51 protein-coding genes and 1 pseudogene (1 of these 52 running past the window's edge) are annotated in these 57,671 nt (G+C 42.2%); 29 read left to right on the plus strand and 23 right to left on the minus strand.

The window, feature by feature from the left end:
* Nucleotides 1-129: 129 nt before the first annotated feature.
* Entirely contained in the window at nucleotides 130-1,095 is a 966-nt protein-coding gene (locus tag CHJ_RS18890) for an AEC family transporter (RefSeq protein ID WP_317918624.1), read from the minus strand.
* Between the two features lie 448 nt (nucleotides 1,096-1,543).
* On the opposite strand from CHJ_RS18890, the gene CHJ_RS18895 reads away from it, so the two are divergent.
* Nucleotides 1,544-1,690: a hypothetical protein gene (locus tag CHJ_RS18895; protein WP_317918625.1), complete on the plus strand. Its 147-nt coding sequence runs from the start codon at nucleotides 1,544-1,546 to the stop codon at nucleotides 1,688-1,690.
* 513 nt (nucleotides 1,691-2,203) lie between these two features.
* Here CHJ_RS18895 and CHJ_RS18900 read toward each other — a convergent pair.
* A complete protein-coding gene (locus tag CHJ_RS18900) occupies nucleotides 2,204-2,701 on the minus strand; it encodes an SseB family protein (RefSeq protein WP_317918626.1) in 498 nt (165 codons plus the stop codon).
* Between the two features lie 395 nt (nucleotides 2,702-3,096).
* Here CHJ_RS18900 and CHJ_RS18905 point away from each other — a divergent pair, with 395 nt between their 5' ends.
* Genes CHJ_RS18905 through CHJ_RS18915 form a run of 3 tightly spaced genes read left to right on the plus strand, consistent with a single transcriptional unit; the run spans nucleotide 3,097 to nucleotide 5,707 of the window.
* Nucleotides 3,097-3,951, plus strand: coding sequence for an alpha/beta hydrolase (locus CHJ_RS18905; protein WP_317918627.1), 855 nt, complete (start codon nucleotides 3,097-3,099; stop codon nucleotides 3,949-3,951).
* A 27-nt stretch (nucleotides 3,952-3,978) separates the two neighbouring features.
* Nucleotides 3,979-5,169, plus strand: a complete 1,191-nt coding sequence (locus CHJ_RS18910; protein WP_317918628.1) for an MFS transporter — start codon at nucleotides 3,979-3,981, stop codon at nucleotides 5,167-5,169.
* Nucleotides 5,159-5,707, plus strand: a complete 549-nt coding sequence (locus tag CHJ_RS18915; protein ID WP_317918629.1) for a DUF1415 domain-containing protein — start codon at nucleotides 5,159-5,161, stop codon at nucleotides 5,705-5,707. Before CHJ_RS18910 ends, CHJ_RS18915 begins: the two co-directional genes overlap by 11 nt.
* A gap of 110 nt (nucleotides 5,708-5,817) precedes the next feature.
* Here the strand turns inward: CHJ_RS18915 and malK are convergent, their stop codons facing one another.
* Nucleotides 5,818-6,936: a maltose/maltodextrin ABC transporter ATP-binding protein MalK gene (malK, locus tag CHJ_RS18920; protein WP_317918630.1), complete on the minus strand. Its 1,119-nt coding sequence runs from the start codon at nucleotides 6,934-6,936 to the stop codon at nucleotides 5,818-5,820.
* A 734-nt stretch (nucleotides 6,937-7,670) separates the two neighbouring features.
* On the opposite strand from malK, the gene malE reads away from it, so the two are divergent.
* The 4 genes from malE to CHJ_RS18940 all read left to right on the plus strand — a co-directional run bounded on the left by malE (nucleotide 7,671) and on the right by CHJ_RS18940 (nucleotide 12,883).
* Nucleotides 7,671-8,852 (plus strand): maltose/maltodextrin ABC transporter substrate-binding protein MalE, encoded by a 1,182-nt coding sequence (gene malE, locus CHJ_RS18925; RefSeq protein ID WP_317918631.1) that lies wholly within the window; start codon nucleotides 7,671-7,673, stop codon nucleotides 8,850-8,852.
* Nucleotides 8,853-9,000: 148 nt separating this feature from the next.
* A complete protein-coding gene (gene malF, locus CHJ_RS18930; protein WP_317918632.1) occupies nucleotides 9,001-10,569 on the plus strand; it encodes a maltose ABC transporter permease MalF in 1,569 nt (522 codons plus the stop codon).
* A gap of 11 nt (nucleotides 10,570-10,580) precedes the next feature.
* On the plus strand, nucleotides 10,581-11,471 hold the full coding sequence (gene malG, locus CHJ_RS18935) for a maltose ABC transporter permease MalG (protein ID WP_171751120.1): 891 nt from the start codon (nucleotides 10,581-10,583) through the stop codon (nucleotides 11,469-11,471).
* A gap of 158 nt (nucleotides 11,472-11,629) precedes the next feature.
* A complete protein-coding gene (locus tag CHJ_RS18940; protein WP_317918633.1) occupies nucleotides 11,630-12,883 on the plus strand; it encodes an EAL and HDOD domain-containing protein in 1,254 nt (417 codons plus the stop codon).
* A gap of 58 nt (nucleotides 12,884-12,941) precedes the next feature.
* On the opposite strand, the gene CHJ_RS18945 is transcribed toward CHJ_RS18940, so the two are convergent.
* Both CHJ_RS18945 and CHJ_RS18950 read right to left on the minus strand, forming a co-directional pair.
* Entirely contained in the window at nucleotides 12,942-13,193 is a 252-nt protein-coding gene (locus CHJ_RS18945) for a hypothetical protein (RefSeq protein ID WP_253821995.1), read from the minus strand.
* A gap of 93 nt (nucleotides 13,194-13,286) precedes the next feature.
* Nucleotides 13,287-13,772 carry an acyl-CoA thioesterase gene (locus CHJ_RS18950; RefSeq protein ID WP_171751118.1) on the minus strand — a complete coding sequence of 162 codons (486 nt, stop codon included), beginning with the start codon at nucleotides 13,770-13,772 and terminating at the stop codon, nucleotides 13,287-13,289.
* A gap of 167 nt (nucleotides 13,773-13,939) precedes the next feature.
* Here CHJ_RS18950 and sbcD point away from each other — a divergent pair, with 167 nt between their 5' ends.
* From sbcD to CHJ_RS18970, 4 genes are all read left to right on the plus strand, one after another.
* Nucleotides 13,940-15,172: an exonuclease subunit SbcD gene (gene sbcD / locus CHJ_RS18955; protein ID WP_317918634.1), complete on the plus strand. Its 1,233-nt coding sequence runs from the start codon at nucleotides 13,940-13,942 to the stop codon at nucleotides 15,170-15,172.
* Complete coding sequence (locus CHJ_RS18960) at nucleotides 15,169-18,885, plus strand: AAA family ATPase (protein ID WP_317918635.1); 3,717 nt, start codon at nucleotides 15,169-15,171, stop codon at nucleotides 18,883-18,885. Before sbcD ends, CHJ_RS18960 begins: the two co-directional genes overlap by 4 nt.
* A gap of 38 nt (nucleotides 18,886-18,923) precedes the next feature.
* The gene (locus CHJ_RS18965; protein WP_171751115.1) at nucleotides 18,924-19,367 is read left to right on the plus strand and encodes a YtoQ family protein; all 444 of its coding nucleotides are present in this window, start codon (nucleotides 18,924-18,926) and stop codon (nucleotides 19,365-19,367) included.
* An 88-nt stretch (nucleotides 19,368-19,455) separates the two neighbouring features.
* On the plus strand, nucleotides 19,456-19,707 hold the full coding sequence (locus CHJ_RS18970) for a DUF2999 family protein (RefSeq protein ID WP_171751114.1): 252 nt from the start codon (nucleotides 19,456-19,458) through the stop codon (nucleotides 19,705-19,707).
* 112 nt (nucleotides 19,708-19,819) lie between these two features.
* On the opposite strand, the gene CHJ_RS18975 is transcribed toward CHJ_RS18970, so the two are convergent.
* The gene (locus CHJ_RS18975; protein WP_317918636.1) at nucleotides 19,820-20,380 is read right to left on the minus strand and encodes a manganese efflux pump MntP family protein; all 561 of its coding nucleotides are present in this window, start codon (nucleotides 20,378-20,380) and stop codon (nucleotides 19,820-19,822) included.
* 420 nt (nucleotides 20,381-20,800) lie between these two features.
* Here CHJ_RS18975 and CHJ_RS18980 point away from each other — a divergent pair, with 420 nt between their 5' ends.
* Nucleotides 20,801-21,286 (plus strand): VOC family protein, encoded by a 486-nt coding sequence (locus CHJ_RS18980; RefSeq protein ID WP_171751112.1) that lies wholly within the window; start codon nucleotides 20,801-20,803, stop codon nucleotides 21,284-21,286.
* Between the two features lie 143 nt (nucleotides 21,287-21,429).
* Here the strand turns inward: CHJ_RS18980 and yidZ are convergent, their stop codons facing one another.
* Nucleotides 21,430-22,389 (minus strand): HTH-type transcriptional regulator YidZ, encoded by a 960-nt coding sequence (gene yidZ / locus CHJ_RS18985; RefSeq protein WP_171751111.1) that lies wholly within the window; start codon nucleotides 22,387-22,389, stop codon nucleotides 21,430-21,432.
* On the minus strand, nucleotides 22,364-23,557 hold the full coding sequence (locus CHJ_RS18990) for an MFS transporter (protein ID WP_171751110.1): 1,194 nt from the start codon (nucleotides 23,555-23,557) through the stop codon (nucleotides 22,364-22,366). Before CHJ_RS18990 ends, yidZ begins: the two co-directional genes overlap by 26 nt.
* A 662-nt stretch (nucleotides 23,558-24,219) precedes the next feature.
* On the opposite strand from CHJ_RS18990, the gene CHJ_RS18995 reads away from it, so the two are divergent.
* The 3 genes from CHJ_RS18995 to CHJ_RS19005 all read left to right on the plus strand — a co-directional run bounded on the left by CHJ_RS18995 (nucleotide 24,220) and on the right by CHJ_RS19005 (nucleotide 26,742).
* The gene (locus tag CHJ_RS18995) at nucleotides 24,220-24,525 is read left to right on the plus strand and encodes a FeoA family protein (RefSeq protein WP_317918637.1); all 306 of its coding nucleotides are present in this window, start codon (nucleotides 24,220-24,222) and stop codon (nucleotides 24,523-24,525) included.
* A gap of 63 nt (nucleotides 24,526-24,588) precedes the next feature.
* Entirely contained in the window at nucleotides 24,589-26,592 is a 2,004-nt protein-coding gene (gene feoB, locus CHJ_RS19000) for a ferrous iron transporter B (RefSeq protein ID WP_317918638.1), read from the plus strand.
* Nucleotides 26,593-26,604: 12 nt separating this feature from the next.
* On the plus strand, nucleotides 26,605-26,742 hold the full coding sequence (locus tag CHJ_RS19005; protein WP_317918639.1) for a FeoB-associated Cys-rich membrane protein: 138 nt from the start codon (nucleotides 26,605-26,607) through the stop codon (nucleotides 26,740-26,742).
* Between the two features lie 98 nt (nucleotides 26,743-26,840).
* On the opposite strand, the gene CHJ_RS19010 is transcribed toward CHJ_RS19005, so the two are convergent.
* From CHJ_RS19010 to ulaR, 4 genes are all read right to left on the minus strand, one after another.
* Nucleotides 26,841-28,217, minus strand: coding sequence for a ferric reductase-like transmembrane domain-containing protein (locus tag CHJ_RS19010; protein WP_317918640.1), 1,377 nt, complete (start codon nucleotides 28,215-28,217; stop codon nucleotides 26,841-26,843).
* Between the two features lie 224 nt (nucleotides 28,218-28,441).
* The gene (locus tag CHJ_RS19015) at nucleotides 28,442-29,410 is read right to left on the minus strand and encodes an alpha/beta fold hydrolase (protein ID WP_317918641.1); all 969 of its coding nucleotides are present in this window, start codon (nucleotides 29,408-29,410) and stop codon (nucleotides 28,442-28,444) included.
* A gap of 182 nt (nucleotides 29,411-29,592) precedes the next feature.
* Nucleotides 29,593-30,660: an L-ascorbate 6-phosphate lactonase gene (gene ulaG / locus CHJ_RS19020; RefSeq protein ID WP_171751106.1), complete on the minus strand. Its 1,068-nt coding sequence runs from the start codon at nucleotides 30,658-30,660 to the stop codon at nucleotides 29,593-29,595.
* A gap of 21 nt (nucleotides 30,661-30,681) precedes the next feature.
* Nucleotides 30,682-31,437, minus strand: coding sequence for an HTH-type transcriptional regulator UlaR (gene ulaR / locus CHJ_RS19025; RefSeq protein WP_171751105.1), 756 nt, complete (start codon nucleotides 31,435-31,437; stop codon nucleotides 30,682-30,684).
* Nucleotides 31,438-31,820: 383 nt separating this feature from the next.
* On the opposite strand from ulaR, the gene CHJ_RS19030 reads away from it, so the two are divergent.
* The 7 genes from CHJ_RS19030 (at nucleotide 31,821) to CHJ_RS19060 (ending at nucleotide 38,187) form a co-directional block, all read left to right on the plus strand.
* Entirely contained in the window at nucleotides 31,821-33,584 is a 1,764-nt protein-coding gene (locus CHJ_RS19030; RefSeq protein ID WP_317918642.1) for a PTS ascorbate-specific subunit IIBC, read from the plus strand.
* A 66-nt stretch (nucleotides 33,585-33,650) separates the two neighbouring features.
* Entirely contained in the window at nucleotides 33,651-34,115 is a 465-nt protein-coding gene (locus CHJ_RS19035) for a PTS sugar transporter subunit IIA (RefSeq protein ID WP_171751103.1), read from the plus strand.
* Between the two features lie 157 nt (nucleotides 34,116-34,272).
* The gene (locus tag CHJ_RS19040; RefSeq protein WP_171751102.1) at nucleotides 34,273-34,965 is read left to right on the plus strand and encodes an L-ribulose-5-phosphate 4-epimerase; all 693 of its coding nucleotides are present in this window, start codon (nucleotides 34,273-34,275) and stop codon (nucleotides 34,963-34,965) included.
* A gap of 9 nt (nucleotides 34,966-34,974) precedes the next feature.
* Nucleotides 34,975-35,808, plus strand: coding sequence for a Cof-type HAD-IIB family hydrolase (locus tag CHJ_RS19045; protein WP_317918643.1), 834 nt, complete (start codon nucleotides 34,975-34,977; stop codon nucleotides 35,806-35,808).
* Nucleotides 35,801-36,445 (plus strand): 3-keto-L-gulonate-6-phosphate decarboxylase UlaD, encoded by a 645-nt coding sequence (locus CHJ_RS19050; protein WP_317918644.1) that lies wholly within the window; start codon nucleotides 35,801-35,803, stop codon nucleotides 36,443-36,445. The genes CHJ_RS19045 and CHJ_RS19050 overlap by 8 nt, the downstream gene beginning before the upstream one ends.
* A 10-nt stretch (nucleotides 36,446-36,455) precedes the next feature.
* Nucleotides 36,456-37,331 (plus strand): L-ribulose-5-phosphate 3-epimerase, encoded by an 876-nt coding sequence (locus CHJ_RS19055; protein ID WP_171751099.1) that lies wholly within the window; start codon nucleotides 36,456-36,458, stop codon nucleotides 37,329-37,331.
* A 199-nt stretch (nucleotides 37,332-37,530) separates the two neighbouring features.
* Nucleotides 37,531-38,187, plus strand: coding sequence for an SH3 domain-containing protein (locus tag CHJ_RS19060; protein ID WP_171751098.1), 657 nt, complete (start codon nucleotides 37,531-37,533; stop codon nucleotides 38,185-38,187).
* Nucleotides 38,188-38,195: 8 nt separating this feature from the next.
* Here CHJ_RS19060 and CHJ_RS19065 read toward each other — a convergent pair whose 3' ends face one another.
* The gene (locus tag CHJ_RS19065; RefSeq protein WP_317918645.1) at nucleotides 38,196-38,882 is read right to left on the minus strand and encodes an HAD family hydrolase; all 687 of its coding nucleotides are present in this window, start codon (nucleotides 38,880-38,882) and stop codon (nucleotides 38,196-38,198) included.
* Nucleotides 38,883-39,127: 245 nt separating this feature from the next.
* Between CHJ_RS19065 and CHJ_RS19070 the strand changes: the two are divergent.
* Nucleotides 39,128-39,825: pseudogene (locus tag CHJ_RS19070) on the plus strand (aspartate/glutamate racemase family protein).
* Nucleotides 39,826-39,840: 15 nt separating this feature from the next.
* Here the strand turns inward: CHJ_RS19070 and CHJ_RS19075 are convergent.
* From CHJ_RS19075 to tal, 3 genes are all read right to left on the minus strand, one after another.
* A complete protein-coding gene (locus CHJ_RS19075; RefSeq protein ID WP_317918646.1) occupies nucleotides 39,841-40,959 on the minus strand; it encodes a GGDEF domain-containing protein in 1,119 nt (372 codons plus the stop codon).
* Nucleotides 40,960-41,154: 195 nt separating this feature from the next.
* Nucleotides 41,155-43,149: a transketolase gene (tkt, locus tag CHJ_RS19080; RefSeq protein ID WP_317918647.1), complete on the minus strand. Its 1,995-nt coding sequence runs from the start codon at nucleotides 43,147-43,149 to the stop codon at nucleotides 41,155-41,157.
* A gap of 127 nt (nucleotides 43,150-43,276) precedes the next feature.
* On the minus strand, nucleotides 43,277-44,227 hold the full coding sequence (gene tal, locus CHJ_RS19085) for a transaldolase (protein WP_171751633.1): 951 nt from the start codon (nucleotides 44,225-44,227) through the stop codon (nucleotides 43,277-43,279).
* 443 nt (nucleotides 44,228-44,670) lie between these two features.
* Here tal and CHJ_RS19090 point away from each other — a divergent pair, with 443 nt between their 5' ends.
* Nucleotides 44,671-45,651, plus strand: a complete 981-nt coding sequence (locus CHJ_RS19090) for a sugar-binding transcriptional regulator (protein WP_171751634.1) — start codon at nucleotides 44,671-44,673, stop codon at nucleotides 45,649-45,651.
* 39 nt (nucleotides 45,652-45,690) lie between these two features.
* Here CHJ_RS19090 and CHJ_RS19095 read toward each other — a convergent pair whose 3' ends face one another.
* From CHJ_RS19095 to moeA, 3 genes are all read right to left on the minus strand, one after another.
* Nucleotides 45,691-45,864, minus strand: a complete 174-nt coding sequence (locus CHJ_RS19095; RefSeq protein WP_171751635.1) for a hypothetical protein — start codon at nucleotides 45,862-45,864, stop codon at nucleotides 45,691-45,693.
* 160 nt (nucleotides 45,865-46,024) lie between these two features.
* Nucleotides 46,025-46,771 carry a molybdopterin-synthase adenylyltransferase MoeB gene (gene moeB, locus CHJ_RS19100; RefSeq protein WP_317918648.1) on the minus strand — a complete coding sequence of 249 codons (747 nt, stop codon included), beginning with the start codon at nucleotides 46,769-46,771 and terminating at the stop codon, nucleotides 46,025-46,027.
* 83 nt (nucleotides 46,772-46,854) lie between these two features.
* Nucleotides 46,855-48,090 carry a molybdopterin molybdotransferase MoeA gene (gene moeA / locus CHJ_RS19105; protein WP_171751637.1) on the minus strand — a complete coding sequence of 412 codons (1,236 nt, stop codon included), beginning with the start codon at nucleotides 48,088-48,090 and terminating at the stop codon, nucleotides 46,855-46,857.
* Nucleotides 48,091-48,265: 175 nt separating this feature from the next.
* On the opposite strand from moeA, the gene folE reads away from it, so the two are divergent.
* Nucleotides 48,266-48,919, plus strand: coding sequence for a GTP cyclohydrolase I FolE (gene folE / locus CHJ_RS19110; RefSeq protein WP_171751638.1), 654 nt, complete (start codon nucleotides 48,266-48,268; stop codon nucleotides 48,917-48,919).
* 55 nt (nucleotides 48,920-48,974) lie between these two features.
* Here folE and CHJ_RS19115 read toward each other — a convergent pair whose 3' ends face one another.
* From CHJ_RS19115 to CHJ_RS19125, 3 genes are all read right to left on the minus strand, one after another.
* A complete protein-coding gene (locus tag CHJ_RS19115) occupies nucleotides 48,975-49,148 on the minus strand; it encodes a hypothetical protein (protein WP_171751639.1) in 174 nt (57 codons plus the stop codon).
* A 114-nt stretch (nucleotides 49,149-49,262) separates the two neighbouring features.
* Nucleotides 49,263-51,617, minus strand: coding sequence for a fatty acid cis/trans isomerase (locus CHJ_RS19120; RefSeq protein ID WP_317918649.1), 2,355 nt, complete (start codon nucleotides 51,615-51,617; stop codon nucleotides 49,263-49,265).
* 131 nt (nucleotides 51,618-51,748) lie between these two features.
* A complete protein-coding gene (locus CHJ_RS19125; RefSeq protein WP_171751641.1) occupies nucleotides 51,749-53,191 on the minus strand; it encodes a methyl-accepting chemotaxis protein in 1,443 nt (480 codons plus the stop codon).
* Between the two features lie 658 nt (nucleotides 53,192-53,849).
* Here CHJ_RS19125 and CHJ_RS19130 point away from each other — a divergent pair.
* Entirely contained in the window at nucleotides 53,850-55,157 is a 1,308-nt protein-coding gene (locus CHJ_RS19130; protein WP_317918650.1) for a DEAD/DEAH box helicase, read from the plus strand.
* Between the two features lie 141 nt (nucleotides 55,158-55,298).
* Here CHJ_RS19130 and CHJ_RS19135 read toward each other — a convergent pair whose 3' ends face one another.
* Complete coding sequence (locus CHJ_RS19135; protein ID WP_317918651.1) at nucleotides 55,299-56,036, minus strand: TetR/AcrR family transcriptional regulator; 738 nt, start codon at nucleotides 56,034-56,036, stop codon at nucleotides 55,299-55,301.
* A 156-nt stretch (nucleotides 56,037-56,192) separates the two neighbouring features.
* On the opposite strand from CHJ_RS19135, the gene CHJ_RS19140 reads away from it, so the two are divergent.
* Entirely contained in the window at nucleotides 56,193-57,275 is a 1,083-nt protein-coding gene (locus CHJ_RS19140; RefSeq protein WP_317919213.1) for an efflux RND transporter periplasmic adaptor subunit, read from the plus strand.
* Nucleotides 57,275-57,671: the 5' end (the start) of an efflux RND transporter periplasmic adaptor subunit gene (locus CHJ_RS19145; protein WP_317918652.1), read on the plus strand. Its footprint extends 689 nt past the window's final position; the window shows 397 of its 1,086 coding nt (coding positions 1-397); it begins with the start codon at nucleotides 57,275-57,277; its stop codon lies off the right edge, out of view. The genes CHJ_RS19140 and CHJ_RS19145 overlap by 1 nt, the downstream gene beginning before the upstream one ends.

Below are 57,671 nucleotides of genomic sequence, written 5' to 3' on the forward strand. Positions count from 1 at the left end.
ATAGCGATATCTGACCCTTTCTATTTGGTGAGTATAACCAAATAGAAAGGGTATATACTCAAGTGACCTCAAGATGCAGAATTCAGAGCAGCATCAACAAGTTCAGTTCAAGAAAGATAATTGAAGATATTACATTAACGATAGTGTTGATAAAGCGAAAATCCCCAAGGTACAGGTAACCAATGAGGTGACCGTTGTTAGGGCGATAATATTTGCCGCCAGAGCAGCGTTTCCACCCATGGCTCGAGCCATGACATAACTTGCAGCCGCAGTAGGCGCGGCACTCATAAAGAACACAATCCCGATATCAAGCCCTCTAAAGCCAAACAGCAGAGCTGCACCAGTGATGATGATAGGAGCAAAAACGAGTTTGTTTACCGTAGCAAACCACGTAGCGCGTTGGTCGCCTTTTAGAGATTTAATATTTAAAGAACCGCCAGTGCATAACAGAGCAAGGGGTAAAGTCATACTGGCAAAATACTGACCTGCATTTAGTACCATTTTAGGGATAGGAATAGAGAGAAAATAGACAATCAACCCAAGCATTATGGCAATGATTAGAGGATTTTTAGTTATCCCTTTAGCAATAACAGCAAATGCTTTTAGCCCGGATGATTTCTCTTTATCGTTCTTCGGACTTAATGCAATGACCGCTAATATATTATAAAGAATCGTCATTGGTGCGACGTAAATCGCCGCTAAAGCGATACCGGTTTCACCATAAGCGTTAGCAACATAAGCAAGCCCTATAATGGCGGTATTTGCCCGATAACTGCCTTGAATGACCACCCCTTTATCATTGGAGCCAGAAAAGAGTGTTTTGGTGGCAATAACCACAAAAACAAAGAAAATTAAGTTAGCGCTGAGACCAAAAAGGATTAATGGTGTACTGCTTGAAAAGTCATGTTCAGAACCGACAATACTAAGAAACAGCAAAGCAGGTAAGGTCACTTGAAAAACCAACCTAGACGCGACATCAATAAACGCATCGTCAATAACTGCTATCCGTTTAAGAAATACCCCGAGCAACAGCATTAAGCAAATGGGTCCTGTAATCGATGCTGAAAACTGCAACTGCGCTAAAAACTCCGCCATTGTTACCTCTAAACTCGTCCGTGGATGCATATTGTGACATATCTAACGTTAATACGGCATAGAAAAAGAACGGAAAATAATCGGTACTGAGTTTTGTTTAGCGCAAGCGGGTTTATACACTGTGCTAATCAGTATCGTTTGCTTTCATATTAGCTGTTAGAAGTAAGTCATTGACAGTTCAGCCAAAGAAAACATATGCTTACCTCGCACTGGCAAAATCCAGTGTCAGGCGTAGGAACCTGTTATATCCACACGGCGCATGTACTCCAGTATCTTAACTGGCATTAATATGTGCGGCTTTGGCACATCTAAATTATGGTGAGCTGGGCGGGGCAACTTCGGTTGGCCGTCTCCGTGTGAACGGTATTCCTACCCCTGTTCAGTTCACCACCCAAAGCGTAGGAACTTCGGATGGTGATTTTCTTTTAAATTCCACACGGAGGTCTCCATGACCAATAAAACTCAACCCGATTTTTATCTACAAGTTGAAGACTTTATTCTCAATGCTAACAGCGACAACACCCCATTAGATAACGAAATACGTGTGTTTCTGCTGACGTTACTGAACCAGTTTAAGCATCAAGCTGAAGAGTAATGGATAAAAAACAGGCACCATTTATTGGTGCCTGTTGTTGCAATATTTGAACTTAAAATACCAAGAGTTGTGAATCATTCTGATAAGCTTGTAGTGCCCTCAGTCCTTGGTTAATTAGTGATTTTATTGCTTTTATAACTGAACCAAAAGTAATAGAGTCCTATACAGCTCCCTATCGGAACAAGAAAAACCAACCAAGCAAACGAAGTAATAAAGCATATTCGGTACGCCCACTTCCGTTTTCTTAGCAAGAAGAAGCCTCCAAATGATGATAGGCAGAAAAGTAAGCCGATGAAGATTTGTCCTAGTATTGGAAACATTGTCTCAAAGGATAGTCCGTCTAAGTTTCTAAGTATGGTCCCAATAAGTAGAAAACCAATCAAGGCACCAAGTACAAAGTAAACGGAACCTATTATACGTCTGTGAATGTCCATATTTCCTCTTAGAGTAGGCGTTCAATTTAGATGTGAACTGCGTTTAAATAGCTTAAGGTATTTAAAATCGACTGTTAGCTTATCTTTGCTTTGCCACTTTTCTTAGTGTGGCAACGTTTAAATTAATGGCATGTGATGCATTATCCACGACCATATAATTATAATCGCCATCTAAAAATAGGTTGGCAGCGTTACCTACTGGCAGAACAACAGCAGATATTGGATAGTCAAAGAATGTTTTCAGTTCCTTCCAACTAGTGAATATAGGAAGTAAGGAAACACCTGCGTTATTTAAAGAAATTAGCTTAATATTCCTTTCTTGATTTATGGTGACAATTCCATTTTCATTTGGCTCACTAACATCTTCAGTAGCACTCACAGGTATAAGTACTTCAGTATTTTTGATCTGTTCAATCTTTGATTTACTAATTTCAGTTCGACCATCCAGTTCTAGTAGCATTGGAATTAGGTCTTTATTAGATATATTTACACTGTACTCTTTAGTGTCAGCATTAGCCGAAGCAAAATGTGATAGAAGCACTAATAATAATGTTAATTTTGCTATAGATTTTTTCATACTTCCTCATTAAAGCTATTGCTTTCTATACGGCTTTATTCCGTCTTTCACTCTTAAACATTTCCATATGTCACTGCATGGATAATGGGTGAATTAAGAAGATAACTATATGAATGGTCTTGATATAATATCATTTGCACTGACTTATCAAATAGAGAAAAGCGGAAACTGTCCGTATATCACACAAAACTTCAAGCAGAGAGCCATAAAGACTTGCATGCTTAAGCTCACTTTCTACGTAAAGAAAATTTATGTTTCTTAAGACGACTGTCCTGATTGAAGGGAGAGAAGTATTAAATTAGGTGACTATGGTGTCTTTGCCGTACAGAATGTCAAAATTTTGTTATAGTCCCGTTTCTAAACTATTCAAAAAAAAGAACAACAAGGACACCACGGTGAGTGAGAAAATCTACTTCAATACGTCAGGGAAGTTCAGTGTAAAACGAAAGTTGGTGAACATAACCACTCGTTTGCACCATACCATTGCCCCCAATCATGCTAAAAAAACCGCTAAGCAATTGTTGCTAACACCTGCAAGAATGAAACCGATTAATGATGAGCCGGAAGGTTTAATTAAGGGCGAAGTAGACACCAACGAAGGGGTGATAAAAACGTATAGTCTTGGCGAAGGGCCGGTTTGGGTACTTACGCATGGTTGGTCAGGAACTGCGAGCCAGTTTTACCCATTAATGGAACACATCGCCTCTCGTGGCTTTACCGCCTTTGCTTATGATCAGCCGGGGCACGGTAAGAGTGGTGGTGCTTATGGCCATATTCCCGGATTTGTTGCTTGCTTAGAGTCCGTGCTAGATAGCGTACAAGACGTGGCGGGTGTGGTTGGTCATAGTATGGGAACCGCTTCTGCGCTTGAGTGCAAACACGCAAAAATTGCGCACTGTCCGATGCTATTGATTGCACCAGTACTGGATTACTTAGACAACTTGTTTGGTAGTGTTAGCCGGTCTGGTTACTCGGTGAAGTTATTCCAAGCGATTGTGGAAGATATCCAAGATCAATATCACTACCCGATCCATATTATCGATCCCTATGCTCATCTCATGAATCGCACTAACCGCACCATTATTATTCATGATGAGAAAGATAAGTTCACTAAGTTCTCTGTGTCGCAAAAAGCGGCGAGCGAAGGCGATAATGTCACTTTAGTCGCAACGCAAGGGCAGGGGCATGGAAGGGTGATGAAGTGTCAACAAGTGATGGACAGTTTTGACCGCTTAATTGACGTTCAATAATCGCAGATTACGGTAAGAAAATAACCCATGATTGAATTTGGAACATCGGAGTATAAAAGGGTCAGCTTTATAATGGCGTTGGGCTCGTTTCTTATATTTTGTAATCTGTATCTGTTCCAACCTATCTTGCCTCAACTGGCAGATGAGCTCTTTATATCGGCTACTAAAGTAAATTGGATCTTTGCTTCTACCACATTAATGCTGTCGGTTTTTCTAGTGCCTTGGGCACTAGTTTCTGAGTCCTTTGGTCGTAAGAAAGTCATGTTGGTTGGCCTTTTTGTTCCGCCAATCATTAATGTGTTGATGATGCTTGATTCTAGTTTTTATAGCATGGTTGCAGGTCGTGCACTTATGGGCATCTCTTTAGCTGCATTTGCGTCCGTTGCCGTTGCCTATATGGCTGAAGAGATGTCGGCCTCTGCACTGACTCAAGCCGTGGGTGGTTATATTGCGGCTAATAGTCTCGGGGGTATTACTGGGCGTATTGCTGGTGGTGTGCTGACTGACTTGTTTAGTTGGCAGGTAGCGGCATCAGTCATTGCGGTGGCAACATTAATAGGAGCGGTTGCGGTTTTAAAAATATTGCCTCAGCAGCGTTATTTTAAACCTCAGCGAGGTCTGTTTTTTCATCATAATCGTCAGTTAATTCAGCATATTAAAGATAGGCGAGTATGGTTTGCCATGCTTATTGGCGGTTTTAATTTCGCGCTGTTTGTTAATCTATTTTCGGTGATCAGTTTTCGCCTTGCTGAAGCACCTTATAATCTCCCCCCGAGTCTGACGTCATTAACTTTTTTATGCTATCTGTCCGGGACAGTCAGTTCACGATACAGTGGAAAATGGGCCACTAGATTTCACCCTGTACTTGGCATGGTATTGGGAACCATTGTGACGTTGTCCGGTATGTTTTTGGCTTACTTTCCTGAAATTCCTATGATGCTGCTGGGTCTGTTATTGATTAGCAGTGGCGCATTTTTTACTCATGCTCTTGCTTATGGTTGGGTAAGCCAAAAAGCGGTGAGTGCTAAAGCGACCGCCACTGCTCTCTATCTGGTTCATTACTATATTGGCGGCAGCTTAGGGGGCTTTTTCCTTATCTACTGCTGGCAACAAGGGGCTTGGCCTATGGTGATGATGGGGGGAACGGTGCTTTGTTTCGCTATTTTTCTGTTGTGTTATTACTTAAAAGATATGAAAGGAAGCAAATTTGAACAATGAGCTTATTGAAAAACAAGTACGTACTTGGTTAGAAGAGGTGGTTATCGGTCTTAACCTCTGCCCGTTTGCGGCCAAACCAAACCGAAATAAGCAGATCAAAATTCAGGTCTCTCGCGCTGATACAGAAGAGGCTCTCCTAGAAGAGTTATTAACCGAGTTAATGATCTTAGCGATGTCGGATGCAGAGACATTAGAAACGACCTTGGTTGTTGTCCCCGACATGCTGGATGATTTCTATCTCTACAACCAGTTTTTAGACTGGGTAGATGCATTGATTAAGCAGCAAGAGTGGCAGGGGATTTTTCAGGTCGCTACCTTTCATCCCGATTACTGTTTTGCCGGAGTTGAACCGGATGATGATGAAAACTTAACCAACCGTTCCCCATTTCCGATACTGCATTTAATTCGTGAAGAGAGTATGGAACGCGTATTAAAGCATTACCCCAATCCAGAACAGATTCCCGATAATAATATTGATTGCGTAACCTCATTAACGGATCAGCAAAAAAAGCAGTTATTCCCTTATCTGTTTGTGTAATTGCCTACTTCTAGAGTAATTCAATAAATGACCAAGAGTAAAACAAAATCGCCTTGCAGTAGATGCAAGGCGATAGGCTATATGAGCGTCAATTGTGCTTACAAATCTTATTAATCAAAATCGATACCGTGCTCTTTATGTAGACGTCGACACGCGCTGCCATCACTATGGAATAGATGACAACGATGAGCCGCCAATCCAATAGCAAAGTTATCCCCCGCTTCTACAGGTAAGGTGTCTGGTGCACGGTAGATTACATCCGCATCTGCGCTATCTAGGTGTAGATAAATTTGAGTTTCGTTGCCGAGCTTTTCAACGATCTGGATCTCACCTTCGATAGTGGCATCCGCTTGCTCCGCATTGAGCAGATGTTCTGGTCGAATACCGAGAGACATACGTTCACCTTTGTTAACGGTGGTGCCATCTACCGGAATCCACAGTGTTGCGCCATTAGAGAGTTTCACCAATACTTGTTCTTTTTCGCAATCTTCAATTTGAACGCTAATAAAGTTCATTTTTGGTGAGCCAATAAAGCCAGCCACAAAACGATTTTCTGGGTAGTGATAAAGCTCAAGAGGTTTACCCACTTGAGAAACAAAACCTTCGTCCAATACTACGATTTTATCCGCCATTGTCATTGCTTCTACCTGATCATGAGTCACATAGATCATGGTGCAGCCCAACTGGCGTTGCAGTTTAGTTATTTCACTGCGCATGTTTACCCGCAGTGCAGCGTCTAGATTTGATAACGGTTCATCAAGTAAAAAGACATTTGGTTGAGAGACTAACGTTCGGCCAATAGCGACACGTTGGCGTTGACCACCGGATAGCGCTTTAGGCTGGCGATCAAGTAGGTGACCCAGTTGCAATATCTCAGCGGCGTGAGTCACACGTTTGTCCACTTCGCTTTTGCTTGCTTTGGCTAGCTTAAGGCCGAAAGACATGTTGTCGTATAAATTAAGGTGAGGATAAAGAGCATAAGACTGAAACACCATGCCAACCCCACGCTTAGATGGTTCAATGTCATTCATGCGCTGTTCACCAATATAGAGGTCACCGGAGGTGATGTCTTCTAAACCAGCGATGCAACGTAGAAGTGTTGATTTACCACAGCCAGATGGCCCAACAAATACAACAAATTCACCTTCTTGGATCTCAAGATCAACATTCTTTGAGATAAGTACGTCGCCATACGCTTTACACACATTTTTTAAAGTGACGCTTGCCATCTAGCTTGTCCTCGATTTATTTTTAATCTATCGCCTTGTCATAGGGTTTGGCGGGCAATAAAAGTATCAAACTGTTTTATAGAATCAAATGGTTAAAAATAGAGGTGATGTAGTACATCAGTAACTAGCATCACCTTGTTGTACCAATAACAGGTTAACTTCCCTCTTCACGTTATTGAACACTCCCCCGTAAATAATTACATCTGCGTTCAAATCAGTGTCAGTTAACCTATCCGGCATCGTAAATCTGCTCCTTACCTTCATTAACTATTGCAGAAACGTAACGAAGATATAGCGCGGATAAAAGCTTCTAACCATCCTCTCTTGGATAGTGACAGTGTTATTGAATCGCGCACTAGATACATCCTCCTGAGTGGCATTTATTCAGGGGGAGTAGTGGGGGAGGAGGCGTAGAAGGGGGTGAAAATCGAATTAGGATCTAGTTCAAACTTTTATACCAAGTTAGTGTGATGTGAATCGCTTTGAAAGCTTCTTATGTGATCGTGATCGCTAATCTTGTCTGATGAAGATCACGAAAACATTGGATGTTGATAGGGGCGTAGAATCTAGGATGATGATTCTAAGGCCTTTCTTATAGATGATAGCGGCACGCTGGTTACATTTTTAGATGAAAGCATTTTGACGTTATTTAGCGGATCCAGATTTACTGTTTAGTTTCAAATTTGGCATGTTGTCTGAATAGCCCTACATCACAATATAAAAAGGATACAATCATGAAGAAAACCCTGACTACTGTTGCGGTTTGCACATTGGCTGCACTAGGTTCACTTAGTGCGAATGCGGCTATTGAAGAAGGTCAACTTACTATCTGGATCAATGGTGACAAAGGTTACAACGGATTGGCTGAAGTAGGTAAAAAATTCGAAGAAGAGACTGGCATCCAAGTGACAGTTGCACACCCAGATGCATTGCAAGACAAGTTCCCACAAACAGCAGCAACAGGTGACGGTCCAGATATCGTATTTTGGGCGCATGATCGTTTCGGCAGTTACGCTGAAGCAGGTCTTCTTGTTGAAGTAAAACCATCTAAAGAGATTAAAGATGGCGTAGTAGACTTTGCATGGGATGCAGTAACATACGATGGTAAATTTATCGGCTACCCAGTAGCGGTAGAAGCACTCTCTCTTATTTACAACAAAGATCTTGTTGCTAACCCTCCTAAAAACTGGGAAGAAGTGGCGGCATTAGATGCCAAACTGAAGAAAGATGGTAAATCAGCCATCATGTGGAATTTAAAAGAACCGTACTTCACATGGCCATTGATGGCTGCTGATGGCGGCTATGCCTTCAAGTACAACTCTACGGGCTATGATGTTAAAGATGCGGGTATCGCTAACAGCGGTGTTCAATCATCGATGAACTTTGTGAAAAGCTTAGTTGACCAAGGCGTTATCTCTGCTGACATGGACTATTCAGTCTCTGAGTCAGAATTTAACAAAGGCAATGTTGCCATGACGATTAACGGTCCTTGGGCATGGGGTAACGTTGAGAAGTCTGGAATTAACTATGGCGTTACTACTTTACCTAAGTTTAATGGCCAATCATCGAAACCATTTGTTGGTATCTTAACTGCGGGTATTAGCACGGCATCACCAAACCAAGATCTTGCCGTTGAATTTATTGAAAACTACCTACTGACAAACGAAGGTCTTGAGAAAGTAAACAACGACAAACCACTAGGCGCCGTTGCGCTTAACTCCTTCCAAAAAGAGCTGGATAGTGATGCACGTATTGCGGCAACGATGGACAACGCAATGCACGGTGAAATCATGCCAAATATCCCACAAATGGGTGCCTTCTGGGGCGCAGCGAAAAACGCTATTGTGAACATTGTTGACGGTCGCCAGTCTGTTGATTCAGCTCTTGCTGATGCAGAAAAGCAGATGACGAAGTAAGCAGCGATAAAGTAACAACCCATAGTTAATGAAAACCACCCAAGCCCTATACGAGTTAGATGCAAAATTGTGTTGCTTGGGTGTATAACCTTTTTGAGGAGAGGGTAACCTCTCCTTATTTTAATATTTACCGCTAGCAGGTTCTCTTATGCAGTCAGTTCAAGATACTGGTGCCGCAGCATCAACTACTATGCCTTCAAGTCAGAAAGTGTTTATAAAATGGGCGCTACTGGCAACGGTTGGTATTGTAAACGGCTATGCCACCATATTAATGTATTCCCGAGGTGAGGTTGCTTTCGCACTACTTACCGTGGTGTTAACCGCCCTAGCACTTTATATTTTTGGTAGTAAGAAAACGTACGCGCATCGCTATATCTATCCTGGAATTGCAGGGATGATATTGTTTATTCTGTTTCCTTTGGCTTATACGGTAGGGTTGGCATTCACCAACTACAGTGCCAAAAACCAGCTCTCCCTAGAGCGGGCGCAATCAGTACTCCTTGATAGAACCTATCAAAGTGGCGACAGTTACCCTTTTTCTCTTTATAAAACCGACAATGGTCATCGAATTGTTATTACCCAAAATGAACAACTGTTGGCGACCCCTGAGTTTACCCTGCAGGGATTCTCTGAAAATGATTTGGATCTCGCTCCAATAGCTGAAGTTCAAGGCGAAAAAGAGAAAATTAAGACCATCATTAAGAACCGCTCATCGTTAAGCAATGTAGATTTACATATGCCTGATGGTGGTGATATTCGAATGAATGGTTTACGAAAGTTTGCCTCTGTTGTTCCTTTATACCGTCTAGAAGATGATGGTTTAACTCTTATAAACAACAGTAATGGCGAGATAGTTAAGCCCAATATGGATGTGGGTTATTACCAACCCGTCGATCAAGATGGTGCTTTTATCGGCAACACTATATCTCCTGGCTTCATTGTAAATGTCAGTACTGCAAACTTTGAGCGAGTTTGGAAAGACGACGGAATTAAAGAGCCTTTTATTGCCATATTCATCTGGACCGTGGTGTTTTCTGCACTAACGGTTGGTTTAACTCTGGTAATCGGTTTAGTTTTAGCGAGCATCGTGCAGTGGGAAGAGCTGAAAGGTCGTGCACTATATCGAGTGCTATTAATACTGCCTTATGCGGTACCTGCTTTTATCTCAATACTTATCTTTAAAGGCTTATTTAACCAAAGTTTTGGTGAGATAAATATGGTGTTAGAAGCGATGTTTGGTATTAGCCCTAACTGGTTCTCAGACCCAGTGTTGGCAAGAACCATGGTCGTTATAGTGAATACATGGTTAGGTTTCCCCTACATGATGATTCTCTGTATGGGACTGCTTAAAGCCATTCCAGAAGATCTCTATGAAGCATCAGCTATTGACGGCGCCGGTCCATTTAGGAATTTTACGCGGATAACCTTGCCGCTGATGATGAAACCATTAACACCGTTACTAATTGCCAGTTTTGCCTTTAACTTTAATAACTTTGTCATGATTTACCTATTAACAAAGGGCGGGCCAAACATGATTGGAACGACTGAACCTGCTGGTTACACCGACCTTTTGGTGAGTTACACCTACCGTATCGCGTTTGAAGGTAATGGCGGTCAGGACTTTGGCTTAGCCAGTGCGATAGCAACACTAATTTTCTTACTGGTGGGTGGCTTAGCGCTACTGAACCTTAGATTCACTAAGCTTTCTCAAGATTAAGGAGCAATAATATGGCAATGGTACAAGGCAAAAACCTTAAATATCGTGTCTGGGCAACGCATATTGCTCTTTGGATATTCTTATCGTTAATTATCTTTCCTTTACTGATGGTGATCGCTATTTCATTCCGTGAAGGTAACTTTGCTACTGGGAGTTTGATTCCAGAGAACCCGTCACTGGAACACTGGAAGTTGGCTCTAGGCTTCTCCGTTACTAATGCGGATGGAACGGTAACACCACCGCCATTTCCTGTTCTAACATGGTTATGGAATTCAGTGAAGATCGCAGGTATCTCATCAATATTTATTGTTTGCTTGTCGACAACGTCTGCTTATGCGTTTGCTCGTATGCGATTTTCCGGCAAGAACACAATACTAAAAGCGATGATGATTTTTCAGATGTTTCCTGCAGTACTTGCTTTGGTTGCGATGTATGCCTTGTTTGATAAGCTTGGGCAATACATACCATTCTTAGGTTTAAACACCCATGGCGGTCTGATTTTCTCATATTTAGGGGGCATTGCCCTGCATGTGTGGACCATTAAAGGGTATTTTGAAACGATTGATAACTCATTAGAAGAAGCCGCAGCGCTAGATGGTGCGACGCCATGGCAGGCGTTCCGCTTAGTTCTATTGCCATTATCTGTACCGATTCTTGCTGTGGTATTTATTTTGGCCTTCATTGCGACGGTAGGCGAAGTTCCAGTGGCATCACTGTTGCTGTCGGATGTAGATAAATACACCTTGGCAGTGGGTATGCAGCAATACTTATATCCGCAAAACTACTTGTGGGGTGACTTTGCTGCTGCGGCTGTATTATCAGCGGTTCCGATTACGGTTGTATTCTTATTGGCGCAACGTTGGTTGGTGGGTGGTTTAACCGCTGGTGGTGTAAAAGGATAGTCTTACGATATCAATGCGTGTCCATATTGGGCACGCATTTAACGAATAATTACCATTTTATTCTTTATGGTTATTGAATAATTATCTCAGCAGCTATACATTGCATCACGTTGGTAGAGAAAAATGTCGTCGTGATGGTTACTGGATGAATATCGAACATGATGTATAGCTATGTAGCAAGACAGCCCATATTAAATGCTGCCCTTAAAACGGTAGGCTATGAGCTGTTGTTTCGAAATAGCGAGGAGAATGTTTTTCCTGACCAAACCAGTGCCAATAGAGCGACCTATCGACTCATCACTGAAAACTTTCTGTCCCTCGGAACTAACCCCAACTATCTCCTCTCTCGCTGTTTTATTAACTTTCCTCAACTTAGTTTGACTCGATTACTTCCTCTCTCTCTGCCTAAAGAGAAAATAGTGGTGGAGATTTTAGAAACGTGTCAGCCAAATGATGAACTATTTAGCGCCATTAAACACTTACATCGCAACGGTTATATCATTGCCTTGGATGATTTTAATGGAGGCGAAGAGTGGGAACGGTTTATCCCATACGCCCATATTATTAAACTGGACTTAACCGCTATTGGAATAGATAGAGCGTGTGATATTGTCGCAGACAGAAAGAGGCAAGGAGATAAAACCGCATTTTTGGCAGAAAGAGTAGAGAGTAAAGACGATTTTGATAAAGCGAATCAAGCCGGTTTTCGTTTTTTCCAAGGCTATTTCTTTAGTAAGCCGATTATTGAAAAGAACAAATACGTTAGCCCGAAACACGCAATTGCATTACAACTTTTTCAGGAAGTGTGTAGTGCAGAAGTAAATTTTACAAAAGTGGAGATGCTTGTTTCTCAAGATGTCTCGATCTCCTACAAATTGCTCCGTTTTGTCAATGCTGCCAGCCCAAGACTGCGAAACCCTATTACCTCTTTTAAACAGGCATTGATCTATTTAGGTGAGGATCAATTAAGAGTATTCGTTGCACTTACGACGGCTTCTTATGTATCGAGTAACAAACCACGCGAGCTGATTAATTTATCCATGCAGCGAGCGCATTTTTGTCAGCAGATGTCAAAACGACCCGCCTGCAAGGAAGACTCTCAACAAGCGTTTATTGTTGGGTTGTTTTCTCTTCTTGATGCGCTGCTGGATAATGACATTGAAACCTTGATAGAGGCTCTGCCGCTTGATGAGAATATTCGTTATGCCATTACCCAACGTCGGGGCGTTCTTGGAGAACTTCTAAAGCTTGGGGAGTATTTTGAAATGGCAGATTGGCCAAATGTTGAAAGCCTTTGTGACAAACTGAAAATAGAGCTGCAAGAGACAGTGGATGAGCTGCTAAAAGCCCAGAAGTGGAGTCAAGAGATGGAGCAGCATTTTAGAACAACCATTACTGCTTCTGATGGCTAAAGCAACCACTGAAATAATAGTTGCGAAAAGTGAACAGAGCATAAAGCCCAAATGGAATTCAGAACTCTCTACTGGATGGAGCACAGCCTACATACTGCATTAGTACATAAATACTCTCTTCATTGAGGGCCACTTTTCTAAATAGGTCGGCAAAAACAAAATCTCCCCCGAAACAGGTATGAATGTAGTGGTTGATATCGCGATGATCATATCCTTCAATATGCAAACTACGAACCCATTGATACTCCACTGCGTGTGGGTTGCTAATGGTTTTATCGCTTAAGGTAATATGCAGTGATGTATTGCTCAAAATAGATCCTAGCCATAATCGGGTGACTAGGATTTAAGCAAAACAGTATTAAAAAATCATGACAATTATATGAAACTCTTTTGATTGCGGACGTTATTTTAGCATCTTAACGTGCATTTCCATCTCTTCACCGATCTCTTTTCTCATGTTCATCAGTTTAACCGCCGAGTCTCTTAGCTTAATATCTTCATCGGTTTCTGGATCCCATTGCGGTACTTTTGTTGGTTTACCGTTGGCATCCACTGCAACCATTATGACAATACAGTGTGTTGTTAAGACGTTGTTCAGCTCTTTAGGATCGCTGGCCTGAACATCTAACGCGATGTGCATAGAGGAGGTTCCGGTATAGATCACCTTGGCACTGACTTCCACCAAATTGCCTACATGAATTGGTGCAACAAATCGAATTCCCCCTGCATAAGCCGTAATACAGTATTTACCACTCCAACCGGCAGCGCATGCATAGGCCGCTAAATCAATCCATTTCATTACGGCGCCGCCGTGCACCTTGCCGCCAAAATTTACATCAGCAGGCTCTGCTAAAAAACGTAGGGTGACATCTCTCTGTTTTCCACTCATTTCTTTATCCTTATGTGGGAGAACGGTTGTTATCGCTTTGGGTATAAGAGTATAGGAGTACTTTGCACATAGATCAGCAAATAATCAAACAGTTAAAGCTAGTTTGATTGTGTAACGCATCGTTAATTGGCACAATTCAGAAATGGTTCCTTCAAATCAAGCAAGATATGCGAATTCTACACACTTCAGACTGGCATTTAGGGCAAAACTTTTTCAATAAGAGTCGAAAATCTGAGCATCAAGCTTTCATTGATTGGTTGTTGGCTCAAGTAGAGGAAAAGGCGATAGATGCGGTAATTGTTGCTGGAGACATCTTCGACTCCGGTACACCGCCAAGTTATGCCCGTGAACTCTATAACCAGTTTGTGGTAGATATCAATCAGCTTGGTTGTCAGTTGATTCTCTTGGGTGGCAACCATGACTCTGTTGCCACACTGAATGAATCTAAACCGTTACTGAACTGTTTAAATGCTCATGTCATCGCCAATACCAGCGAGCAGTTGGATGAACAAATTATCCAAATAAAAGATAAAAATAAACAAGTCGGTGCGTTATTGTGTGCAGTTCCTTTTGTACGTGCTAGGGATGTGATGCGCAGCCAAGCAGGGGATTCCGGAGTAGAGAAGCAACAACAGCTTGGTGTTGCTATTAAAGAACATTATCACGCCTTGTACCAAAGAGCTCAGCAGCTAAAGCAACAGCATAACTGGCAGGTTCCAATTATTGCTACAGGGCATTTAACTGCGGTAGGGGTAACAACCACTGACTCGGAAAGAGACATTTATATAGGAACGCTAGACGGTTTCTCTGCCGATGGATTCCCTGATGCCGACTACATTGCTCTTGGGCATATTCATCGTCCACAAATCGTCGCCAAGAAACAGCATATTCGTTATTGCGGCTCTCCCATAGCACTGAGTTTTGACGAACTGTCATCCCCTAAACAGGTGGTTGTGGTTGAGTTTTCAGATGATAACCAAGCCATTATTGAACCTGTAGAGGTGCCTATGTTTCAGAAAATGGCCGTGTTAAAAGGGGATCTGCCGTCCATAGAACAGCAGCTGAATGATGGACAATTTAGTGGTGATGAGACGGTTTGGTTGGCGATTGAAGTTGAAATACAGGACTTTTTGTCTGATCTGCAACAGAGAATTCATACATTGACTGAAGAGCTGAATGTTGATGTGTTGCAGTTACGCCGAGCGCGAGGAAATAACAACAAAAGCTTAGTACGAGAAGAGACAGAGACCTTAGCGGAACTAACCCCATTGGATGTATTTAATAAGCGGCTAGAGATGGAAAGCTTTGAGGGAGAAGGGGAACAACAGCGAATGGATCGTATTAAAACGCAATTTAAGCAGGTTCTTGGTGGGCTTCAAGATAGGGAGCCAAAGGAATGAAAATTCTAAGCTTACGTTTTAAAAACATCAATTCACTTAAAGGTGAGTGGAAAATCGATTTTACTCAACCGCCTTTTTCAGAATATGGCTTGTTTGCTATTACTGGCCCTACTGGTGCGGGAAAAACCACGATTTTAGACGCAATTTGTGTCGCTCTGTATCAAGAGACACCACGGCTGGATGTTATTTCCGCCACCAGTAATGAACTTATGACCCGTGGAACTACGGAGTGTTTATCTGAGGTTGAGTTTGAAGTAAAAGGTCAAGCATATCGTGCGTTCTGGAGCATGAAGCGTGCTCGTGGCAAAGTGGATGGAAAACTGCAACCTGCAACAGTGGAGCTTGCAGAAGTAGCATCAGGTAAAGTACTTGCCACGCAAGTGAAAAAGAAGAACGAGTTAACAAAACAGATAACAGGGTTGGATTTTAGTCGATTTACCAAATCGATGTTGCTGTCTCAGGGGCAGTTCGCCGCGTTTTTAAATGCGAAAGAAGCCGAGAGAGCTGAACTACTTGAAGAGTTAACGGGCACCGAGATCTACAGCGAAATATCTAAAAGCGTTCATGAGAAATATAGCGAAGCAAAACTTGAATTAACGGCACTGGAATCAGAAGCCAATGGCGTTCAGCTGTTAACAGAACAACAGCTCCAAGCAATCGCAGCGGAAGCTGAGAGCCTAACGGGTAGCCAGCAAAAAAATAAGCAACAGCTTGAATCGATCAAAGCCAACCTAACTTGGCTGGTGACGATGGATAAACTGAGCAAAAGCAAACATGATGCGGAATCTGACTGCAAGCTGGCGCAAGCTAATATTGACAATGCCCAGCCAGCATTAAGTAAGTTAGCCAATAGTGAACCTGCCGAGAAACTTCGTGCGGCGTACTTGCTGCGACAAGAAGCGGTCGCCAGCCATCAGCTACTAGATAATCAGCTTATCGATAAAAAACAACATATTGAGCACTTGACGGAAAAGACCAAGCAGCATGAGAAACAGATGCAGCTTGCTAACGAAAAACTGCACGCCACAAAGCAAGAGAGTAGCCAGTTTGAGACGCTGATTAATCAGCACGTCATCCCATTAGACAATCAAATAAAGTTAGAAGTCAGTAAGTTAGAAACATTAGAGAAAAGTACCACTGGCATTGAACAAGAGCTGGAAGGCATTAATGACTTACATCAGCGAACGATAACTGATAAACAAAATGTTGAGCAGAGTATAACGGCCATTCAACAGTATCAAACTCAGCATCAGCAAGATAAACAGCTGGCGAGCAACATTGAAAAGTGGACAGAGCAACTAGCGCAGTTGCAGCGACAACAGCAGCAAGTGGATGAGCTAAAGCAGAGTCATCAACTGGCGAATAAGGCGATTGTTGAACAAAACAACCAGATTAAACAGACGGTAGCGAAGCAACAACAGAGTGCTGCTGAACTGGCTGAGAAACAGCAACAGCTTACTAATATTGACCAGCAACTTCAGCAGCTTAATGAGCAACATAAGAGTCAGCAGTCATTACCACAACTTGAACATCAATTAGGTGAACAGAACCAAAATATTGCATCACTGCAGCATCTTCATCATCTGCAAAATCAGTGGGTGAGCTACCAACAAGAGAAACAGCAAAAGCAGCAGTTCCTATCTGAAGCTCAGCAGAAGCAGCAGTCGTTAGAGTCAGAACGACTGCATCTGGCTGAAAGTTATCGCACACAGAAAAAGCTGCTGAGCAATATCGATGAGTTGATTGAAAAAGAGCAGAAGTTACTGAAACAAGAACAGGTGCTGGCAAGCTATCGTGCTCAACTGGAACAGAATCATCCGTGTCCTCTGTGTGGTTCAATCGAGCACCCATTCGCGGTTGAACAAGGGCGAGTTGAGCCTTCGGCAACCGAAGAAGAGAAAAAACAGGCTGAGTTGCAACTGTCGTCAATTGAAACCAAAGGCAAAGAGATTAGACATGAACTGGAGTCTCTGTTGCGCCGAATTGATGATGAGCAAAAACGAGTGGTGTGGCTAGAGCAGCAGCAACAGTCATTAGTTGAGCAGTGGCAGTCGACAACTCAAGTAATTCATTACCCTCATGGAATAGATAATGAGAGTTTGTTGAAGGTGTTTGCTTATGAGCAAGAGAATCTCCGCAACCAACTATCAGAGTTAACGGTAAAAGTCAGGCATCTCGTGGACCAGCAGCAAAATATGAAGGATCAAGTTAACCTTGCGGTTCAGTCTCATCATCAAGCTGATTCGGCAGTGAAACTGTTAAATCAACAGCTTGAGCACGATGAAAAACGTTGTACGGAGTTATCTAACCAGATAAACAAAGCCGTTAACGAAAAAGAGCAAGGCAGCGAACAGCTATTTGGTGATATTGCACAGTGTGGTTTTGTTATCGAGCCGCATAGCGATTTGACCGTCTGGTTGCAACAAAAACGAGAAGATCTGGTGCTTTGGCAGCACAAGGAAAATGAGTTGAAAGGGTGTGAGCAAGAAAATGCCGCTTTACTCTCCAACATTACTATTCAAGCTCAACGTATTTCAGAACTTAATAAAGAGCTGGAACAGATCAACAAGCAGTTACTTGCTCAGCAAGTGACACTCAATGAACTGGTCTCTAAGCGGCACGATCTGTTTGGTGAACGAGTGGTTAGTACCGAACGGGAACGAATTGAGAAATTGCTACGGACTGGCGAAGAACAACATAAACAGACTGAGCTTAGCCTGCAGCAAGTTCAACAGCAACAAAACGCCTTGGAAGGAGAAATTAAGGCGCTGACATCAAATCTGCACGCTGCGACAGAAAAGCGACACCAGCAGCAAGAGAGTTGGCAGCAGCAGTTAACCCAAAGTCCATTTGAATCAGAAGCGGCCTTCCAAGCTGCTTTGATTGATCAAGAAGAACGCGAGCAATTAAGGGAGCTGAAACAGACTCTTGAGCAACATGCCTCCAATGCGAAAGCACTACTTCAAGCAGCCAACGAGCAGTACCAAGAGTTGTTGGAGGAGAGCAATGCCGAACAGTATCAGCAAGCGGATAGAGAGAGTTTACAAGATGAGAATGAAAAATTGTCATTACTCATTGAACAGACGACGCGTAGAGAAGGTGAACTAGCGAACGAAGTGCAAGCGGATGAGAAGCGTAGAGTAGAGAAGCGCAATCTGTTTGATAAAATTGAGCATCAGCGAACGGCTTACGATGATATACAGTATCTGCACTCGTTAATAGGGTCGAGTAATGGCGATAAGTTTCGCAAATTTGCTCAGGGCTTAACCTTGGACAATCTGGTCTATTTAGCCAATCAACAACTTAATCGACTACACGGTCGCTACCAGCTAAAACGCAGTGAGTCAGAAGGGTTAGAGTTGTCGGTACTGGATACATGGCAGGCTGATGCCATTAGGGATACCAAAACACTCTCCGGAGGAGAGAGTTTTCTAGTGAGTTTAGCGCTAGCTCTAGGCTTGTCTGATTTGGTTAGCCATAAAACCAGTATAGATTCACTGTTTTTAGATGAAGGTTTTGGCACGCTAGATAGCGAAACGTTAGATCTTGCTTTAGATGCATTAGATAGCTTAAATGCATCAGGAAAAATGATTGGTGTTATTAGCCATATAGAGGCAATGAAAGAACGCATCCCAGTTCAACTGAAAGTAAAGAAAAAATCAGGCTTAGGGGTGAGTGAGCTAGATGCTCAATTTAGAGTGGCTGCAGTATAACGGGCTATATATTTTAATATTCAATAACAGGGATAAATATGAAATTTAATGTGTACTTGTCGGGTGAGATTCATACCGATTGGCGTGAGCAGATTATTACTGGCTGTAAAGAGAAAGGGCTAGATATTGACTTCACCTCAGCAAATACGGTTCATGAGTCAAGTGATGCGGCAGGTGATGGTTTAGGTGAAGAGTCTCAACAGTATTGGCGAGATCATAAATCGGCGAAGGTGAACGCGATTCGTATTCAAAAGGCGATTAAGTCTTGTGATCTGGCAGTGATTCGTTTTGGGAATCAGTACAAGCAATGGAACGCTGCATTTGATGCCGGTTACTGCGCTGCATTAGGTAAGCCCTATATTACATTGCATGATGAAAGCATCATTCACCCTCTTAAAGAAGTAGACGCATCCGCTCAAGGTTGGGCGACAACGCCTCAGCAGATCGTCGATATCTTGGCTTATACGGTGTCTGACCAGTAATAGATAACCTTGTAGAAGAAGGCTGTGCCCTTTTGTTGAAGATGTTAGAATATCGTTTTATTTTGATTGATGTTTAATAGGTAGTGTAATGAATCCGATTCTTGAGATACTGAAAGAGAATAATATTAGTGACAAGCAGATCAGCGAGCTTTTTGAAGTGTTGACACAAAACCCTTTAGCGGCGATGGCAACAATTGGTCAACTCGGCTTACCTCAAGATAAACTCCAGCTTTTAATGGGGCAAGTAATGCAAAACCCTGCATTAATTAAAGAAGCGGTTAACGAACTTGGGCTAGACTTTTCAAAAGTTGAAGCGGCAAAAGAGCAACTGCAAAAGTAGATTGATGATAGAAGATCATAACTGATATAGCTCGCCCTTAGGGAGTGTGTCTAGAGGTTACTTTAGTGATGTCGTTATGATCTTTTTTCAACCACACATTACAGGCACGATGTTAGGATACATGGCTATAGAAGATCCATAACCCAACGCCAATAAGCACTATTCCACCAAACGTTTCTGCTCGCCTACCAATAAGTGAGCCAAGGGCACTTCCCAACATAATTCCGATAGTGACCATGGTAAACGTCGCCGCTCCAATTAAGCCTGCTGCCAAAACAATATTCACCTCTATAAATGCCAAACTAACACCAACTGCCATTGCATCAGTGCTGGTTCCAAGAGCGGTTAATACAACTAACGCTAATGACATTTTCTTCGTGGGGGCAGCGTCATCTTCGCTTGGCTTTAGGCTCTGGTAGATCATGTGAACGCCTAAACCTGTTAATAAGATAAGAGCTATCCAGTGATCCCATGCTTCAATAAGATGAGATGCGGATCTGCCTATTAGCCAGCCGATAACGGGGGTTGTCGCTTCTACAATACCGAAAATAACTCCTAGTTTTAACGCGTCAATAAAACGGGGACTTTTGATTTTGACCCCTTTACCTATTGCGGCTGCAAAAGCGTCTGTAGACATTGCAAAGGCAAGGACGATTAAAGCGAAGATGTTCATTTAGTTCCTACTGAGAAGTTTGAGTTGATGAGCGAATTATGAGTATTGAGCCTTTAAGCCGTGACATGAATGGACTGCTAATTTATAGAGTCGGCGAGTCTAGCAAAGTTGTGTTTTTATAACAAACTCGATGATCAAACTATTGTTTGATATTAGCAGAGAGACAGTTTTAAACTATTTTTTGATAGCATAAAATTATTATAATCATAATTAATGATAATTTTTCATAATGTACAGATGCTCATATACTGATGCCAACAAAACAGCAGTTAACCTCAGTCAGGGATAGTAAAGCCAAGATCGTCATTCAATAAAGATTTTATTGCTTTGATTTTAAACAGTTTGATGCCAAAGGCACCAACTGACAGGCTGAAATTTTCTGAGATGAGATTATTTAGTCACCTAATTTGGGAATATAGTATGAAAATGAATCACGTAGGTATAATGGTTGGCAACATGGATAAAGCGGTAGAGTTTTATACCAATGCGCTGGGCCTAAAAGTTGTGATGGGAAATACCAAGGTTGAAGAAGAACGCGAAACAGCAATTGGTAGAATGTGCGTCGCTGTCTTTGGAGAAGGCTTCAAGGGGTTTAATATTGCACACCTAGTGACCACTGACGGAATTGGTGTTGAACTATTTGAAATGAAACAGCGTGATGAGAGACATGTGGTTGATTTCTCAAGACTCGGTATCTTCCATTTTTGTCTTCAAACCGATGACTTTGCCGGTGCGATAGAAAGAACTGAGAAATTTGGCGGTAAAGTGAGAATGGATATTATGCGCTATCATCCAGAAGATGATAACAAACCAGCCAAAATGGTCTATCTAGAAGACCCGTTTGGTAACTTGTTTGAACTTTATTCGCATACTTATGAAGAGACCTATTCGTCTGAATACGAGTAATGTTACAGACAGTTAAGTATTGAGAAAAGATTGGCTTTAACGTCAATCTTTTTCTTTTTATATCAAGCTGTTGATATAGAGTGGCTTTTCTTCTTGCATCAGTTTTATTACGGTTGTTGGTGCATGCCGGCACAATGGCAGAGTTAATGAGGTTGAGAATAGAGTGATTTTATCGCTTCCTTAAGCCACATGATTTTAGGATTGTGGGCATTTCGTTTATGCCAAATCATGGTGAAGGGAATCAACAGTTTATCTCGTGAGGCTTTATCTACCGGTATCGGTAAGCAGATCAAGTCAGGATGGATCTGTTTGGTATAACGCTGACAATATTGTGGCGCGGTTGTGATCATATTCAGACCAGGTTGGTTAGCCATAAATAGCGATTGCTCAAAGCTTGACATTGTTAAGGTGTTATTGCGTGTGACTCCCATTTCACTGAGCACTTCGTCCAACGCCCATAGCTCACTTTTTTCCCACACAATACTGATATGAGGGTATTTTAGAAACGTCTCTAGATTCCACTCCTCTTGTAATGCTGGGTGGTCATTTCGTAGATAAACCATGGGTAAATCAGTAAATATCACTTCGTAATCAATAAAATAGGGTAAAAGATCTAAAGACTCTTTTGAACGAGGGTGACTTTCTCGTCCTGTAAAGCCTATATCCGCTTCTCCTCGGATAATCGCCTCCAAGGAGTCGTAATCCCAATTACGTGTTTTTACTTTGGCTCCCTGATAACGCTGTTGTATTTGCAATATAAGTTCACTAAGCATGGTAATTAATAGTGGCGACTCCACCGCGAGATCAAACTGAATGTCACTTGGATAATCGTCACTGTGGGTATCCAAAATCTGGTTACTTATTTGGAGCCAGTCAGACAGCTGTTGATCCATGCTTAATGTCAGCGGTGTGGGCATTAACCCTTTCGGTGTTTTGACAAATAAGGGGTCATCAAACCAATCTCGTAATTTACTGAGAGACTTGCTGACACTGGAAGGGGTGACATTGAGTTTGCGCGCTGTTTTTGACACGCTAAGCTCTTGTGACAGCAGTTTAAGAATATACAACAGATTTAAGTCAAGACGGGCTAATGATTTTTTCATGCTGCTCACTGTGAGAAGGTTGGGGCAGTAATAGTAGTAAAGCGAAACTAATTACGCTACCGGATATTAGGATAAAAATTAGCATGTTAAATGCGCTTACCGCAAGTATCCCCATTATCCAGATATAGAATGCTGAACAAGCGATCTGTGCGATAGCTAATAAGGAACTTGCCACACCAGCACGACGAGAAAACGGCCCGAGTGCTTGGCTCATAGAGACGCCAAAACTAATGGAAAACCCAGCACATATTGAAGCAAAGCCTAAAAAATATAATGGGTTAGCAAGATGTAGCTGCTGGGTGAGAAATAGAATGACGGCAGCAAAAGCAAATAGACATTGTGCGGTTACCATTAAGGTATTCTGTTTTAACCTAGAAAGAACAAAAGGTGCAGAAAAAGAAGTTATCATGCTGACTAGCGCAGTCAGTGCCATAATGATGGAATAACCTTGTCTGTCGAAACCCATTTCTCCCATGATGATTAAGGGAGAGGTGTTGACGTAGGTTAAGATAGTGGTGACACCAAGTGAAGTGATGATTAAGCGACTGACAAAAAATCTTTCAGCAAAGGTTTCGGCTGATAGATGGCTGCTTTGCTGCGTTGTTAAACTTGGAAAGTGAGGTTTGCTCTCCTTCAATAGCAGTACCATTAAAAGTAGTACCATGAAGCCCATAATAGCCATTGTGGTAAACAAGCTTTGCCAAGGGTACCGCAACATAATTAAGTAACCGAGAACTGGCGCGAGTACGGGAACTATACAAGTAATTCCATTAATCATAGTGAGCACTTTTGCACGCTGAGTCTCGCTTAATGTATCTCGTAATATGGCAAATGCCACGACATAACATGAACCTGCACCAACACCTTGAATGAACCGCGCAAAGAGGAACCATGAACTGTGTTGCGCGTTACCAGCGAGTAATGAAGCAGCAATGAAAATCATCGCTCCTAAAATCGCTACTGGTTTTCTTCCAATTGAATCGGCAATGTTTCCGGCTATCAACATGGTTGTCGCCATTCCGGCTAGATAGATAGAAAACGCGATATGCAGTTGTGATTCTGTCGCGTTAAGATCGGCTGAAATTTGCGGTAAACCAACTAAATAAAGGTCGATGGCGGTTGGATAGAGAAGAACGAGCGCAAAGCTACAAAGAATAAATCGTGACATAAATACCTCGCAAATGATGACGAGATAGTAATGGCAGCCGATCAAACTAGCGAGTGAGTGTTACGACAACGAGTATTTCCATTGGCGACAATGATCTGTCCAGACATTGCTAGCTAAAGGGCGTTCTGCTGTTAGCGCTATCTTAACCATGGATATTGGCACTGTCTTTTGGTGCTTTAGCGCGATCATCCATGCCAAAATCTTTTATTACCCCTACGACTCTTATCCTCATTGGTCAGGCTTTGAACTTCGAAAATTACCGCAATCATGTTGCTCTCAATCTATATAACTTAATGAGTACAGCTATTACAGCGATTTGAAATAGGGGTGTTTCGATGAAAGGCAAAATATGGTCGTTGTGTTGTCTTTTGTCGTGGGCGCAGAGCTTTCTATTTGCATGCGTAAGTAAGGTGCCTGTCCTGATATAGCTGTTTAAGCAGTAAGAACTCTTAGCGAAAAATTGATTTAAATCAATCAACTTGCATAGTTATTTAACTAAATAGCCATAATGCTAGTGAGGGCTATTGTGTAATAAACTGCTTTCACTTATTTTACGCATGCAAATGAAAACCATTGTTATTTAGATTTCTATTATTGACCCAGCAGAGTCAGCATTGAAGCAATAAAATTATAACTATATCGATATATTTGGAGAAAGGGTTGTGAACAATATCATTGCTAACCTATTACCGCAGAGATTCGTTACTTTTTTTCAAGAAAAAGAAACAGATAAAACTGAATATCGCAACGTCAAAACTCTATCTCATGCTGAGGTTAATAAAGAATACGAAATAAAAAACGTAATTCAAGATAACGAAGAAATAGTGAAGTTTCTTTTTACTTTAGGCTGTTTTAAAGGGGAGTCGATTACACTTATATCTGTCTTATCAGACACTTATGTAATTAGCATTAAAGACGCCCGATACAGTATCGATGTAGATTTAGCGAAAATGGTCATACTGGTTTAATTAATGAGAAATAGATGAGTTAGCGATAGCTAGCTGAATTAAAATTTTTGTGAGGATAAGGCTTTGAGAATTGCATTGGCAGGTAATCCCAATAGTGGGAAAACATCGCTCTTTAATGCTATCACGGGAAAAATAGAACGTGTTGGCAACTGGGCTGGCGTAACTATTAGTAAGAAAGAGGGGCTAATTAAACAAACAATTAGTCATACAGATAGTGACATTATTGCGGTTGATCTCCCCGGTGCTTATTCAATGTCACCGTTTACTTCTGAAGAGACAATTACACGAGATTTCATTAGAAATGAAAATCCTGATGTTATTTTAAACATCGTTGATGCCAGCAATTTAAACCGTAGCCTGTTCTTTACCACTCAATTACTAGAGCTCGGTATTCCCGTTATTGTCGCTTTAAATAAAAGTGATTTAACTGAGAAAAGAAAAACGGAACTAGACACTTGTCAATTAAGTGAACAGTTAGGGTGTCCTGTCGTCGAGACCGTTTCGATTAAAAGCAGTGACAACGGACTAGAGACACTGATCGAACAAGCTATTGGGCTAAAAGGACAAACACAAAGTGCCCCGTTTGATGCTGACAATACCAAACTGAAAGATGCGGCATCATTACAAGAGCTCGATAAGCAACGCTTTGATTTTGTAAAAAGTTTGGTTCAAAAAATTGAAAAGCGACAGGTAGTAAGTGCATCACAAACAACTCAAGACAAAGTCGACAAAGTATTGGCTGACAAATGGCTAGGATTACCAATATTTGCTCTCGTCATGTGGTGTGTATTTTCTTTATCTCAAACGCATATCGGCCCAATTTTAGCGGATACACTTGTTGGCTGGATAGATGAGATTTATGCAGCAGTTGAAGGCGTGCTAGGTGATGACGTTTCTCCCCTACTTAGTGCCTTATTGTTAGACGGTATTATTGGTGGTGTCGGTGCTGTAATCGGATTCCTTCCATTAATTATGGTGCTTTTCTTCTTGCTTGCACTGCTTGAAGATAGTGGTTATATGGCTCGAGTAGCCGTCATTATGGATCGCTTCTTTAAGAAAGTTGGTTTGTCTGGAAAGTCCATTATTCCAATGGTTATTGGTACAGGTTGTGCAATTCCAGGCATCATGGCCACAAGAACGATTCAAAATGAAAGACAGCGTAGAACCACCGCGATGTTAACGCCGTTTATGCCTTGTGGTGCTAAATTGCCGGTTATTGCCCTGTTTGCAGGTGTCTTTTTTCAAGATGCAGCATGGGTTGGAACCACCATGTATTTCGCCGGTATCGGTCTAATTATTCTTGGTGCACTGTTAATTGTAAGAATCACCGGAGAAAAAAGTACCAGAGCATTCTTTATTCTAGAGCTACCTGAATATCGTTTCCCTAGTGTTCGTCGTGCAGTCTTTACCACTTTATCAAGAGCAAAAGCCTTTATCATCAAAGCGGGTACGATCATCTTGTTGTGTAACGCGGTAGTCCAAATCATGCAGACTTTTAATTGGCAGTTTGAAGTGGTTGCAGAAGGAGCTGAACACACAAGTATTTTGGCAGGACTTGCCTCTCCATTCGCATTTGCATTAATACCACTAGGTTTTGGTGCATGGCAATTGGCGGCAGCGGCTATCACTGGCTTCATTGCCAAAGAAAATGTGGTTGGTACGTTAGCGGTTGTTTATGGCATTACCAACTTCATTGATACTGAAGAGTTAGCACTGGTCTCTGGCAGTACCGATGTCGCGAGTATTATGGGGCTATCTTCAGTTGCTGCCTTTGCCTATCTCGTCTTTAATCTTTTCACTCCTCCATGCTTTGCAGCAATAGGCGCTATGAATGCGGAACTGGAGAATAAGAAATGGTTACTTGGTGGAGTCGCATTCCAGTTTGGAGTAGGTTACGTCGCGGCTTTCATGACCTATCAAGTAGGGACATACCTGACGACAGGGGCTGTAGGTCAAGGCTTTGTTTATGGCCTAGGTGTGACTTTAATACTGTTTGGAATTCTAATGCATTTAGTTAGGAAAGGTGCAAGAAAAGAAGAAGAGTTGTTGGGCTTAGTTTCTTCATAAGGAGTGCGCGTGATGGCGAATTTAATTGTGTCTCTTGTTATTTTACTTATTCTGGTGCTTGCGATCTCTAAAATTGTTTCGGAGAAGCGCAAAGGGGTAAAGTGTGTCGGTTGTGCTAATAGTGCAGGTTGTAAATCGGCCAAAAAATAATAGCTGACAGACAAAACGAGAGTAATAGCCAAATAATAAAGGCACCGTTACATATATAGTTAACGGTGCCTTTTGACAGTTTCGTTTCTGCTTAGCAACTAACGCATTTTAAACAGTTCAGAGTGGAAGTTGTTTTCATTTAACCCTGATGCCACAAGATCAGACTTAAGCGATGTTGCAAATGGGCGAGGGCCGCAGAAGCTCACATTGTATGCTTGTCCTTGAGTTTTTTGCAGCACTTGCTGTGCGTCAAGCAGTTGCCCCTTCTCGGCGTCAACTATCTCTAACTCAACAATATCAAGCTTGTTAAGTAAGTTACCAATCACGTTTGTAATCTCTTTTTCAAAATAGGCCTCTTTACGAGAGTTAACACAGTAAAATAGGTGAATTTTTTCTATGTTAACGGGTTGGTGTTTTGCGTCATTAGGCTGTTGTTTTGCTTTATGCGCTAACCAGTAAAGCCGAGAGATAAACGGCACGATGCCAATACCTGCACCAACCCAGACCTGTTGCTGATCTTCGGGAATTTGGAAGTAACCATAACCACCTTCTACCGTTACCCGCTGTCCAGCCTGCAATGTTTGAACTAATTTATGGGTGTAATCACCTAAATCTTTTACACCAAACTCCACCATATTCTCTGCCGCGTTATAGTTTAAAATTGAGAATGGGTGAGGGGATTCGCCATCATGGAAGTTTAAGTACGCAAACTGACCTTCTTTGTAACGAATGGGTTTAGACAAAGTAATAGAGAAGCGAATGGTATCGGCTCTTTTTCCATCTGTCGTTAATGAATCAACTTGTGTGACTTCACCACTAGCTTGGTTGCTACGGCCAATTTTCCCTGTCAATGACAATACTGAGCAGTATGTGCCCGCTAGACAAAATAGGGTAATGATGGTGTTCATCGGCAGTGTGGCGAAGTTCCAATCCATCAACAACATGGAGTGAAAAACGCCAGCTAGCATCAATACGCCACCAATTTTATGAACAAAGCGGAATTTTTTGTAGCTGATGCTTTGCACAAGACTAATAATACTAAACAGTAGAAATAGCTTGAAGGAAACATCACCAACACCTTCTGCAATTCCCCGCCAGTCGATACCTATCTGCTCAGGTCGAGGCCCTCTCTGTGGCATTGCGATGGCACCAGAATCAATGAGCCAGTGGGCACTTTTTACCATCGCCCAATGGGCTACAAGCGTGATAATTGAACCTATACCAAGGTTTTTGTGCAGCGCATAGCTTTTGTCCAAGCCATTAACGATATTTTCTAGCCATTGAAAACGAGCCGCGAGAACAACTGCTAAGCTCATATACACTAAAGCCAGCATTCCGGACAGCATGATTAACTGATGACGCCAGAAGAAGAAATCTGTCATTGCTCCGTCAGAAGTGAGCAGAGCATAAGCGAGTGAGGGAAGCCAAAACAGGCTAGTAATAATAGTGATATTGCGTATAGAAAGAGTGGGCATAGTTGTCACCGGACGTTGGTTTATCCATAGTATTCATAAGGTTTATGAATGGAATAATAACGATCTGCTGACCAATGAGGAGTCACTTTACCTATATTTATCTTTCTTTACACCAATTTACGAATGGTACAAAAGCGTTAAAAGTCATTCGCACAACAAACGGTCGTTGCGCGGATAAAAGGGGAACTGTTTTAGGTATCATGCTATGGGGGATGTGGGTAACGTCACCGTTCGTCATGGGCAGTTAAGGGTTGCTTAGCAAACGATAGAAAGGAATTAGCGGTAGCCAATGGGATCTCTACCATTGGCAAATGACCCACGTTTTGGCTGATTTCTAGTTTCGCATGTGGAATGGCTTGCTTTAAAACTGAAGCGCCAGAAACATGCAATACTCTGTCGGTGTCACCCCACGATATTAATACCGGACCACTGTAGTTAATTAAAACCTTATCAAGTGGTTGGTCGGGATCTGGTTCTCCATTTTTTACTCGAATTATTTGCTTGAAGATCTTGTTATTTAACTCAGCGTTTTTCTTCGCATCAATGGCGAGATGGTTAATGATGGGAGAAGGGATAAAAGGAGGTTTAATGAACAGAAAGTTAAACAGTTGCAAAAAATCGTCCTTTGTCTGCGGTAAAAGAATGGGCTTTAAACTTTTCTTAATTGCGGCAAACATGTCACTGGCTATTGAGTTTCTAATGCCAAGTGGACTGATAAGCCATAAGTGAGTGACTGTATCAGGGTACTGAGCGGCATAGTTGCCAGCGATGTATCCGCCCATGGAGCTGCCAGCAAGATTAAACTCTGTTAAATTTAGGGCGTCGGTGATTCTTTTTAACCTATCGACTTGTGAGTGAATATCGTAGTCTAGTTCTATATCTTTTGTGCTATTGCCAAAGCCGGGTAAATCAATTGCGATGACATCAAAGTCATTAACGAGGTGGCCTGACACGCGATTCCAGTAGTCTTTATTGGCTGCAAAACCGTGCAGTAATACTAGTGCAGGACCGCTTCCCCCACGAAGATACTCTATCTCTAACCCATCGACTTTTATTCGTTTCAGCTTGAGATTAGCACAGCTTCGCTGTGCGCTAACCAGACATTGAAACACTATTGATACGGGGGTGATTGAGTAGAGAAAAATGACCAGTAAAATCATCCCTGATAATAAAAAAGTTAGCATTGTGCTCATATGGTGAGTCCTTTTTTACTTCCATACTACTAGGGACGGTTGATCTTGGGTGGTTGTTTTTGTAACAGTTTGTTGGGGTTTGATATGAGGTAATTCTGGTGGTCTTATCGCTTGGTTGTTGATGAGCAAAAAAAACCTTGCCGGAGCAAGGTTTTATCATGGATTTTGTCAATACAAACCGATTATAGGAACGCTTTGTATGGCAGCTCTGGTTCGTCAGTGTAAATATCTTGGAAACCACGGAAGTGTTGATAGTACATGCGGCCTTTATCTGTTGGGTAAGTATATTTACCCCCTACTTGCCAGAAGAAAGGAGCAAATTTGTACTGCAGTCTATCCTTCTTCATGTTCCAAAGTACTTCGATTTCACGAGGATCATTTTGGAAGTTAGCCCAGATATCATGGTGGAAAGGCATAACCACTTCACAATCTAATGCTTCACCAGCACGTAGAATATCTGAAGCACCCATCTTGTCAGTTACACCGCGTGGGTTCTCACCAAATGATAGAAGTGCTACATCGATTTTATGATCGTTACCATGCTTAGCATAGTAGTTAGAGTAGTGAGAGTCACCTGAGTGATACATTGAACCACCTGTCGTCTCAATTAGGTAGTTAACTGCACGGTCATCCATGCCATCTAGGATGGCTTTATCGTAAGAAGAAGTGCCTTCAGGTAGAGTAACCAGCGCGGTACGGTCGAACGAGTCTAGAACTTTAATGAGCGCGTCACCTACTTGGATTTCGTCACCTACTTTAGCAACAATACAACGGTCTTCAGGAACACCCCAGCCCATCCAAAGATCAACACATGCTTTAGGACCGATGAACTTAACATGGTCACCACAGTTTTGAAGTACTGCTGCTGCTACGTTTACATCAATGTGATCAGCGTGATCATGCGACGCAAGAACTGCATCAATCTCTTTGATTGCAAATGGGTCCATTGGGAAAATAGCGGTACGAAGGTTTGGTTGAAGCTCTCTAACACCGCCCATACGCATCATTTGGTGCTGGTTTTTCATTAGTGCGTTTTTCTGTGTTTTTTTACCAGTACCACACCAAAAATCCATAGAAATGTTAGTGTTGCCTTCAGTTTTAAGCCAAACACCGGTACAACCCAGCCACCACATAGAGAATGTGTTTGGTTGTACAACGGTTTTTTCGATCTCTTCGTTTAACCAGGTGCCCCACTCAGGGAACGTATTTAAAATCCATGATTCACGTGTGATTTCGCTTACTTTGCTCATCTTTAATTACCTATTGATTCATTAAACTAGAATGACTTCGATGCCCTTCGCGCGTAGTGCTGAAACTACGTCTGGATCGGCATCTTTACCTGTGACGACAAAATCTATTTTGGTTGAGGGACAGAAAAGCATTCCCGAACGTTGTCCAACTTTTGAGCTGTCTACGACTACAACCAATTTACCAACTTGTTCCAACATCTGTTGTTCAGCGACCGCTGTGAGCATATCTGTTTTATAGAGACCTTGTTCGGTTAGGCCTTTACCACTGGTAAACATCCAGTGTCCAGCATACGTTCCTGAAAGCTCAGGTGTGGGACTTAAGAAGATATTTTTAGATTTGTTATATTGACCACCAGTGATGATTACACACTCATGATCACGTTCAATGAGATAGCTTGCTAATGGAAAATAGTTAGTAATGATCTTGATGTCTTCGCCACACAACTCTTGCCCCAACATAAATGCTGTAGAACCACAGTTGATTACGATGCTGTCACCTCGATCGCACAAATTAGCAGCAGCGGCTGCGATATTTGCTTTTTCGCGATAATGCTCAGTATTGTCGACATTAAGGGGAGACCATATTTTCTTTATACTCTCTAATCTTTCTGCGCCGTTTCTTACTTTCCTTAACTTACCCAGTTCATCAAGCTTAGAGATGTCACGTCTTGCCGTTGCCGGCGAAACATTAAAAGTCTCAATAATAGTGCTGACCTTGATGGAATGTTCTTCGTCAAGTAACGCAAGAATATTGCTGTGTCGTTGTACTTCGTTCATATCGGTTACCAATTATTTTATCATTAGCCAAGTATCAAATGATTACGCCGTGATTACTATTGACTTGTTATGATTCTAGTTATCACCACTAATCATGTCAAAGGAAATAGGTGTCAAAGTTTGAAATAGGTCACTTATTCCATGTAAGTTATTGATTTATATAGTTGTGATTGTTTTTGGTTCATTTTATTGATCAATTTGGCACTTCTACCTAGTGATCATGAGCACTATTGATTTAAATCAAAATAATCATAGATGAGCATTGAATGATTATTTGTGATTGTTATGTTTAGTGACGTGAGCAAAACAATCTTGAGCTAATTTATCAGATAATGCGTAATTTAGCTTTGTCCTACAAAACAAATATTAGAAGGGGTAAAAATATGGAGTTCTTATACGACGTATTCTATATTTTTTACAGTCAGGTAATGACAAAGGCGCCGTTGCTATTAGGTTTAGTAACATGTATTGGTTACTGGCTATTAAAACGCGACGCAACAACAATTATTAAAGGCACAATTAAAACCATCGTTGGTTTTATGCTTGTACAGGTTGGTGCCGGTACCTTGGTTAAAGGATTCAAACCTGTTATTGAAAAACTTTCAGAATTCCACGGCCTAACAGGTTCAGTTATTGACCCGTATACAACAATGATGGCAACCATGGAGAACATGGGTGACAACTATTCATGGGTTGGTTACGCGGTTCTATTGGCTCTAGGTATCAACATTCTATTGGTTCTATTCCGCCGTTTCACGGGTATTCGTACTATCATGCTTACGGGACACATCATGTTCCAACAAGCGGGTCTAGTTGCGGTATTTTACTTTATTCTTGGTGCTTCAATGTGGGAAACCATCATCTACTCTGCAGTGTTGATGGCGCTATATTGGGGTATTTCTGCCAATATTATGTTTAAACCTACTGAAGCTGTTACAGGCGGAGCGGGTTTCTCTATCGGTCACCAACAGCAGGTTGCTTCTTGGATTGCAACTAAAATCGCACCAAAATTGGGTGATAAAAACGATAGTGTAGACCATATTGAACTGCCTAAGTGGCTTCATATCTTCCACGATAGCATTGCTGCAACAGCTATCGTAATGACAGTGTTCTTTGGCATCATCTTGCTTTCATTTGGTCTTGATAACCTTCAAGAGATGGCGGGTAAAACGAACTGGTTTATCTACATTCTAGAAACGGGTCTTAAGTTCGCTGTAGCGATTCAAGTTATCGTTGCCGGTGTACGTATGTTCGTTGCTGAACTATCTGAAGCCTTTAAAGGTATCTCAGAGCGTGTTATTCCAAACGCGGTTCTAGCGATTGACTGTGCGGCAATCTACGCATTCTCTCCAAACGCAATGGTATTTGGTTTCATGTGGGGCGCAATTGGCCAGTTCACAGCAGTACTTGCAATGCTGGCTCTTGATGCACCAATCATGATCATCCCTGGCTTTATTCCAATGTTCTTCTCTAACGCAACAATCGGTGTTTTCGCTAACCACTTTGGTGGCTGGAAAGCAGTTATGAAGATCTGTTTCGTAATGGGTATCATCGAAGTTGTTGGTTCTGCTTGGGCAATTGATATCTTCATGGGTCAAGGCGTTGAGTTTAGTGGCTGGATGGGTATGGCTGACTGGGCTCTAGTATTCCCACCAATCTTTGCTGGTCTATCTGCTTCTAAAGCGTTCTTCTGGGCACTTGTTGCACTAGCAGGCGTGTACATGTTCTTCGCTTCTAAGCAGCTACGTGCTGAAGAAGATGCAGAAGGTGAAATGAACCTAAATGCAGAAGAGCCAGAAGTTGTTGAAGCTGTTCAACAAGCGATTCAAGTATCAGACGGTGTACGTCCGGTAAGTATCTTAGCGGTATGCGGTAACGGTCAAGGTTCTTCAATGATGATGAAGATGAAAATAGGCAAATACCTAGAGAAGAAAGGCATTCCACATGTCATGGACTCTTGTGCGGTATCTGACTATAAGTCGAAGTTAGCATCAACAGATATCATTGTGTCATCTAAGCACTTATCAAGCGAGATGGAAGTAGGTGAAGGCAAATTCGTTCTAGGTGTACAGAATATGCTTAACCCTAATTCATTCGGTGATGAACTGCTTGCCATCATTGACCAAAACTTCGCTACACAGAAATAACATTACTAAAAAGAAAAGTTCGGTTACCAGTCAGTTTGCTGGTAACCGTTTACAGGAGATAAAACCATGGGTTTCAAACAATCACTTATCGATAATCAATCTATCCAACTGAACGTAGAAGCGAGCGACTGGCGTGAAGCGATCAAAGTTGGTACAGATATGTTGGAGAAATCGGGTGCCGTTGAACCAAGCTACTACAAAGCGATTGTTGCTAGCATTGAAAAACTCGGTCCATACATTTGTATTGCCCCAGATTTCGCTATGCCACACGCTCGTCCAGAAGATGGTGTGAACCGCACTGCTTTTGCACTAGTGACGTTGGCAACACCAATTGATATCGAAGGTGAGCAAGTGAGAGTCATGGTTACTCTTGCCGGTAGTTCTTCTGACGAACATATGGAAGGCTTGATGGAAGTAACTCAAGTCCTAGATGACGAAGATAGCGAAACGGGTGTTGATATTGATAAATTATTAGCATGTAACACCGCGCAAGATGTCTACGATGTTATTGATGCTGCGTTAGCAGAGTAAGTTTTATAAGAGAGCGTGGTTATCACGCTCTCTTATTTCGTTCTACAGCCTAGCTGTAGAAATAGTGAATAAGTAGGTTATAGCATATCTGGAGCCCACCTCGGCCATCCGGTGAATCGCTGCAACCTAAATAAAGTAAAAAGGTTTAATAAAGGTTATGTATCAAGCACTTAAACAACGCGTACTGGATGCAAATCTACAGCTTCCTAAGTACGGATTGGTAACATTTACTTGGGGTAACGTGTCAGAAATTGACCGTGAACTTGGCGTAATTGCGATAAAGCCTTCAGGTGTTGAATATGACGACATGAAGGTAGACGACATTGTTGTTGTTGATTTAGATGGCAATCGTGTTGAGGGAAGCATGAACCCTTCAAGTGATACCGATACTCACATCGAATTATACAAGGCGTTCCCAAATGTTGGGGGCGTTGTTCATACTCACTCGCGCAGTGCGACAATTTGGGCACAAGCGGGATTGGATGTGCCTGCTTTAGGGACAACCCACGCTGATTATTTCTACGGGGACATTCCTTGCACGCGCAATTTGACACCTGAAGAGATAGAAGGCGAGTACGAGAAAAATACCGGCTTAGTGATAGTACAAGAATTTGCGCGTCGTAAGCTGGATGCGCAAGCTGTGCCGAGTGTTATCGTGTCAGGGCATGCCCCTTTCTCTTGGGGAAAAAGCGGTAAAGATGCCGTTCACAATGCTGTCGTGCTCGAAGAAGTTTCTGCCATGGCGTTGGCAACTCGTGCCCTAAACAGCGGTGTCACTATTCAACCAGAGCTGTCAGATAAGCACTATAACCGTAAACACGGTGCTAATGCTTATTACGGACAGAAATAGGAAAGCAATATGTATCAAGTTCTGGCTCTCGATCTAGATGGAACCGTACTTAATGACCAGCATGGTATTCACTCTGATGTGGTGGATGCGATAAAGCAGGTCAGCAATGATTATCATGTCGTTGTGGTGACGGGTCGACATCATACTGCGGCTAAGCCTTATTATGATTTGCTTGGGCTTGATACGCCGATTATCTGCTGTAACGGCACTTATGTATATGACTATGCAGAGCAAAAGGTATTGTCAGAAAACGCATTAAGCAAAGAGACGGCAAAAGCGTTCTTGGATCTTGCGCTGCATTATCAAATGAAACTTGTGCTGTATGTGACCGATAGCATGCTCTATTCAACTGAGCAGCCTATTGAGTACATGACGGCGCTAGAAAAATGGTCACAGACATTTGAACCATCAAATAGACCGGATATTCGACAAATCCGTTCATTCTCTGACCATATAGAAAGTGCCGAGTATGTCTGGAAATTTGTTATTGAAGGAGAGCCTTCTTCAATTGAGAAGTTACAGAAATTACCTTTTGTACAAGACAATTTTTCAGGAGAGCGCTCGTGGTCTAACCGCGTCGATTTTGCTAGCAAAGGCAATAGCAAAGGAAGTCGCTTACAACAATATCTTCAACAACATGGCTACCAAGCAGAACAGGTAGTGGCGGTTGGGGACAATCACAATGATATTTCCATGATTCAACTGGCAGGGCTTGGTGTCGCAATGAACAATGCGGATCAAACAGTAAAAGCGGCTGCTGACATGGTGTGTCAATCAGATAACAACCAAGGTGGATTAGCCCACCTTATTCGTGACAAATTCAGAGGAATTAAAAATGACTAAACCAATGATTCAAATCGCGCTTGACCAAACAAACTTGGACAGTGCAATAGAAGTAGCAAATAACGTAGAAAGCTTTGTAGATGTTATCGAGGTAGGCACTATCTTGGCATTCGCAGAAGGGATGAAGTCAGTTCAAACTCTGCGTAAAAATCACCCAGAGCACATTTTAGTATGTGATATGAAGACTACTGACGGCGGTGCAATTTTAGCGAAAATGGCATTCGAAGCTGGAGCCGATTGGATCACTGTTTCTGCAGCGGCTCATATTGCAACGATTGAAGTGTGTAAAAAAGTGGCTGACGAATTTGATGGTGAGATTCAAATTGAGATTTATGGCAATTGGACAATGGAAGATGCTCAAGCGTGGGTTGACCTAGGAATTAAGCAGGCGATTTACCACCGTTCACGCGATGCTGAACTAGCTGGTATTGGTTGGACAGAAGCGGATCTAGTTAAAATGCGTGCCTTGTCTGATTTGGGTATTGAACTGTCTATTACTGGCGGTATTGTGCCAGAAGAGATTTACCTATTTGAAGGCATTAAAGCGAAAACCTTTATTGCAGGTCGTGCACTAGCGGGTGATAAAGGTAAAGAAACAGCAGAAGCACTTCGCGCTCAGATAAACCGTTACTGGTAAGGAAAACGGCATGTATAGAAACCTGGAACGTCACCGCGTAGGGTTATATGAAAAAGCCTTACCGAATGAACTGTCATGGCAGGAAAAAATCGTCAAAGCCAAGGAACTTGGTTTTGACTTCTTGGAGATATCTGTTGATGAGTCTGATGAGAGACGTCAACGTCTAGATTGGAGTGATGAAGAGATTTATGCACTTCGTCATCTCTGCGAAACCCATGCACTACCGCTTCAGTCTATGTGCCTTAGTGCTCATCGCAAATTTCCATTTGGCTCTGCTGATGTTGCAATACGTGAGCAAGCAGCCATCCATATGGAGAAGGCGATCGCCCTTGCGTATAAGTTAGGTATTCGAAACATTCAACTAGCCGGTTACGATGTGTATTATGAGCCTGCCAATGAAGCCACTCATCAGCGCTTTATAGAAGGCATGCGCTATTGCGCTAAGCTTGCTGAAAAAGCGGGTGTCATGTTGTCGGTTGAAATTATGGATACTGATTACCTTAACTCGTTAAGCAAGTTTGAAGTGTTAAACCGTCAAGTAAATTCGCCGTTTTTTACCGCTTATCCTGATGTGGGTAATATTAATGGTTGGAATTACGATACCTGTACTGAACTTGCGCTGAGTGCGCCAAGAATTACTCAAATTCACCTTAAAGATACTTATAAAGTGAAAGAGGGTTATAAAGGCCAGTTTAGAGACTTAGTGATAGGGGAAGGGCAAGTGGATTTTGATGCCATTTTTAAGACCTTCAAACGTCATGAAATAGTGGTGCCTTTGGTTATTGAAATGTGGGCACAAGATGAACATTGGGAAAAGAATATAAAGCTAGCGCAGCAACGTTTGAATCAAGCGTGTGAAGCCGCAGAGTTACCGACCTTGTTCTAACGGTGTCTATTTTACTGTAATACTAAAAACTCGCTTCATTCCCCCTAAGTGAGTCAAACCGTTCACCTGACCGTGAGCGGTTTTTTTTGTCTTGATATTTGATGTTGTATGGGTGTTAAAGGTAGTGACTATACTGCCGATATAATAATTGGCTATACTTTTGTCCTAGAGACGCTTCCTTTACTACGCAAGGTTATCTATGAAAAAAATAGTTATCATCATCGTTATATTGCTCGTGCTGGCTGCGGCTGGGGGTGGTGCGTATTACTATTTCTTTATGATGAATCAAGAGGAAGAGATGGTGGAAGAAGTGATGGAAGAGGAGGCTGAGCCGATGGAATCTGCTGCCGTTCCTGCTCCTGTCATAGAGCCAAATGTCGACTACTATGTTATCTCGGACCGCTTAAACGTGCGCTCTTATCCAAGGAGAGGCTCCGCTGTTCGTGGCATGTTACGAAAAGGGGATCAGCTAACCGCGCTAGAAGTGAAAGGAGATTGGGTGCGTTTCTCCGATTATGAAGTTCATAAAAGCGGTAATGATGTTGCAGATTGGGTGAATAGAGATTATTTATCACATGACAAACCCATGATCACCCCAATAGAACGTCGTAAAACAATGATGGCTTTGATCAAAAGATCAGATGACCTAAAAGAGTATGAAGAGAGTTTTATTCAAGGGGCTGAAAAGCTTATTAAATCGGGTCAGTGCACATTTGAAGATTTTGAGTTAGTGGGAGGCTGGGTGCGGTCCGTTACTTTTAACCTTGAGCCTGTCTATTTCATCTACTGTGGCGGCACGGATAGAGAAGATAAGGTCTACCTGAATGTAGAGTCTGGTGAGACCTTTACTCCGTAACTGAATTGCTATGCATGCGCATGATGTAAAGTGATAGGTGCTTCTATGCACGTTGCATCAATGAGTGAAATAACATCATTTAAAGATTCAAAAATAAAATTGGCCTGTCTAGAGATCTCTTCACTTGGAGGAGCCAAATCAGGAATAATAGCCGCTAAACAACCCGCCTCTAATCCCGCTTTCATGCCATTATTTGAATCTTCAAGCACCAAACAATGTTTAGCCTGAACCGCTATTTTCTTGCAAGCTAGCTTATAACATTCAGGGTTCGGCTTTCCTTGGTTTACGTCTTCTGAGGTAATAACGGCATCAAACTGTTTTAAGTACGGACTCTCTGAGAAGTAATGCTCCACTGCTGATAAAGGTGAGGATGTCACTAATGCACATTTGAGCTGGTGGCGCTTAAGGCAGTCGAACAGTTTATGAAAACCATCCTTAAATTCCACTTGGCTGTCTTGGTATTGGCTGTAGTAGTTCTGTTTGTCTTTTCGAAAGCGGTTTAAATCAAACTTTTCCTGAAAGGTATTTATCAGTTTCTGCTCGCACTCTGTATCTCTAACACCGATAAAGGTTTGATAGTAGGCATCATCTAACAGTAAATCTTGTTGGAGGGCGGCTTGTTGCCAACAGGTTTTGTTGACTGATTCTGTATCAAACACTAACCCATCCATATCGAACAGTATTGCTTTAATCATAATCACCTAGTTTTATATTTATTGGTCTTACTTGTTGAAAGCAAAACTCATGACGTTGTAGTTTAATCTTTATTATTTTATCCGGTAGATAATACTAAAATAAGCGTAATTAGAACGAGATATAGTCAGAAATTTTTACATATGACATACCGTATCAAGCTTAAAATTAATGAAATTTGGCAAGATCGTACAAACATTTCTTGTTGAGAACTGATAACGTAATTGGAAAAACAGGAGTAGTTATCATGAAAACCATTGGGTTAATTGGCGGAATGTCTTGGGAATCGACACTGAGCTATTACAAAGCGATCAACGAAGGGGTGAAGGAACAACTTGGTGGTTTGAACTCGGCAAAAATCTGCATGTACAGTGTGAACTTTGATGAAATTGAGAAGTTGCAACATCAAGGCAATTGGGATGAAACAGCAAAGATACTTACCGATGCCGCGATATCAGTAGAGAAAGGAGGGGCCGACTTTATTCTCATATGCACTAACACCATGCACAAAGTTGCCTCCAAGATTGAACAGGAGATTTCGGTCCCTATACTGCATATCGCAGATGCAACGGCACAAAAACTGTTGGATGATGGGGTAAAAAAGTCGGGTTGTTAGGCACTAGCTTTACTATGGAACAGTCATTTTATAAAGGACGGCTGACGGAAAAATTTGGCATTGATGTGGTTGTCCCCGAACAAGCAGATCGGAAAACAGTTCATACCATTATTTATCAGGAACTGTGCAGAGGTGAGATCAAGGATGCATCGAGAGTCCGCTATATCGAGATTATTGACCGATTAAAACAGCAAGGTGCCGAAGCGGTCATCCTCGGCTGTACGGAAATTGCACTGCTTGTTCAACAGCAACATACAAGCGTCCCGCTGTATGATACTACCGCTATTCACGCTAACTCAGCTGTAGAATTAGCGGTTACGAATAGCTAAAGGTGAGTGAAAACATTATGCAAGCTTGGTGACATTATCCTCATCATCAAGTCTTGCTTCAAAGCTAAATTGATGGGTATTCGATTGATGTGCTAGCTTTTTGGCTTGGTACATTTGTGAATCAGCAGCTTGCATCAGTTCGTCAATGGAACGCTCTATGCCGGGATAACACGATGCACCGCCAATACTTAGAGTGACATCATGTTTTACTAATTCGCTGAATTTTGCTCCCAGACGCTCACAAAGATTACGGGCGTGTTCAATTTTGGTATTTTGCATGATGATACAAAATTCATCACCACCGTACCGGGCTGCAGACTCTGATTTACGCAATACTTGGTCGCAGGTTTCTGCAAATGCAATCAGTACGTCATCTCCTGCAAGGTGACCAAATTCGTCATTGACGGCTTTAAAGTGGTTGAGATCGATATAAAGTACGGTGACGTGAGCTTGACTGCGTTGACTTGTGGCAACCGCCTTTTCTAAGTCTTGATAGAAGGCCCGTTGATTGAACAGTTTCGTCAATGGGTCGCGCATGGAGAGCTGAACCAACGCCTCTGTTCGTTCGGCGATGTTCTTTTCTAGGTTGGATGCGTATTGCTCTAGCTGCGTATTTGTTGACTCTACTACGCCTTGTAAAGCAGAGATATAGGTATCAAACACTAACTGATTATCGAAATAAAACAGTTTTCGTAGTGAGATGATCACCTGTTTTGCATCGTCGCTATTCTCTTCAATATGATCTTCGATGACTCTTTGTAGCTGGCTAACGGCAGATAGATATAGCTTAGGGCTTACCCCTATCCGTTGGTGAATTTTTCCGATCCTTAGTCGTTTATTGACGTAGTCTCGCCCGTAGTCTCCCATAAACAATTCTTTAACGTATTTACACATACTATTGTGCAAATTCGCTAAGGTATCTTTGTCACCGATTATCAGGGCAATTTCCGGTATTTCAGTTTGTAGGGTATAAAACTGCGCCACCATAGGGTCGATAATGGGCTCTACCCAATGCAGACAAGATTCTAGTCGGTCAAAGTCACTTTGATCGAGTTCTAACAATATTTTACGACGTTCGATCTCATGATCGCCCATTCTCATCTGTTCGGATAATGATTGGTGAACTTGTTGCATTTTTTATAGCCTCTACGTAGTTGCATATAAAAAGTAGCTGGTATTATCAAATATGACAATAAAATGAGTTATTTGATTAGATAGTGTGGGAGAAAGACCCAAATAACGAGGTGCATAAAAAAACCGGAAATCCTAAGATCTCCGGTTTTTACAGTATTCACGTCAGTGCTCAAAGAAGCACTGAAAGGTGATGGATTAAGCCAGTAGCTCTTTCGCTGTATCGACAACGTTTTCTACGGTAAAGCCGAACATCTTAAAGAGTTCGCCTGCCGGAGCTGACTCACCAAAGGTTGTCATACCGATGATGCGGCCGTCAAAACCAACATACTTGTACCAGAAGTCAGCAATACCTGCTTCAACAGCAACACGAGCGGTTACGTCTGAAGGCAGTACCGCTTCACGGTAAGCTGCATCTTGCTTGTCAAACACGTCAGTAGCAGGCATGGATACGACGCGTACTTTCTTGCCTTCTGCTGTTAGCTGAGCTGCCGCTTCTGTTGCAAGTTCTACTTCTGAGCCTGTTGCAATCAGAATTAGCTCAGGTTTGCCATCACAATCTTTTAGTACATAACCACCTTTGGCAATGTCCGCAACTTGTGCTTCGCTACGAGGTTGTTGAGCTAGGTTCTGACGAGAGAAGATAAGCGATGTAGGGCCATCTTTACGCTCAATAGCAAACTTCCACGCTACCGCTGATTCTACTTGGTCACATGGACGCCATGTGCTCATGTTCGGAGTCAGACGAAGAGAAGATACCTGCTCTACCGGTTGGTGAGTCGGACCATCTTCACCCAGACCAATGGAGTCATGAGTGTAAACCTGAATGTTTTGCACTTTCATCAGTGCCGCCATACGCAGTGCGTTACGTGCGTATTCCATAAACATTAGGAAAGTTGCACCGTAAGGAACAAAGCCACCATGAAGCGCAAGACCGTTCATAATCGCCGTCATACCAAACTCACGCACACCGTAGTGGATGTAGTTACCAGACGCATCTTCCGGAGTGATTGACTTAGAGCCAGACCACATTGTCAGGTTAGATGGTGCAAGGTCAGCAGAGCCGCCCATAAATTCTGGTAGCATAGCACCAAACGCTTCTAGTGCGTTTTGTGACGCTTTACGAGACGCGATGTTGGCAGGGTTCGCTTGTAGGTCAGCAATGATTTGAGAGGTCTTTGCTTCCCACTCTGCTGGTAGCTCACCGTTTACGCGGCGTTTGAATTCTGCTGCAAGCTCTGGGTATGCTGCTTCATAAGCTGCAAATTTCTCATCCCACGCTGCTTCCTTAGTTGCGCCTGCTTCTTTCGCATCCCACTCTGCATAGATTTCCGACGGAATTTCAAAAGGACCGTGCTCCCAACCAAGTTCTTTACGTGTTGCTGCAATTTCTTCAGCGCCTAGAGGTGCACCGTGACAATCGTGTGAACCTGATTTATTTGGTGAACCAAAACCGATGATAGTCTTAGTACAGATAAGCGTTGGCTTGCCTGTTTCTGCTTTTGCGGCTTCAATGGCGGCATTGATTGCTGCTGCGTCGTGACCGTCTACCGCAGGAATTACGTGCCAGCCGTACGCTTCAAAACGTTTAGGTGTGTCGTCAGAGAACCAACCTTCCACTTCACCATCAATAGAGATGCCGTTGTCATCCCAGAACGCAATCAGCTTGCCAAGACCTAGAGTACCTGCCAGAGAACATGCCTCATGAGAGATACCTTCCATTAGACAGCCGTCTCCCATAAACACATAAGTGTTATGGTCAACAATGTCGTGGCCTTCTTTGTTGAACTGCTCAGACAGTGTTTTCTCAGCCAATGCCATGCCCACAGCGTTTGTGATGCCTTGGCCTAGAGGACCCGTTGTGGTTTCAACACCCGGAGCGTAACCATATTCTGGGTGACCCGGTGTTTTAGAATGAAGTTGACGGAAGTTTTTTAGGTCATCAATTGACAGCCCGTAACCAGTCAGGTGAAGCAAAGAGTAAATCAGCATTGAGCCGTGACCGTTAGACAGGATAAAGCGGTCGCGGTCAGCCCACTCAGGGTTTTGTGGGTTGTGGTTCATGTGGCCACGCCAAAGGACTTCAGCGATGTCCGCCATACCCATAGGAGCACCCGGGTGACCAGAGTTGGCTTGTTGTACACCATCCATGCTTAACGCGCGGATTGCATTAGCGAGTTGTTTACGTTCCATAAATATTTCCAAATTTAAGATAATTTGTTTAAAAAATGTCGCAGACACTTTTATAGAATTTCTACTTTTCGACGAAAGAAAACACTACAGCTTTGGAGGTAGCTGTAGTGTTAAGCTGCTTACTTAATTAAAGTTTTGCAGCGATCATTGTCTCAAGTTTGCCTTGGTCAACGGCGAAGTTACGGATGCCTTCTGCTAGTTTCTCTACTGCCATAGGATCTTGGTTATGCTCCCACAAGAACTCTGAGTGAGTCAGTGGAGCTGGGCGATCTTTTAGTTCAGTCGCCGCAACGAGTTTCTCAACAACGTCACCTTCAGCTTCTTCCAGCTCTTTTAGTAATTGCGGAGCGATAGTTAGACGGTCACAACCTGCAATTTCAAGAATCTCACCGATGTTACGGAAGCTTGCACCCATAACTACTGTGTTGTAGCCATGTTCTTTGTAGTAGTTGTAAATAGCAGTTACAGAAAGTACACCTGGATCTTCGCTAGCGGCAAAGTCACGACCTTCTTTCGCTTTGTACCAGTCCATAATACGACCAACAAAAGGAGAGATAAGGTAGGCACCTGCTTCAGCACATGCACGAGCCTGTGCAAATGAGAATAGCAAGGTTAGGTTACAGTTGATGCCTTCTTTTTCTAGTACTTCTGCAGCGCGGATACCTTCCCACGTAGAAGCAAGTTTGATAAGAATACGATCGTTGCTGATACCAGCATCGTTATACATCTTAACTAGTTGACGAGCTTTCGCGATGCTGCCTTCAGTATCGTAAGAAAGACGAGCGTCAACTTCAGTAGAGATACGACCAGGAATAGTGGTTAGGATTTCTTTACCAATGTTTACCGCAAGCATGTCGCAAGTATCTTGAACTTGTTGTGCTTTATCATCGCTTTGTGTTTTCGCGTAAGCAATTGCTTGGTCAATTAGAGGTGCGTATTCTGCAATTTGAGCGGCTTTAAGAATCAAAGATGGGTTAGTAGTGGCGTCTTCTGGTTGATACTTACGAATGGCTTCGATTTCGCCTGTATCTGCTACTACTGTCGTTACTTTACGAAGTTGCTCTAGTTTATTGCTCATATCCGTCGTCCTATCCTGTTAAGGCTTAATATGGTCATTTATGTACTTGCCATTCGCTCAAATAAAGCAAATGGTCGAGAGTTTTCAACCCTGTTCAAAAATGCGTGAACATATGGAACACTGTTGAAGAATTGATGTGTTCAAATTAGCGGATCTGCACGATAAGTCAATCATTGAAGCCTGCGAAAAGTGATTTTGGTCAACCTTTACTAGGATTAATAATAACCAAACGTTTGGCTGGCTTTTTTCCTATCCTCAATGGCTATAATTAGCGCTTTTTATTGGGTGAGCATATGTAATGGTGCGTAGCATATGCAATGGCTAATAGCTTATGTTATATTTGCTGAATTCATAGATTAACTAGCCATAGTTATGCTCGAGACAGACTAGTTATACTCGTGACAGACTAATAATGTTCATGAAAGAGAGCTATAGAGGAAGATATGACTCGATCACAAAGCGATATTTCAGCTCAAAGTACCGACTTATTAACCGAAGTGTCCGTCGCTTATTATCAGGATGGTGCTACTCAGGAAGAGATTTCTAAAAAATTTGCGATTTCCCGTGCTAAAGTTGGCCGGATGTTAAAGCAGGCACGAGATGAAGGAATCGTTGAGATTACCGTTAAGTACCATCCCGTGTTTAGTGCAAAGATTGAGCAGAGACTGATTGATCAATTTGGAGTAAAGAGGGCGCTTATTGCTCTTGACCAGCCTAGTGAGCAGTCGCAGCGAACACAAGTGTCAGGATTAGTATCTAATTATCTGTCTAGTACGTTAAAGGATGGCATGGTAGTGACGGTTGGTCAGGGACGTAACGTGTCAGCGGTCGCCCATCACGTTGGGGTTATCTCGCCTCGATCATGTAAGTTCGTTTGTGGCATTGGAGGTATTCACCCAAGGGGAGGGATGTTCAATGCCGATCATATTTGTCGTCAGTTAGCTAAAAAATATGGTGGAACATCAGAAACATTATACGCTCCAGCGTATGCTGAGAATCGTGAACAGAAAAATGTACTGATGCAGAATGAAACGGTAAAACAGACTCTTGATCTGGCTCGTAAAGCAGATGTTGCTCTGGTTGGTATTGGTGATATGAGTGAAAATAGCTACATGGTCGATTTAGGTTGGTTTACGCCTGATGAGGTGGTTCAGTCGCGATTAAAACAAGGTGTTGTCGGGGACTTCGCTGGTTATGACTTTTTTGATATTCACGGCAATACGGCAATTACGGTGATGAGTGATCGAATTATCGGTTTGGGGATAGAGGAGTTTAGACCTATTTCAGAGGTTATCGCTATTGCTGCGGAGAACAGTAAGCCGCTGGCATTATTAGGGGCGTTAAGAACAGGGGTAATAGATGTTATTGCAACTAGCGTAAGCAATGCTTTAACGGTATTAAACCTAGATGAACAAATGAAGTAACAGAAACAATTAGTAAGCGTACATGAGAGGGTACGCTTACTAAGTAACAGGGTTGGCTTGCTTCCAAGTAATCAGTTGAATCCATGCATTTTCTAGTTCGCTTAACTCTTCTTCGGTTAATAGCGAAGCACTAGATAGATGGTTGTTAGCAGTATGCTTGATTTGAACCTTCGCCTGAAAGTCTTTTCTCAACTGAGAAATGGTCGATTCCATGATTACAGCACTCAATAAATAATAAACATGTAAGTTGTTGTAATATGATGCCATTTAAAAAGGATCAATCAATAAAAAAGTGTGATCAAATGGCAGAGATCACACTTTTCATAGGAATTTTAACGAAATTTCTAAAGTTTTATTAAAAGCTCAAAATAAATCACCCACAAACTGGACAGCTAGCATTCTTTGCTAATTTCATTTCCCTCCAGCTCATGGTTAGTGCATCTAAAATAAGTAATTTTCCCGTTACGCTTGTCCCATAGCCAGAGATGACTTTAATCGCTTCCAATGCTTGAGTTGCACCAATAATACCGACCACAGGAGACATGACACCCGCTTCAACACAAGTTAAGGCATTCTCTCCAAATAGTGCACTTAAACACTGGTAACACGGCTGCTCATCTTGATAGGTAAAGACAGAAACTTGTCCTTCCATACGTATAGCGGCACCTGAGACCAACGGTGTTTTATTATTAAAGCAAAGTTTATTGAGCTGATTTCTGGTTTCTACGTTATCCGTAGCATCAATAACTAGGGTATGTTTTACGATTTCAGCTTGTAACTGTTGATCCGTGAGCTTTTCTGCAATGGTATTTACGTTTATATATGGGTTAAGTGTGGTCAGGCTTTCTGCCGCGGATACGACTTTTAGCTTCCCTATATCCGCATCAGTATGCAGAACTTGTCTTTGTAAATTGGAGACTTCTACCGAGTCAAAGTCTACCATTGTGATCGTTCCAACACCCGCAGTCGCTAGGTATTGGCTGCTTGCACAACCTAAACCACCCGCGCCTATGATAAGAATCGAGCTCTGCTTTAAAGCTTCTTGGCCATCGAAGTCGAAGTTTTTGAGAATGATTTGACGGTTGTAGCGAAGCATCTCTTGGTCTGAAAGAATGTCCATAAAAAACCAGTAATAAGTGATTAAAGTTGACAGCAAAAATAAAAGTAGCAAATGATTGACCTGCTACTTTAATTTGATGCTAATTAGTACATGGTGTGGTTAAACATCTGGATTTGTACTGTGTCGCCCACCTCGACATTGCCTCTGTCTGATTCGATAACAACAAAACAGTTACTTAAGCTCATCGAGCGGAATGCTCCAGAACTTTGGTTTCCTGTGCTTTCTACTTCAAATTTCCCGTCTTTTACAGTGTAAACTCCACGCTGGTAGTCGGTTCTTCCCGGTTTCTTTTTAAATGCTGACTTAGTGGTAGCAGGAATGGATTCCGGTGCCTTCCAGTTGGTTTCTCCTGCCAGTTTTGCCAGCAACGGTTGCACAAGGACATAACAGGTAATCGCAGCAGAGACAGGGTTACCCGGCAAACCACAAAAAATGGCGTTGTCCAGTTTACCGTAGGCAAAAGGTTTACCCGGCTTAATAGCCAGTTTCCAAAAACCAATCTCACCCAGCTCTTCTAAGATATCTTTGGTGTAGTCTGCTTCGCCAACACTCACTCCGCCAGACGTCATAACCACATCGGCCAGTTGTTGCGCTTGCTCAAATGTGTCGCTAAGAAGCTTTGGTTCGTCCGGTATAATGCCTAGATCGATACCTTCACAGCCAAACTTCTCTAGCATGGCTTTAATACCATAGCGATTGCTGTCGTAAATTTGCCCTTCTTGTAAACTTTCCCCTAATGGTTTCAGCTCATCACCTGTAGAGAAAAAGGCAACTTTGGGCTTATTAAATACTGAAACATGGCTAAAGCCGAGTGAGGCGATCATTGGGATATCTCTTGGTGTTAAACGGGTGCCTTTGCTAAGGACCAAATCACCTTTGGAAATATCGTTGCCTAAATCACGAATGTTATTGCGAGGCTTAACTTCTTGATTGTTGAACTTAATGCCTTCTTCAGTTACCTGAGTCTCTTCTTGCATTATTACCGCATCACACTCTTGAGGAATTTTTGCTCCCGTCATGATACGAATACAGGTTCCTTTTGGCCATTCACCATCAAATGGTTGCCCTGCAAACGACTTACCCGCTTGAGGTAAGGTATTGGATTTAATGAGATCTTCTCGTCTAACGGCGTAGCCATCCATTGCTGAATTATCAAATGGAGGAACAAAGATTGGCGAGCGTAGGTCTTCGGCTAACACAAACCCGATTGACTCTTCGAGCGCGAGGGTGCTTTTTGCTACATTAACAGTGACGCTAGATAACATTTTCTCTAACGCTTCACTAATTGGCATCAGACCTGGAGTATCACAACAGCCCATAAGGTATCCTTTGTTGTTCTTAATTAACGGTGGAACAATAACATATATCTGCCTTCTTCCCACGTCGCAGGATTCACAGATTATAAATCTCGTTTTTAAGATGTAATTATCGCTGATTCCGAGTATGCTTGTCAGCCATCCAAAAGGGGTAAAGCATACTATTTTAGGAGAGATTATGTCGACTATTAGCGAATCAGCGAAGTTGGTTAAAGATGCGCTAGAGATGCGTGGTTTAGAGACACCGATGCAATCTAACGATATGACTCGTGAAGAGAAAAAAGAGCGCATTGAATATCACATGCGTGAAGTCCTGCAAATTCTGGATTTGGACTTATCCGATGACAGTTTAGAAGAGACACCAAATCGTATTGCGAAAATGTACGTTGATGAACTGTTTTCTGGATTGGATTACAAAAATTTTCCTAAAATCACCGTCATTGAAAACAAGATGAATGTGAGTGAAATGGTACGGGTGAAGGATATTACCGTGACCAGCACCTGTGAGCATCATCTAGTGACTATCGACGGCAAAGCGGCGGTGGCGTATATTCCACGTGGAAAAATCATTGGTTTATCTAAGATTAATCGCATTGTGCGCTTTTTTGCTCAACGTCCTCAAGTACAAGAGCGAATGACACAACAGATCTTAGTGGCGTTGCAAACGTTGTTAGAGTCAGAAGATGTCGCGGTGACCATAGATGCAACACACTATTGTGTTAAGTCTCGTGGAGTGATGGACGCAACAAGCGAAACCACCACGACAGCCTTAGGTGGCATTTTTAAGTCCAACTCTGCAACACGACATGAGTTTTTACACGGACTAAGATAGCGGCCCCAATGATGTTCATCAGGGCTTGATACTCAAGCGAACTTGGGTATCGATATTATTCGTCGTAGTAGTCTTCAAGGGCGTACGGGTCATCATCTAAAACATGTTCCATTCGTCCTCTTAACTGCTCTAAATGATATTCCAGCATATTCATGGTTTCAATATCACCTTCCGAGCACGCTATATAGATTTGTTGTTCCAAATCTTTGATTTTTTCTCGCATGTTCATAGCTACCTCCTTATGTCGAATAAGCTGAAGACATAACGAGAGTGATACAGATTGAGACTATTTATAGCAACGCTAATATTGCACTCAATTCAGTATCCATCCGTTGTCGAGAAATTAACGGTTCTCAAATCTATTGTAGTCCAACAATCCAAATTCGATAGGTTGATCTTGTTTATACCAAGCAGAAAGTTGGTCGCTAAATTGCCAAAATTCTGGTGACGTTCTTCTAATTCCGAAGCGATCCAATAACTTGATATAATCTTCTTCACTATCAATGGCGCTTAATAATGTGTAGAACTCACTAATATCACGCTCATGCAATTTAAAGAAGGCGGCAGGGTAACTTCCTAACACTCCGCGAACCAGCGTTAAGCTGTCTTTTTCAGGTAAACGATTTGCGTCTTCACTAAATAGACTAGAGATATTTTTATGCGCATTGTTTCTTAATAAGGTAAATAGCTGTTGTTCGCCTTTGTGTGAAGTCACCATTATCATCGAGATTTGTGGAATGGTGGCGGAAGGAAAGCCGATTAAGTGATCTATTTTCGACAGAATTTTATTATTCTCTGCGGTTAAACCAGTATCAACAATTTGGTAGCGATCGCTAAGTACCGATTGGTACTTCTCTTTTAACATATCAAACAGCTCCGACTTAGGATCGTCTGAATGATAGTTAATCGCCGTAGGCTGGCTGAACGGTTTAATATTACGTTGGAAAAACTGGCTCAATGAAGCACTTTGATCTTGATACCAAGAGCTGTGTTCTTTGTGGCGAACTTCATTTGGAATTAACGTTAAGAAGTGGCTTTCTCCTTCCAAGCGTAAAAAGTCCATGTACATACGAGTTACCAATTGGTGACCGAAGTTGCCGTATACATCAAAGCCCGCAACCAATAGGTAATGGATACGTTCGAGCATGGCGTAATCTATAATCCAAGCGGTTTTAGGCTTTTGTCCTATTAAGCCTTTTACTACCGAGGCACTGTCGAAATGACGAAATACTGTTAATACCGCATTGTCGTTTAAGCTATCGCCATGCCAAAGAACGTCTGTGTTCAGTTTTTGGTGTTGGTTAAACCACTTATTGGTAAAATCGGATTTAGCTTGTAAATAACGAGTTTGTTGGTTTGAGTAGTTAATCCAGTTGATAACAGGCTCGATATTGCTCTCTTTTTCGCCCGGTAAAGCGAGGTTTCTCGCTTGATCGATATAGAATTGATTGATCTCTTCATTCGCCATATGTTCTGGGTTTAAGAAGAACACCCAAAATCGATCATTAATAACATTGAGTGCTAGCTGGCCTCGGCATACTGGACCTTTTATAAACGCCATAATGGTGTTGTGTGCCCCATCAACTAAAAAGCTAAAACGGGTCTTCACCGGTATATCTTTAAATGCGGTTAATGGGTTGGCGGCGACCTGCGGAGAGTAGCTTGGTAACTGGCTCACCTGATAATCGGCTTGGAGGAACCATTGTTGCCATTTTGTCATCCTTTGTTCGTTTAAGGCGTAAGGCATATGAGTTTTGTCGACAATAGTGGCTAACTCAGGTATTAAACGATAATACACTCTTTCTACACCGGGGTCGTCATAAGGGCGTCGGGTGGATATACGCTTGATTGGTTTGCCCGGAGGAGTAGCAGAGCGAACCATAGTAAAGAAACGTTTTTCACCATTTAACTCAGAAAAATAGAGATGGAATAGATAGACGTGTTCATAAATATATCGGGCGCTAAGCTGAGATTTAATATCGTTGTTATTTAAAAACACTTCCCATTTTGCTATCTGTTTCTGCTCATCTACTGACATAGGCTTGTGCGCGGCCATTTTTGCACCTGCACTTAACCAATCGATCAGGATATTGAGATCTTCTGTGGCGAGATTAGGCATACCAAATGGCATTCCCCAAGTTGGGTAATCCGATTCATACTGTGCGTGTTCTTCTACCGTTGGGCACTGCTCTTCGCGATAAATGGAGAAATCAAAATCTTCTAGCTGCTTCTGCTCTGGCTGTGGATAACGCTCTTTTTGCATCAGCATTTTTGCCATAAGGCCAGCTTCAATATTTGGCTGACTGTACTGGCTGCGTTCGTTTAATACCGGATGAAAATCCGCTTCCCGCCACTCTTGTGTGGTTTCTGCATCTTCAAACAGTCGAGTAGGGGAGGAAGCAATTAATCGAGTCCCTTGGTAAACGGTGTTTTTGCTGCCACCTCTATCTATACCTTGTGGGGAGGACATTTTGTATTGGCAAGGTGCGTCATAGCACGCGTGACAAACCACACATCGGTTATCAATTACAGGCTTAACGTGGTTAATATAGTGTTGGGCTATGGGTGATTGATAGGGGACTTCTCGCTCTCTAACAACTTCATCGCCAAAAAGGCTATCGTAGTTAAAGCCAGCATAAGTCGCACAACCAGAGAAGAAAAGCACAGCAATGATAGCGATAATATGGCGATTGTTCATAGATAGAAGTAATTCAAAACGTATATAAATAACGAATGATTATATTATTTCTGTTCGGTTTTGGCGAATGGCGGATAGTAAAAAGGCTTACCAGATTATGGTAAGCCTTCAATATTGAGAGAGAGAGCGCGTTAGGTCGTGCGATACTCTTTTAACACTTCATTAAGGTTTCGTGATGCGTGGCTTAATTCTGTAACGCCACTTGCCGAGCTTTCAGCAACGCTTCGAATCACATCTGATTGGCTGCGAATATCGCTTAACTCAGTCGCAATGTCGTTGGCCACTGCGCTTTGTTCATCGGCGGATGTGGAGATTTGTAAACTCATATCCATAACCGATTTAGCGGACTCAGCAATAGACTCAACATCCTGACCAATTTCAGATACTAAATCACTACTTGTTTGCGCTTGTTTCACCGTATCTTGAGTTTTTGCTGCGATAACTTTGGTTTCGTTTTGCAGTTTCTCAATCATCGCTTGGATCTCAACAGTCGCATCTTGAGTTCGGCTAGCCAGAGTTCGTACTTCATCCGCAACCACGGCAAAGCCACGGCCCTGCTCACCAGCACGAGCAGCTTCAATCGCAGCATTAAGTGCCAGAAGGTTAGTCTGTTCAGAAATGGCATTGATGGTTGTAATAACGTCATTGATTTGAGTGGTGTTCTCAGTCAATGTTTCTACCGAGTCTGATGCTTGAGATATGTAGCTAGATAACTGTTCAATTTCAGCAATCGCATTATGAACACGTTGCTGACTCGCATGGACATATTTTGCATCGTTTTCAGAATGTTCCGCTGCTTGTTTAGCAACATTTGATACTTCTTGCGCAGACGCCGTCATCTCTTCCATAGCGGTTGCGACAGAGTCTAGAGAGGAGTGCTGATAATTGATCTGCTGTTCACTCTGTTTTGTCTCTTGTGCAAATGAGTCAGCGGTCGTCTCTAAAGTTGTTGAACTGTCTTTAACCGTAACCACTAACTTGGTTAAGGTATCCATGGAGTCATCAAGGGCACAACCTATGGTACCAAACTCATCTCGTCCTGCATGAAAGCCGAGTCGAGACGTTAAATCACCATCGGCAATTTTAAGTGTGGTTTGCCATAAAACCCAAAGTGCGCCACCCAAAAAGGTTGTTAGCCAGTAACAAAATAGGATAAATGGAATCGCCCACAAATAGGTTAATAGTAGTGAGGTAAATGCTTGGTCTTTGGCGCTATCTTCTGACGCTAGTACTGACTCTGTTAATGATGCGTACTGCCCATCTGGCGTTTTAACCACGGCAGTGACACTATTTTCATTACGAATGGTTTTTCCCGATGAACGAGAAAGCGTTACCCCAAGCTGCGAAAGTTTGTCTACGGAGCCAAATTGCGAAGAGCTGGCAACAAGTCCTTGTAGCTTCGCTTCTGTAGCAATTACTGATTGGTTTTCAATACGATCAATTGAATCACTATAACGGCCAATGGCAGTTGCGCTAAGGGCAATTATAAATAGGATAAATAATACCCAAAATTTGTCATTGATTGACATCTTAATAAAAAGACGGTCTATCAGTCTAAAGTTAGTCTCTTTCATGAAGGCTCCAACGTATTCATGTTTTGTAACAAGTACACTACACATTTTAGATGACAAACTGCCAAACACGTCTCACTTAATTGCAATTTGTTGTTACTTTTAATGTAAAGATGAGATGACAACCGATTTACCAATAGAAACAGTTATTAGAGTTAATGCACTAATGCATTTTTAAAAAAGCATTTGTTAAGTGAATTTATCGCAGAAAATCACAAAAAAAGAGATATCTCAGAATAAATAAATATATAAATTTACTTCGAATTGTCATATAACATTGTTTTACTGTTTAGGATAAAACAGGATATTACTTCTATTAAGGATGAAATAATGGAAAACTTTACTGATATAGATGGCCTAGAGTTGCTTGATGCGCTTGAAATTGGCTTTGATCTTACCGACTACCAACCCGAAGTAGATTCAAGCGAAGAAGGCTCTTTATGATCTCTGCGCTTTTAACTGCCTCAACTGTTGATAGCCAACAAGTGCTATTTTTTAATAAAGAAAGATAGCACTTCTGTTACACACCTAATACCACCTCTTTATTGTTCAAATCTCTCTATTATCGTTTTACTTTCAGCAGAGCGCGCATTCTTCTCGCTGGTGTCAAATAACGTTCGGTTCTGATACAATCTCGACCCCATTTTTTCTGGTGCTCGTAATGTCATCTAATACTCGTTCTTCTAACTCTATAGCTGCTCATGAACTCTCTTCTGAGAGCATTACTTTTTCTGATCTACCATTGCAATCAGCACTGATTTCACGCGTGACAGAACTTGGTTTTAAGCATCCTACCGCTATTCAAGAAAAAGCGATCCCACATGTATTAGCAGGAGAAGATATTTTAGCTGGAGCGCAAACAGGAACGGGAAAAACCGCCGCATTTGGTCTGCCAATCATCGAAAAATTGCTGAATGCCGAACCTAAGCCTGACGACAAAAGTATCCGTGCTTTGGTGTTGGTACCGACACGAGAGTTAGCCCAACAAGTTTATACTAGCCTGTGTGATTACAGCCAAGATATGGGGTTACACATTGTGGTCGCCTATGGTGGAACCAGTTTAAATGTTCAGCGTGATCAGTTACGCAAAGGTGCCGATATTTTAGTCGCGACACCGGGCCGCTTGCTTGATCATGCCTATACCAAAACGATTGTGTTGAATCGTACCGAAATGTTAGTACTGGACGAAGCGGATCGAATGCTTGATATGGGCTTTTTGCCGGATATTCAACGAGTCATTCGTAAGTTGCCTGCTCAGCGTCAAACCATGTTGTTCTCGGCCACGTTTGACAATCGAATCAAAAAGCTGGCTTACAAAATTCTTAATAACCCAGTCGAAGAGCAAGTGACACCGAGTAACAGCACAGTAGAAACAGTTGAGCAGATTATTTATCCGGTAGATAAGAGACGTAAAAGTGAACTTCTTGCGTACCTGATTGGATCGCGTAACTGGCAACAAACCTTGGTGTTTACCAAAACTAAGCAAGGTTCTGATGCGTTAGTAAAAGAGCTCAAACTGGATGGTATTAAAGCGGCATCTATTAATGGTGATAAGAGCCAAGGAGCAAGACAGAAAGCCTTGGATGATTTTAAAGCGGGTAAAATTCGTGCCCTTATTGCTACCGATGTAGCCGCAAGAGGGATCGATATTCAAGAGCTTCAAGCGGTTGTTAACTATGATTTGCCGTATAAAGCGGAAGACTATATTCACCGTATAGGTCGAACAGGACGAGCAGGCCATCAAGGGCTGGCGGTATCATTTATGAGCCGTGACGAAGAGTATTTATTGAAAGCGGTTGAGTCTTTATTAGATCAAAGGTTGCCTCAAGAGTGGTTGCAAGGTTTTGAACCAAGCTTAATTGCCGATCTGGAGACAGAACAACCGACTAAAAGACTGAGTCGTTCTGCTGAAAAACGAAAAATGAAAGCGAAGCTGAATATTCATAAAAACCGAGGAAAAAGACGTTAAGCGCCATTGTTGATTCTTGATTACTTTTTCCCTAAATGAAAAAAACGCTGACGTACTAGGTCAGCGTTTTTTTTTAATTGTGAGAGTTGGGTATGCAAATAATTGTGCTTTATTTTGAACCTGTATCCTGCGGCTTATCTGTTACTCGCTATCATATTCCTGACACTGTTCTTCAAACTTACAAGCAAGTGGCAGCATCAACTCTCGTAATGTCTCTGGTTGAAGGTAATCTTGTTTCGCTATATTCAAGTAACGTGCAAGTTGTCGGTTAAACAGGTTCCAGTGATGATAAAGTGCTTCATCAGCATTATTAGTTTGATCAAGCCAAATCTGTTTCATCATAGGATTAAGGCTATGTGCTCCGTGTGCGAACAAAATTAATTGCCACTTTACCTCAAGCATATTGACCGGAAAGTCAGGATTTTCACTATTGTGTAAGTCTGTCAGATCAAGCATGGTTTGTTCGAAATTGCCGTGTTGATCAATAAAATAGTCAAAAAATTCACCCTCTTGCCTTACTGCATCGGCAGCAAATTGCATTGGGTACGGCACAATTAAAGTGTGCGCGAGTAGCTTAACGGCAAATTGATAGAGAGATAAATTGGCTGGATTATTTTTAGGTAACTCAGCAATCAGCGCGGAAATGTACTCTTCCATATAATCATGGAGGGCGTCACTAATGGCATACCAGATCTGCTCTTTGCTACCAAAGTGGTGTCGGATCAAACTGTGCGATACACCCGCCGCTTCACTAATATTTCGCAAAGACACTTTTTCATATCCACTTTTACAGAACATATTGCCTGCTACACAGAGGATATGCATTTTTGTTTCTTCTGATGTTTGAGCGCTACGACGCCCTTGTTTTCTCTCTGCCATTGTTAACTTCTCATCTACGACCCACACGTTTTACCAGATTTCATTCTAGTCGTCATTAAATTTTATTGTCCAAGTGTAAAATAAGCGTTGATTTTATCTCATTTATTAATATACTGCACAACTGTGTAGTAAATGATTTGTGATGACTATAGAAGAATGGGAGAAAACAAGGTGAAAAAAAAAGCCTTTGTTGCATATAAATTGGCGTTAGTGGCCGCCAGCGGTTTGTTCCTTGCAGGATGCAATCAAGCGAATTCTGAGGTGCAGCCAGAAGTTGTAAAGCCAGTAAAATTGTTGCAGGTTCCTAATTTATCGGCGTCTGAATTTGACTCATTTTTGGCTGAAGTGGATGCAGGAAAGCGCTCTCAGTTATCCTTTCAAGTTCCAGGCATGATAGAGACTTTAAGTTTTCGCGAAGGTGAAAAAGTTACTAAGGGTGCGACGCTTGCGACATTAGACCCAAAAGATTATCAGTTAGCAGTAGACGCCGCTCAAGCTCAATTTGACTTAGCTAAAACCCGTTACGATAGAGACGTACAATTAGTCAGCAAAAAGCTGATCAGTACCGATGCTTTTGACCAGTCAGAAACCGCTTTTAAGGCAGCTGACGCTAAACTGGAACAAGCTCGAACCGATTTAAGCTACACCCAAATTAAAGCACCGTTTGATGGCGTAGTTTCACTCAGCTTTGTTAAATCATTTCAGTTCATTGGTGCTAAGCAACCCGTTCTCAATATCATCAATAATGATTTGCTGGATATAAACATTGCTTTGCCGGTTCCATATGTGGATAAAACAGGCATTCGTACCTTACCGAAGCGTGAATATGCCGTGGTGTTTGACGTTCATAACAGCATTGTTATTCCTGCCAGTTTCAAAGAGATGTCTACTCAACCAAATTCCGATACCAATAGCTACAGTGCCACAGTTACCATTGTTAGACCGGATGTACTAAACATTCTGACAGGAATGACAGGGCAAGTGTTGATTCGTAATGAACAGCAACGAGATCAGTTGATATTGCCAAATGGTGCTTGGGTTTCTAGAGAAGGAAGCAGCGGTGAAATCTGGCGCTTTGAACCACAAACTAATTCTGTAGAACGTGTGAAAGTGAACACCGACGAGTTTGGCGCCGTTGTTGGTGGCTTGAATGCAGGAGATATGGTGGTGATTGCGGGTGCGAAAAACCTTCATGAAGGGCAAGTTGTACGAGCTTGGACTCGTGAGGGAGGTATTTAATGTTTAAGCAGACCGTAATGAAACAGGCCATGTCGAAACTGGCGATCCTAACTGTAGGTTTAGTATTACTGCAAGGGTGCAAAGATCAGGCTGTTATAACAGACGACGCACCTTTAACGGTATCTACTTTCGCGATAGAAAAGCCAATAGAGAACCAGTTTAGAAACTTCAAAGGGCAAGTGATGCCTGCTGATCTAACTCCTCTCTCTTTTCGCATCGAAGGGGAGCTGCAATCGATCGCTGTTCGTGCTGGACAACAAGTGAAGAAAGGCCAAGTACTGGCTCAGTTAGATGACGATAAATTGCGTCAAAAGTTAACCGATGCACGGGTTCAATATGAGTTAGCGTTAAAACAGTTTCGCCGTGGTAGTGATTTGTTGAAACGCAAGATGGTTT

It is taken from the genome of Vibrio sp. MACH09 (assembly GCF_033238805.1).
Lineage (GTDB): Bacteria > Pseudomonadota > Gammaproteobacteria > Enterobacterales > Vibrionaceae > Vibrio.

What these genes read in the sequence shown, in the direction of transcription:
- moeB (WP_317918648.1), bottom strand. Translation starts at nt 46,771, where the DNA reads ATGGACATTCTTTCAGACCAAGAGATGCTTCGCTACAACCGTCAAATC.
- CHJ_RS18950 (WP_171751118.1), bottom strand. Translation starts at nt 13,772, where the DNA reads ATGAGTGGAAAACAGAGAGATGTCACCCTACGTTTTTTAGCAGAGCCT.
- CHJ_RS19130 (WP_317918650.1), top strand. Translation starts at nt 53,850, where the DNA reads ATGTCATCTAATACTCGTTCTTCTAACTCTATAGCTGCTCATGAACTC.
- CHJ_RS18965 (WP_171751115.1), top strand. Translation starts at nt 18,924, where the DNA reads ATGAAATTTAATGTGTACTTGTCGGGTGAGATTCATACCGATTGGCGT.
- CHJ_RS18975 (WP_317918636.1), bottom strand. Translation starts at nt 20,380, where the DNA reads ATGAACATCTTCGCTTTAATCGTCCTTGCCTTTGCAATGTCTACAGAC.
- CHJ_RS19050 (WP_317918644.1), top strand. Translation starts at nt 35,801, where the DNA reads ATGACTAAACCAATGATTCAAATCGCGCTTGACCAAACAAACTTGGAC.
- CHJ_RS19060 (WP_171751098.1), top strand. Translation starts at nt 37,531, where the DNA reads ATGAAAAAAATAGTTATCATCATCGTTATATTGCTCGTGCTGGCTGCG.
- CHJ_RS18895 (WP_317918625.1), top strand. Translation starts at nt 1,544, where the DNA reads ATGACCAATAAAACTCAACCCGATTTTTATCTACAAGTTGAAGACTTT.
- CHJ_RS19095 (WP_171751635.1), bottom strand. Translation starts at nt 45,864, where the DNA reads ATGGAATCGACCATTTCTCAGTTGAGAAAAGACTTTCAGGCGAAGGTT.
- sbcD (WP_317918634.1), top strand. Translation starts at nt 13,940, where the DNA reads ATGCGAATTCTACACACTTCAGACTGGCATTTAGGGCAAAACTTTTTC.
- moeA (WP_171751637.1), bottom strand. Translation starts at nt 48,090, where the DNA reads ATGGGCTGTTGTGATACTCCAGGTCTGATGCCAATTAGTGAAGCGTTA.
- CHJ_RS19075 (WP_317918646.1), bottom strand. Translation starts at nt 40,959, where the DNA reads ATGCAACAAGTTCACCAATCATTATCCGAACAGATGAGAATGGGCGAT.
- CHJ_RS19005 (WP_317918639.1), top strand. Translation starts at nt 26,605, where the DNA reads ATGGCGAATTTAATTGTGTCTCTTGTTATTTTACTTATTCTGGTGCTT.
- CHJ_RS19125 (WP_171751641.1), bottom strand. Translation starts at nt 53,191, where the DNA reads ATGAAAGAGACTAACTTTAGACTGATAGACCGTCTTTTTATTAAGATG.
- ulaG (WP_171751106.1), bottom strand. Translation starts at nt 30,660, where the DNA reads ATGAGCAAAGTAAGCGAAATCACACGTGAATCATGGATTTTAAATACG.
- CHJ_RS19040 (WP_171751102.1), top strand. Translation starts at nt 34,273, where the DNA reads ATGTATCAAGCACTTAAACAACGCGTACTGGATGCAAATCTACAGCTT.
- CHJ_RS18890 (WP_317918624.1), bottom strand. Translation starts at nt 1,095, where the DNA reads ATGGCGGAGTTTTTAGCGCAGTTGCAGTTTTCAGCATCGATTACAGGA.
- tal (WP_171751633.1), bottom strand. Translation starts at nt 44,227, where the DNA reads ATGAGCAATAAACTAGAGCAACTTCGTAAAGTAACGACAGTAGTAGCA.
- CHJ_RS19010 (WP_317918640.1), bottom strand. Translation starts at nt 28,217, where the DNA reads ATGCCCACTCTTTCTATACGCAATATCACTATTATTACTAGCCTGTTT.
- malK (WP_317918630.1), bottom strand. Translation starts at nt 6,936, where the DNA reads ATGGCAAGCGTCACTTTAAAAAATGTGTGTAAAGCGTATGGCGACGTA.
- malF (WP_317918632.1), top strand. Translation starts at nt 9,001, where the DNA reads ATGCAGTCAGTTCAAGATACTGGTGCCGCAGCATCAACTACTATGCCT.
- CHJ_RS19140 (WP_317919213.1), top strand. Translation starts at nt 56,193, where the DNA reads ATGGGAGAAAACAAGGTGAAAAAAAAAGCCTTTGTTGCATATAAATTG.
- CHJ_RS19135 (WP_317918651.1), bottom strand. Translation starts at nt 56,036, where the DNA reads ATGGCAGAGAGAAAACAAGGGCGTCGTAGCGCTCAAACATCAGAAGAA.
- CHJ_RS19120 (WP_317918649.1), bottom strand. Translation starts at nt 51,617, where the DNA reads ATGAACAATCGCCATATTATCGCTATCATTGCTGTGCTTTTCTTCTCT.
- CHJ_RS19015 (WP_317918641.1), bottom strand. Translation starts at nt 29,410, where the DNA reads ATGAGCACAATGCTAACTTTTTTATTATCAGGGATGATTTTACTGGTC.
- CHJ_RS19055 (WP_171751099.1), top strand. Translation starts at nt 36,456, where the DNA reads ATGTATAGAAACCTGGAACGTCACCGCGTAGGGTTATATGAAAAAGCC.
- CHJ_RS18940 (WP_317918633.1), top strand. Translation starts at nt 11,630, where the DNA reads ATGATGTATAGCTATGTAGCAAGACAGCCCATATTAAATGCTGCCCTT.
- CHJ_RS19045 (WP_317918643.1), top strand. Translation starts at nt 34,975, where the DNA reads ATGTATCAAGTTCTGGCTCTCGATCTAGATGGAACCGTACTTAATGAC.
- CHJ_RS19115 (WP_171751639.1), bottom strand. Translation starts at nt 49,148, where the DNA reads ATGAACATGCGAGAAAAAATCAAAGATTTGGAACAACAAATCTATATA.
- CHJ_RS19090 (WP_171751634.1), top strand. Translation starts at nt 44,671, where the DNA reads ATGACTCGATCACAAAGCGATATTTCAGCTCAAAGTACCGACTTATTA.
- CHJ_RS19035 (WP_171751103.1), top strand. Translation starts at nt 33,651, where the DNA reads ATGGGTTTCAAACAATCACTTATCGATAATCAATCTATCCAACTGAAC.
- malE (WP_317918631.1), top strand. Translation starts at nt 7,671, where the DNA reads ATGAAGAAAACCCTGACTACTGTTGCGGTTTGCACATTGGCTGCACTA.
- ulaR (WP_171751105.1), bottom strand. Translation starts at nt 31,437, where the DNA reads ATGAACGAAGTACAACGACACAGCAATATTCTTGCGTTACTTGACGAA.
- CHJ_RS18980 (WP_171751112.1), top strand. Translation starts at nt 20,801, where the DNA reads ATGAAAATGAATCACGTAGGTATAATGGTTGGCAACATGGATAAAGCG.
- CHJ_RS18900 (WP_317918626.1), bottom strand. Translation starts at nt 2,701, where the DNA reads ATGAAAAAATCTATAGCAAAATTAACATTATTATTAGTGCTTCTATCA.
- CHJ_RS18990 (WP_171751110.1), bottom strand. Translation starts at nt 23,557, where the DNA reads ATGTCACGATTTATTCTTTGTAGCTTTGCGCTCGTTCTTCTCTATCCA.
- CHJ_RS19065 (WP_317918645.1), bottom strand. Translation starts at nt 38,882, where the DNA reads ATGATTAAAGCAATACTGTTCGATATGGATGGGTTAGTGTTTGATACA.
- CHJ_RS19030 (WP_317918642.1), top strand. Translation starts at nt 31,821, where the DNA reads ATGGAGTTCTTATACGACGTATTCTATATTTTTTACAGTCAGGTAATG.
- malG (WP_171751120.1), top strand. Translation starts at nt 10,581, where the DNA reads ATGGCAATGGTACAAGGCAAAAACCTTAAATATCGTGTCTGGGCAACG.
- yidZ (WP_171751111.1), bottom strand. Translation starts at nt 22,389, where the DNA reads ATGAAAAAATCATTAGCCCGTCTTGACTTAAATCTGTTGTATATTCTT.
- CHJ_RS18970 (WP_171751114.1), top strand. Translation starts at nt 19,456, where the DNA reads ATGAATCCGATTCTTGAGATACTGAAAGAGAATAATATTAGTGACAAG.
- tkt (WP_317918647.1), bottom strand. Translation starts at nt 43,149, where the DNA reads ATGGAACGTAAACAACTCGCTAATGCAATCCGCGCGTTAAGCATGGAT.
- CHJ_RS18960 (WP_317918635.1), top strand. Translation starts at nt 15,169, where the DNA reads ATGAAAATTCTAAGCTTACGTTTTAAAAACATCAATTCACTTAAAGGT.
- CHJ_RS18910 (WP_317918628.1), top strand. Translation starts at nt 3,979, where the DNA reads ATGATTGAATTTGGAACATCGGAGTATAAAAGGGTCAGCTTTATAATG.
- folE (WP_171751638.1), top strand. Translation starts at nt 48,266, where the DNA reads ATGTCGACTATTAGCGAATCAGCGAAGTTGGTTAAAGATGCGCTAGAG.